At 72.2% G+C, this 56,244-nt stretch carries 54 protein-coding genes and 1 pseudogene (2 of these 55 running past the window's edge); 28 read left to right on the top strand and 27 right to left on the bottom strand.

The window, feature by feature from the left end:
• Nucleotides 1–210 carry the 5' portion of a helix-turn-helix domain-containing protein gene (locus AB0K10_RS25765; protein WP_363687511.1) on the bottom strand. Its footprint begins 195 nt before the window's first position, so the window shows 210 of its 405 coding nt (coding positions 1–210); it begins with the start codon at nt 208–210; the stop codon falls past the left edge of the window.
• A gap of 94 nt (nt 211–304) precedes the next feature.
• On the opposite strand from AB0K10_RS25765, the gene AB0K10_RS25770 reads away from it, so the two are divergent.
• Nucleotides 305–1,312 (top strand): hypothetical protein, encoded by a 1,008-nt coding sequence (locus tag AB0K10_RS25770; protein ID WP_363687513.1) that lies wholly within the window; start codon nt 305–307, stop codon nt 1,310–1,312.
• Nucleotides 1,309–1,722 (top strand): VOC family protein, encoded by a 414-nt coding sequence (locus tag AB0K10_RS25775; RefSeq protein WP_363687515.1) that lies wholly within the window; start codon nt 1,309–1,311, stop codon nt 1,720–1,722. The genes AB0K10_RS25770 and AB0K10_RS25775 overlap by 4 nt, the downstream gene beginning before the upstream one ends.
• A 58-nt stretch (nt 1,723–1,780) precedes the next feature.
• Here AB0K10_RS25775 and AB0K10_RS25780 read toward each other — a convergent pair whose 3' ends face one another.
• Complete coding sequence (locus AB0K10_RS25780) at nt 1,781–2,350, bottom strand: WHG domain-containing protein (RefSeq protein WP_363687517.1); 570 nt, start codon at nt 2,348–2,350, stop codon at nt 1,781–1,783.
• 60 nt (nt 2,351–2,410) lie between these two features.
• Between AB0K10_RS25780 and AB0K10_RS25785 the strand changes: the two genes are divergently transcribed.
• Nucleotides 2,411–2,899: an FBP domain-containing protein gene (locus tag AB0K10_RS25785; RefSeq protein WP_363687519.1), complete on the top strand. Its 489-nt coding sequence runs from the start codon at nt 2,411–2,413 to the stop codon at nt 2,897–2,899.
• Here the strand turns inward: AB0K10_RS25785 and AB0K10_RS25790 are convergent.
• Nucleotides 2,889–3,449, bottom strand: coding sequence for a GNAT family N-acetyltransferase (locus AB0K10_RS25790; protein ID WP_363687521.1), 561 nt, complete (start codon nt 3,447–3,449; stop codon nt 2,889–2,891). The two genes, AB0K10_RS25785 and AB0K10_RS25790, sit on opposite strands and share 11 nt — an antisense overlap.
• Nucleotides 3,450–3,605: 156 nt before the next feature.
• On the opposite strand from AB0K10_RS25790, the gene AB0K10_RS25795 reads away from it, so the two are divergent.
• The 3 genes from AB0K10_RS25795 to AB0K10_RS25805 all read left to right on the top strand — a co-directional run bounded on the left by AB0K10_RS25795 (nt 3,606) and on the right by AB0K10_RS25805 (nt 6,997).
• Nucleotides 3,606–4,088, top strand: a complete 483-nt coding sequence (locus AB0K10_RS25795; protein WP_363687523.1) for a MarR family transcriptional regulator — start codon at nt 3,606–3,608, stop codon at nt 4,086–4,088.
• Nucleotides 4,089–4,099: 11 nt separating this feature from the next.
• Nucleotides 4,100–5,086, top strand: coding sequence for a pirin family protein (locus tag AB0K10_RS25800; protein WP_363687525.1), 987 nt, complete (start codon nt 4,100–4,102; stop codon nt 5,084–5,086).
• Nucleotides 5,087–5,407: 321 nt separating this feature from the next.
• A complete protein-coding gene (locus AB0K10_RS25805) occupies nt 5,408–6,997 on the top strand; it encodes a phospholipase D-like domain-containing protein (RefSeq protein ID WP_363687527.1) in 1,590 nt (529 codons plus the stop codon).
• Here the strand turns inward: AB0K10_RS25805 and AB0K10_RS25810 are convergent.
• A complete protein-coding gene (locus AB0K10_RS25810; RefSeq protein WP_363687529.1) occupies nt 6,946–7,701 on the bottom strand; it encodes a hypothetical protein in 756 nt (251 codons plus the stop codon). The genes AB0K10_RS25805 and AB0K10_RS25810 overlap by 52 nt on opposite strands.
• A gap of 380 nt (nt 7,702–8,081) precedes the next feature.
• On the opposite strand from AB0K10_RS25810, the gene AB0K10_RS25815 reads away from it, so the two are divergent.
• Nucleotides 8,082–8,915: a SigB/SigF/SigG family RNA polymerase sigma factor gene (locus tag AB0K10_RS25815; RefSeq protein ID WP_007458025.1), complete on the top strand. Its 834-nt coding sequence runs from the start codon at nt 8,082–8,084 to the stop codon at nt 8,913–8,915.
• Between the two features lie 118 nt (nt 8,916–9,033).
• On the opposite strand, the gene AB0K10_RS25820 is transcribed toward AB0K10_RS25815, so the two are convergent.
• The 3 genes from AB0K10_RS25820 to AB0K10_RS25830 are packed head-to-tail and all read right to left on the bottom strand — an operon-like array spanning nt 9,034 to nt 11,818.
• Complete coding sequence (locus AB0K10_RS25820) at nt 9,034–9,624, bottom strand: GNAT family N-acetyltransferase (protein ID WP_363687531.1); 591 nt, start codon at nt 9,622–9,624, stop codon at nt 9,034–9,036.
• Nucleotides 9,621–11,144, bottom strand: coding sequence for an APC family permease (locus tag AB0K10_RS25825; RefSeq protein ID WP_363687533.1), 1,524 nt, complete (start codon nt 11,142–11,144; stop codon nt 9,621–9,623). Before AB0K10_RS25825 ends, AB0K10_RS25820 begins: the two co-directional genes overlap by 4 nt.
• 47 nt (nt 11,145–11,191) lie before the next feature.
• Nucleotides 11,192–11,818 carry a GPP34 family phosphoprotein gene (locus AB0K10_RS25830; RefSeq protein WP_358150176.1) on the bottom strand — a complete coding sequence of 209 codons (627 nt, stop codon included), beginning with the start codon at nt 11,816–11,818 and terminating at the stop codon, nt 11,192–11,194.
• Nucleotides 11,819–12,003: 185 nt separating this feature from the next.
• Here AB0K10_RS25830 and AB0K10_RS25835 point away from each other — a divergent pair, with 185 nt between their 5' ends.
• Genes AB0K10_RS25835 through AB0K10_RS25845 form a run of 3 tightly spaced genes read left to right on the top strand, consistent with a single transcriptional unit; the run spans nt 12,004 to nt 15,806 of the window.
• Nucleotides 12,004–12,828 (top strand): helix-turn-helix transcriptional regulator, encoded by an 825-nt coding sequence (locus AB0K10_RS25835; RefSeq protein WP_363687681.1) that lies wholly within the window; start codon nt 12,004–12,006, stop codon nt 12,826–12,828.
• Nucleotides 12,829–12,869: 41 nt separating this feature from the next.
• The gene (locus AB0K10_RS25840) at nt 12,870–13,070 is read left to right on the top strand and encodes a DUF397 domain-containing protein (RefSeq protein WP_007458015.1); all 201 of its coding nucleotides are present in this window, start codon (nt 12,870–12,872) and stop codon (nt 13,068–13,070) included.
• 30 nt (nt 13,071–13,100) lie between these two features.
• A complete protein-coding gene (locus AB0K10_RS25845) occupies nt 13,101–15,806 on the top strand; it encodes an ATP-dependent helicase C-terminal domain-containing protein (protein ID WP_363687683.1) in 2,706 nt (901 codons plus the stop codon).
• Nucleotides 15,807–15,813: 7 nt separating this feature from the next.
• On the opposite strand, the gene AB0K10_RS25850 is transcribed toward AB0K10_RS25845, so the two are convergent.
• Nucleotides 15,814–16,539: a protein phosphatase 2C domain-containing protein gene (locus AB0K10_RS25850; RefSeq protein ID WP_363687535.1), complete on the bottom strand. Its 726-nt coding sequence runs from the start codon at nt 16,537–16,539 to the stop codon at nt 15,814–15,816.
• Nucleotides 16,540–16,813: 274 nt separating this feature from the next.
• Between AB0K10_RS25850 and AB0K10_RS25855 the strand changes: the two genes are divergently transcribed.
• From AB0K10_RS25855 to AB0K10_RS25880, 6 genes are all read left to right on the top strand, one after another.
• Nucleotides 16,814–19,423 (top strand): glycoside hydrolase family 9 protein, encoded by a 2,610-nt coding sequence (locus AB0K10_RS25855; RefSeq protein WP_363687537.1) that lies wholly within the window; start codon nt 16,814–16,816, stop codon nt 19,421–19,423.
• 75 nt (nt 19,424–19,498) lie between these two features.
• The gene (locus AB0K10_RS25860) at nt 19,499–19,762 is read left to right on the top strand and encodes a hypothetical protein (RefSeq protein WP_363687539.1); all 264 of its coding nucleotides are present in this window, start codon (nt 19,499–19,501) and stop codon (nt 19,760–19,762) included.
• A gap of 201 nt (nt 19,763–19,963) precedes the next feature.
• Nucleotides 19,964–20,122, top strand: coding sequence for a hypothetical protein (locus AB0K10_RS25865; protein ID WP_363687541.1), 159 nt, complete (start codon nt 19,964–19,966; stop codon nt 20,120–20,122).
• 131 nt (nt 20,123–20,253) lie between these two features.
• Entirely contained in the window at nt 20,254–21,504 is a 1,251-nt protein-coding gene (locus AB0K10_RS25870) for a DUF222 domain-containing protein (protein ID WP_363687543.1), read from the top strand.
• 488 nt (nt 21,505–21,992) lie between these two features.
• Complete coding sequence (locus tag AB0K10_RS25875; protein WP_363687545.1) at nt 21,993–22,133, top strand: hypothetical protein; 141 nt, start codon at nt 21,993–21,995, stop codon at nt 22,131–22,133.
• On the top strand, nt 22,133–23,440 hold the full coding sequence (locus AB0K10_RS25880; protein ID WP_363687547.1) for an MFS transporter: 1,308 nt from the start codon (nt 22,133–22,135) through the stop codon (nt 23,438–23,440). Before AB0K10_RS25875 ends, AB0K10_RS25880 begins: the two co-directional genes overlap by 1 nt.
• Before the next feature lie 325 nt (nt 23,441–23,765).
• Here the strand turns inward: AB0K10_RS25880 and AB0K10_RS25885 are convergent, their stop codons facing one another.
• Genes AB0K10_RS25885 through AB0K10_RS25905 form a run of 5 tightly spaced genes read right to left on the bottom strand, consistent with a single transcriptional unit; the run spans nt 23,766 to nt 28,342 of the window.
• Nucleotides 23,766–24,023, bottom strand: coding sequence for a UBP-type zinc finger domain-containing protein (locus AB0K10_RS25885; protein ID WP_007458001.1), 258 nt, complete (start codon nt 24,021–24,023; stop codon nt 23,766–23,768).
• A complete protein-coding gene (locus tag AB0K10_RS25890) occupies nt 24,020–25,594 on the bottom strand; it encodes a Na+/H+ antiporter (RefSeq protein WP_363687549.1) in 1,575 nt (524 codons plus the stop codon). Before AB0K10_RS25890 ends, AB0K10_RS25885 begins: the two co-directional genes overlap by 4 nt.
• A 38-nt stretch (nt 25,595–25,632) precedes the next feature.
• Nucleotides 25,633–26,598: a TIGR03885 family FMN-dependent LLM class oxidoreductase gene (locus AB0K10_RS25895; protein WP_363687551.1), complete on the bottom strand. Its 966-nt coding sequence runs from the start codon at nt 26,596–26,598 to the stop codon at nt 25,633–25,635.
• A gap of 52 nt (nt 26,599–26,650) precedes the next feature.
• A complete protein-coding gene (locus AB0K10_RS25900; RefSeq protein WP_363687553.1) occupies nt 26,651–28,066 on the bottom strand; it encodes an NADP-dependent succinic semialdehyde dehydrogenase in 1,416 nt (471 codons plus the stop codon).
• Between the two features lie 12 nt (nt 28,067–28,078).
• Complete coding sequence (locus AB0K10_RS25905) at nt 28,079–28,342, bottom strand: DUF6343 family protein (RefSeq protein ID WP_363687555.1); 264 nt, start codon at nt 28,340–28,342, stop codon at nt 28,079–28,081.
• Between the two features lie 187 nt (nt 28,343–28,529).
• Between AB0K10_RS25905 and AB0K10_RS25910 the strand changes: the two genes are divergently transcribed.
• A complete protein-coding gene (locus AB0K10_RS25910) occupies nt 28,530–29,381 on the top strand; it encodes a GDSL-type esterase/lipase family protein (protein ID WP_363687557.1) in 852 nt (283 codons plus the stop codon).
• 22 nt (nt 29,382–29,403) lie between these two features.
• Here AB0K10_RS25910 and AB0K10_RS25915 read toward each other — a convergent pair whose 3' ends face one another.
• From AB0K10_RS25915 to AB0K10_RS25925, 3 genes are all read right to left on the bottom strand, one after another.
• Nucleotides 29,404–30,159, bottom strand: coding sequence for an EcsC family protein (locus AB0K10_RS25915; protein ID WP_363687559.1), 756 nt, complete (start codon nt 30,157–30,159; stop codon nt 29,404–29,406).
• A gap of 46 nt (nt 30,160–30,205) precedes the next feature.
• Nucleotides 30,206–30,352 carry a hypothetical protein gene (locus AB0K10_RS25920; protein ID WP_007457988.1) on the bottom strand — a complete coding sequence of 49 codons (147 nt, stop codon included), beginning with the start codon at nt 30,350–30,352 and terminating at the stop codon, nt 30,206–30,208.
• Nucleotides 30,353–30,458: 106 nt separating this feature from the next.
• Nucleotides 30,459–31,304 carry a peptidase M23 gene (locus tag AB0K10_RS25925; protein WP_363687561.1) on the bottom strand — a complete coding sequence of 282 codons (846 nt, stop codon included), beginning with the start codon at nt 31,302–31,304 and terminating at the stop codon, nt 30,459–30,461.
• A 401-nt stretch (nt 31,305–31,705) separates the two neighbouring features.
• On the opposite strand from AB0K10_RS25925, the gene AB0K10_RS25930 reads away from it, so the two are divergent.
• From AB0K10_RS25930 to AB0K10_RS25940, 3 genes are read left to right on the top strand one after another with little or no spacing between them, the layout of a single operon-like run.
• The gene (locus tag AB0K10_RS25930) at nt 31,706–32,626 is read left to right on the top strand and encodes a PAC2 family protein (protein WP_358104605.1); all 921 of its coding nucleotides are present in this window, start codon (nt 31,706–31,708) and stop codon (nt 32,624–32,626) included.
• 37 nt (nt 32,627–32,663) lie between these two features.
• Complete coding sequence (locus AB0K10_RS25935) at nt 32,664–33,461, top strand: exodeoxyribonuclease III (RefSeq protein ID WP_363687564.1); 798 nt, start codon at nt 32,664–32,666, stop codon at nt 33,459–33,461.
• 50 nt (nt 33,462–33,511) lie between these two features.
• Nucleotides 33,512–33,829: an antibiotic biosynthesis monooxygenase gene (locus tag AB0K10_RS25940; RefSeq protein ID WP_363687566.1), complete on the top strand. Its 318-nt coding sequence runs from the start codon at nt 33,512–33,514 to the stop codon at nt 33,827–33,829.
• Between the two features lie 192 nt (nt 33,830–34,021).
• Here AB0K10_RS25940 and AB0K10_RS25945 read toward each other — a convergent pair whose 3' ends face one another.
• Nucleotides 34,022–34,558 (bottom strand): DUF1877 family protein, encoded by a 537-nt coding sequence (locus tag AB0K10_RS25945; RefSeq protein ID WP_363687685.1) that lies wholly within the window; start codon nt 34,556–34,558, stop codon nt 34,022–34,024.
• A gap of 223 nt (nt 34,559–34,781) precedes the next feature.
• Between AB0K10_RS25945 and AB0K10_RS25950 the strand changes: the two genes are divergently transcribed.
• Nucleotides 34,782–35,657, top strand: coding sequence for an alpha/beta hydrolase (locus AB0K10_RS25950; RefSeq protein WP_363687568.1), 876 nt, complete (start codon nt 34,782–34,784; stop codon nt 35,655–35,657).
• A gap of 120 nt (nt 35,658–35,777) precedes the next feature.
• Here the strand turns inward: AB0K10_RS25950 and AB0K10_RS25955 are convergent, their stop codons facing one another.
• Nucleotides 35,778–36,554 (bottom strand): class F sortase, encoded by a 777-nt coding sequence (locus tag AB0K10_RS25955; RefSeq protein ID WP_363687570.1) that lies wholly within the window; start codon nt 36,552–36,554, stop codon nt 35,778–35,780.
• Nucleotides 36,535–37,071 carry a hypothetical protein gene (locus tag AB0K10_RS25960; RefSeq protein ID WP_363687687.1) on the bottom strand — a complete coding sequence of 179 codons (537 nt, stop codon included), beginning with the start codon at nt 37,069–37,071 and terminating at the stop codon, nt 36,535–36,537. Before AB0K10_RS25960 ends, AB0K10_RS25955 begins: the two co-directional genes overlap by 20 nt.
• 130 nt (nt 37,072–37,201) lie before the next feature.
• Here AB0K10_RS25960 and trmB point away from each other — a divergent pair, with 130 nt between their 5' ends.
• From trmB to AB0K10_RS25980, 4 genes are all read left to right on the top strand, one after another.
• Nucleotides 37,202–37,903: a tRNA (guanosine(46)-N7)-methyltransferase TrmB gene (gene trmB / locus AB0K10_RS25965; protein ID WP_363687571.1), complete on the top strand. Its 702-nt coding sequence runs from the start codon at nt 37,202–37,204 to the stop codon at nt 37,901–37,903.
• 76 nt (nt 37,904–37,979) lie between these two features.
• Nucleotides 37,980–40,493, top strand: coding sequence for a DUF3516 domain-containing protein (locus AB0K10_RS25970; RefSeq protein ID WP_363687573.1), 2,514 nt, complete (start codon nt 37,980–37,982; stop codon nt 40,491–40,493).
• Nucleotides 40,494–40,649: 156 nt separating this feature from the next.
• Entirely contained in the window at nt 40,650–41,294 is a 645-nt protein-coding gene (locus tag AB0K10_RS25975) for a hypothetical protein (protein ID WP_363687575.1), read from the top strand.
• A gap of 233 nt (nt 41,295–41,527) precedes the next feature.
• Nucleotides 41,528–42,427 (top strand): hypothetical protein, encoded by a 900-nt coding sequence (locus tag AB0K10_RS25980; protein WP_363687577.1) that lies wholly within the window; start codon nt 41,528–41,530, stop codon nt 42,425–42,427.
• 122 nt (nt 42,428–42,549) lie between these two features.
• On the opposite strand, the gene AB0K10_RS25985 is transcribed toward AB0K10_RS25980, so the two are convergent.
• The 5 genes and pseudogenes from AB0K10_RS25985 to AB0K10_RS26005 all read right to left on the bottom strand — a co-directional run bounded on the left by AB0K10_RS25985 (nt 42,550) and on the right by AB0K10_RS26005 (nt 48,669).
• Nucleotides 42,550–43,497 carry an iron-siderophore ABC transporter substrate-binding protein gene (locus AB0K10_RS25985; RefSeq protein ID WP_363687579.1) on the bottom strand — a complete coding sequence of 316 codons (948 nt, stop codon included), beginning with the start codon at nt 43,495–43,497 and terminating at the stop codon, nt 42,550–42,552.
• 263 nt (nt 43,498–43,760) lie between these two features.
• Nucleotides 43,761–44,525: pseudogene (locus AB0K10_RS25990) on the bottom strand (ABC transporter ATP-binding protein); the annotation flags it as partial.
• Nucleotides 44,526–44,545: 20 nt separating this feature from the next.
• A complete protein-coding gene (locus AB0K10_RS25995) occupies nt 44,546–45,616 on the bottom strand; it encodes an iron ABC transporter permease (protein ID WP_363687581.1) in 1,071 nt (356 codons plus the stop codon).
• Entirely contained in the window at nt 45,613–46,659 is a 1,047-nt protein-coding gene (locus AB0K10_RS26000; RefSeq protein ID WP_363687583.1) for an iron ABC transporter permease, read from the bottom strand. The genes AB0K10_RS25995 and AB0K10_RS26000 overlap by 4 nt, the downstream gene beginning before the upstream one ends.
• 60 nt (nt 46,660–46,719) lie before the next feature.
• Nucleotides 46,720–48,669, bottom strand: coding sequence for a multicopper oxidase (locus tag AB0K10_RS26005; protein WP_363687585.1), 1,950 nt, complete (start codon nt 48,667–48,669; stop codon nt 46,720–46,722).
• A 129-nt stretch (nt 48,670–48,798) separates the two neighbouring features.
• Here AB0K10_RS26005 and AB0K10_RS26010 point away from each other — a divergent pair, with 129 nt between their 5' ends.
• A complete protein-coding gene (locus AB0K10_RS26010; protein ID WP_363687587.1) occupies nt 48,799–49,158 on the top strand; it encodes a YciI family protein in 360 nt (119 codons plus the stop codon).
• Between the two features lie 25 nt (nt 49,159–49,183).
• Here the strand turns inward: AB0K10_RS26010 and AB0K10_RS26015 are convergent, their stop codons facing one another.
• On the bottom strand, nt 49,184–49,552 hold the full coding sequence (locus AB0K10_RS26015) for a cytidine deaminase (RefSeq protein ID WP_363687589.1): 369 nt from the start codon (nt 49,550–49,552) through the stop codon (nt 49,184–49,186).
• A 121-nt stretch (nt 49,553–49,673) separates the two neighbouring features.
• Here AB0K10_RS26015 and hrpA point away from each other — a divergent pair, with 121 nt between their 5' ends.
• Nucleotides 49,674–53,747, top strand: a complete 4,074-nt coding sequence (gene hrpA / locus AB0K10_RS26020; RefSeq protein WP_363687591.1) for an ATP-dependent RNA helicase HrpA — start codon at nt 49,674–49,676, stop codon at nt 53,745–53,747.
• Between the two features lie 42 nt (nt 53,748–53,789).
• Here the strand turns inward: hrpA and rfbB are convergent, their stop codons facing one another.
• Both rfbB and AB0K10_RS26030 read right to left on the bottom strand, forming a co-directional pair.
• A complete protein-coding gene (gene rfbB / locus AB0K10_RS26025) occupies nt 53,790–54,830 on the bottom strand; it encodes a dTDP-glucose 4,6-dehydratase (RefSeq protein ID WP_363687593.1) in 1,041 nt (346 codons plus the stop codon).
• Between the two features lie 165 nt (nt 54,831–54,995).
• On the bottom strand, nt 54,996–55,925 hold the full coding sequence (locus AB0K10_RS26030) for a LysR family transcriptional regulator (protein WP_363687595.1): 930 nt from the start codon (nt 55,923–55,925) through the stop codon (nt 54,996–54,998).
• A 35-nt stretch (nt 55,926–55,960) separates the two neighbouring features.
• Between AB0K10_RS26030 and AB0K10_RS26035 the strand changes: the two genes are divergently transcribed.
• Nucleotides 55,961–56,244, top strand: the 5' end (the start) of a protein-coding gene (locus AB0K10_RS26035) for a succinate dehydrogenase cytochrome b subunit (RefSeq protein WP_363687597.1). The gene runs 448 nt beyond the window's last position; only the first 284 of its 732 coding nucleotides appear in the window; it begins with the start codon at nt 55,961–55,963; its stop codon lies off the right edge, out of view.

Consider the following 56,244-nt stretch of genomic DNA (forward strand, 5'->3'; position numbering starts at 1 on the left):
CTTCTGCGTGAGCTCGTATCCCGCGACCTTGCCGTCCTCGGTCGATCGCGCCCGCAGGATGCCGGTCTCGGCGAGCTTCCGCAGCCGCGCGGCGAGGACGTCCCGGGGAGCGCCGACCGCGCGCAGGATCTCGGTGTACCGAGAGGCCCCGAAGGCGAGCGCTCGCACGATGTGCAGCGACCACCTGTCGTTGACGGCGTCGAGCGCCACAGCGAGAGTGTCCCGCGATGGTTTGGATTTCAAACCGTCGGTGCTACGGTTCGTCTGGTTGGACATTCAAACCACATTACCCGAGGAAGCACCCATGACGTCGCCGACCGATCCATTCACCGAGGCGGAAACGCCCGTCACCACGCAGCGCCGAGCCTGGATCTCGCTCGTGCTCACCGGCCTGATCATCGGTACGGCGTTCATCGCCGTCTACGTCGGGTTGCAACGCGATCCCGCGCCGAGCCGCCTGCCGATCGCGGTGGTCGGCGACCAGCTGGTCACCACCGCCCACGGGGGGTTCGGCGATGCCGTCGCCGTCACACCGGTGAGCAGCGTCGAGGCCGGAAAGGCCCTGGTCCACCACGGCGACGCCATCGCGGTGCTCAGCGGGACCTCCCCCGACACGCTGACGCTCGACTACGCCGGCGCGAGCGGGTTCAGCGAGAGCGGCGCTGCCCGGCAACTCGTCGCCGGCCTCGGCAGGCAGGCTGGCATGAGCGTCCAGGAGAACGACATCGTGCCGCTGGCGAGCTACGACAGCCGTGGGCTGTCCGCCTTCTACGTGGTGTTCGGGGTCACTCTCTCCTCGTTCGTCCTCGCGCAGGGGCTCACCGCGGCCGCCACGTTGGTACGCCTGCGTCACCGGCTCTACGCGATGGGCGCATTCGCGGTCGTGATCGGCGTGGTCGCGGCCACTGTCGCCGGCCCGGTCTACGGCTCACTGACGGCACCGTTCCCGCTGCTGGCCCTGTCGCTCATCCTGCTGTCGGCCGCCAGCGCCTTCACGACGAAGGCCCTCGGGGCCTGGCTCGGCCCGATCGGTATCGCGCTCGCCGTGCTCACCCTCACCACCATCGGCAACGCGACGAGCGGAGCGACGATAGGCGTCGACCTGCTGCCGGGATGGGCACAGGCGATCTCGGCGAAGCTTCCCCCGGGCGCGGCCGCACGCGCGGTCAACAACTTCGGTTACTTCAACGGCTCACACACGCTGGCGCCCCTCGGCGTCCTCGCCGCCTGGTTCCTGACGGGGCTGGGCCTCGTCCTACTCCGACAGCGAGCCGCGCAGCGACGCCCGCTCACCGCCGAGGCCGGACGATGACCGCCCGAGTCAGCCCGTATCTCAGCTTCGACGGCAACGCCCGCGAGGCGATGGGGTTCTACCAGTCGGTGTTCGGCGGCGGCCTCCAGATCACCACCTTCGGCGACCTGCCTACGTCGACCGCCGAGGCACCGGACGACCTGGTCGCGCACGCGGTGCTCAAGGGGACGACAGGCATCGTGCTGATGGGCTCGGACCGGACACCCGGCGACCGGACACCCGGCGGCACCACGTCGATCACCCTCGGAGGCGATGACGAGGCGGAGCTCGTCGAGTACTGGGAGCGGCTCTCCGCGAGCGGTGTCAGCACCGTCCCGTTGGCCAGATCGTCATGGGGCACCCGGTACGGCAGGTGTGTCGACAGGTTCGGGACCGACTGGCTGGTGAACATCAGCGCGCCCACGTCCTGAGCTGCGCGGGCGCCCGAGTACGGACCGGGCGGGCACGCAGGTCGTGCCCGCCCGGTCGTCACCGCGCCGGCCAGTTGCTCAGGACGGCGTCGAGGGCGTCGAGGGCGCGCGCCCAGGAATCGTCCGTCGGACGCGGCGTGTGGCGGAACCCGCCGGTCCGCTCCAGGCTCACGAAGCCGTGGAACGTGCTGTGCATCATCCGGACGGCGTCGGTCTGGTCCGGCTCGGAGAGGTGGTAGCCGCGCAGGATCGCCCGGGTCATCTCGGCGTGCCGGACGCCCGCGCTCGCGGCGGCCGTCTCGGGATCGAGGTCGATCTGCATCGCCGCGTACCGGCCCGGGTGTTGGCGCGCGTAGTCCCGATAGGCGTTGGCGAAGGCGACAAGCGCGTCCTTGCCGGCCCGGCCGGCGAGTGCCTCGGCGACCCGGTCGGCCAGCTCGGCGAGCGCCAGCACGGCGAGCCTGACCCGCAGGTCGTGAGCGTTGCGGAGGTGGAAGTACAGGCTCGCGTCCTTGACCCCGAAATGCCGCGCGAGCGCCGCGATGGTGACGTTCTCGACGCCCACCTCGTCGGCCAGCTCGGCGGCCGCCTGGGTCAGTCGCTCGGCGGTGAGCCCCGCACGTGTCACTCCGTACACCTCAAATCTAGTCTTGATAATCGTTTCCCTAGGCGAGCTAGGCTACTACCTATGCTAGCCCTCACCGAGTCCGCCATCCGCGCGTCCTTCGTCAACTGCACGCAGGGCGAGGCAAAGCGGATGGCCATACCAAATGATCTTGAATTGCGCCCCTGGGACGACCTCGACTTTCTCGGCTGGCGGGATCCCGCCGCGCCGCAGCGGGCCTATCTGGTCGCCAACTCCGAGGACGGGCTCGTCGGGGTCGCGCTGCGGGTCGCGACCCAGCAGACCGGGCGGGTCCGGCGGAGCATGTGCTCGTTCTGCCTGACCACGCACACCGGCGACGGCGTCTCGCTGATGACGGCCCGCAAGGCCGGCCGGGACGGCCGGCAGGGCAACTCCGTGGGCGCGTACGTCTGCTCGGACCTGGCCTGCTCGCTCTACCTGCGAGGCAGGAAGCACGCCGGGCCACGGATGCACGAGACGCTGTCCGTGGAGGAGAAGATCGAGCGCACCCGGGCCACCCTGACGGCCTTCCTCCGCAAGATCACCGACTGACGGTCGGGGTCGGCCCCGGGCGGTCGGTGGCCAGGCGGGCGTGCAGGTGCTCGTCGTAGCGGAGGCCGTCACCGTACTGGTACGACTCGCGCAACGTCCCCTCCGCGAGGTAGCCGGCCCGGTCGGCGACGCGGCAGGAGGCCGCGTTGGCCACGGCGTGGCACAGCTCCACCCGGTGCAGCCGCAGGTCACCGAAGGCCCAGTCGGTGAGCCGGACGACGGCACGCGTGGCCACCCCGCGCCCGCGTGCCGCCGGCATCGTCCAGTAGCCGATGGAGGCGTCGCCGTGGTGGATGTGATGCAGCGACACCGAGCCGAGCAGTTTCCCCTCGGCGGCGTCGACAACCGCCATGGACGCGTGGTCACCGCCCGACCAGTCGCCCCGGCGGCGCACCCAGAGCAGAGCGGCCTGGTCGTCGATCGGGCCGCCGCCCTGGGGGTTCCACTGGGCGATGGCGGGGTCGTTCAGGGCGTCGCGCACCGCCGGGGCGTCCGCCTCCCGCCACGGGCGCAGCAGCAGGTCGGCGGCGGCGAGTTCCACGTGTTCCACGAGGCGGCAGTCTGGCACATCCCGCTCCGGCCCGCCGCCCGATTGTTCCCCGGTTCTTTCAAAGCTGGACGAATCAAGCAGCCAATCGGACAGACGTGATGCAGGAGACGCTCAACCCCACTAGTTAAATTTTTAACTAGTGCTATCGTCGTGGGCGTGACAGAGAGCCTGGACAGCACCCGAGCGGCCGCCTGGCGCGCCTACATCGAGGCCAGCCAGCGCCTGTTCACCCAGTTGGAAGACGACCTGCGCGCCGACAGCGACCTCACCTTCGCCGACTACCACGTGCTGGTCCTGCTCTCCGAGGCGCCGGGGCAACGACTGCGGATGGGCGAGCTGGCCGGCCGGCTGGTCTTCTCCCCCAGCCGACTCACGTACCAGATCTCCTCCATGCAGCGCCGCGGACTGGTGAGCAAGGAGGCCTGCCCGGACGACCGACGCGGCAGCGAGGCCGTGCTCACCGCCGCCGGGCTGCTCACCCTGTCCGAAGCCGCACCCCACCATCTGGCGTCGGTGCGTACCCATCTGATGGACGACCTCGACGACGCCGAGGTCGCCTGCCTCACCCGGGTCTTCGACCGGCTCGGCACCCGCCTACGGGCGGTCCGGACCACGTCGAGCACCCACGCCACAAGTTAAGGAGCCTCCCGATGCCCGCGATCACCGTTGACAACGTCCTCGTCCTGCCCCGCCTGCCCAAGCTCGACGAGTCCACCACCTTCCGCAAGGTCCGCACGGTGACCACCGCGCCCAGCGGCTTCGAGGGCGAGGGCTTCCCCGTCCGCCGGGCCTTCGCCGGGGTGTCGACCGCCGACCTGGACCCGTTCATCCACCTCGACCAGATGGGCGAGGTGGACTACGCGCCGGGCGAGCCGAAGGGCACCCCGTGGCACCCGCACCGCGGCTTCGAGACCGTCACGTACATCATCGACGGCATCTTCGACCACCAGGACTCGCAGGGTGGCGGCGGGACCATCACCGACGGCGACACCCAGTGGATGACGGCGGGCAGCGGCCTGCTGCACATCGAGGCCCCGCCGGAGCACCTGGTGGTCAGCGGCGGGCTCTTCCACGGCACGCAGCTCTGGGTCAACCTGCCCCGCTCGGCCAAGATGAACCCGCCCCGCTACCAGGACATCCGCGGCGGCGAGTCGGCACTGCTCACCACGCCGGACGGCGGCGCGCTGGTCCGGGTCATCGCCGGCGAGATCGCCGGGCACCGCGGCCCGGGGTCGACCTTCACGCCGATCACCATCACCCACGTCACCGTGCAGCCGGGCGCCCAGGTCGACCTGCCGTGGCAGCCCGATTTCAACGCGCTGGTGTACGTGCTGGGCGGGCGCGGCACCGTCGGTGTCGAGCGCCGTCCGGTGCGCACCGGTCAGCTCGCGGTGCACGGCCCGGGCGACGCGCTGCGCTTCGCCGCGGACCGCGAGCAGGACAGCAACGCGCCGGCGTTGGACCTCTACATCATGGGTGGTCAGCCCATCCGGGAGCCGGTGGCGCAGTACGGCCCGTTCGTGATGAACACCCGCGACGAGCTGCTCCAGGCGTTCGAGGACTTCAAGGCCGGCCGGCTCGGCGTCATCCCCACCGAGCGGGTCCCGCACACCGACGGCCAGGGTCCGCGCCCCTGACCCCGGTCAACCGCTGACATCGGCGCCGGCGTCCCCGTTCGTCGGGACGCCGGCGCCGCCTCAGGAGACCGCGAAAATCCCAGCGACGCCCAGAATCACCATGAGCAACACCGCTACCAGCGCACCCCGTTCGCTCTCCACCGCCGGCTCGCGGTACTCGGTCACGGGGTTCGTTGTGTCGCGGGGCATGGTGTGGCCTCCTCGGCTGTTGTCGCGTCGTCGTGCTGGCGTCATCCAGGTCACCGGTCTGCCGGCCTGGCATGCGGACCCACGTCCGGGGTCCTACCGTGAGGACGTTGTCGACCTCCGGGGGGCTGGACGTTGCCGCTACAGGACTGGTTCCTCACCGCACAGGAACGGGCCAACCCGGTCTCTGGGTTACCCGTCTGGACCACGGGAAACCTCGCCGAGCCGTTGATTCACGGCGCGGCGTACTTCGACCGGCTGGTCGACGAGGTGGAGGCGCTGACCGCCGGTGACCACCTGTTCTTCACCGACTGGCGGGGCGACCCGGACCAGCGACTGCGTCCGGACGGGCCCACCGTGAGTCAGCTCTTCGCCCAGGCCGCCCAGCGCGGCGTGGTGGTCAAGGGGCTGATCTGGCGCTCACACCTCGACGTGCTCGCCTATAGCGAGGCCGAGAACCGCAACCTCAGCGAGACGGTCTCCGCGGCCGGCGGCGAGGTGCTGCTCGACCAGCGGGTCCGCCGCGGCGGCTCGCACCACCAGAAGCTTGTGGTGCTGCGGCACCCGGGGAACCCGGAACGGGACATCGCCTTCGCCGGCGGGATCGACCTGTGCCACAGCCGCCGCGACGACGCCGCGCACGGCGGCGACCCGCAGCCGGTGCAGATGTCTCCCCGGTACGGCTCGAACCCGCCCTGGCACGACGTGCAGCTCGCGCTGCGCGGCCCGGTCGTCGGCGCGCTGGACACTCTCTTCCGGGAGCGCTGGACCGACCCGATGCCGCTGGACTCGGAGAACCCGATGGCGTACGCGCGGGACCGACTGCGCGGCGCCGACCTGCGGCCGGATCCGCTGCCCGAGCAGCCCGCCGACCCGCCCGCGTGCGGGCCGCACCAGATCCAGGTGCTGCGCACCTACCCCGCCGTGCGGCCGCGCTACTCCTTCGCGCCCGACGGCGAGCGGACCGTGGCCCGGGGCTACACCAAGGCGGTCCACCGCGCGCGTCGGCTCATCTACCTGGAGGACCAGTACCTCTGGTCGACCGAGGTGGCCAACCTGTTCGCCCAGGCGCTGCGGGAGAATCCCGAGCTGCACCTGGTCGCCGTGGTGCCCCGACACCCGGACGTGGACGGCCGGCTCGCCCTGCCACCCAACATGGTCGGCCGGGAGCAGGCGCTGTCGCTGTGCGAGCGTGCCGCGCCGGACCGGGTGCACGTGTTCGACGTGGAGAACCACGCCGGGACCCCGGTGTACGTGCACGCGAAGGTCTGCGTGGTCGACGACGTCTGGGCCAGCGTCGGCAGCGACAACTTCAACCGCCGCTCCTGGACGCACGACAGCGAGCTGTCCTGCGCGGTGCTCGACGACACGCGCGACGAACGGACGCCCACCGACCCGGCGGGCCGGGGCGACGGGGCGCGGACCTTCGCCCGGGACCTGCGGCTGCGGCTCTGGCGCGAGCACCTGGACCGGGACCCGGACGGCGCGGACGACGCCGACCTTCTCGACCCGGCGGATGCCGTCGCGGCCGTCACGGCCGCGGCCGACGCGCTGCAACTGTGGTACGACGGCGGCCAGGTCGGTGACCGCCCGCCCGGCCGGCTGCGCCCGCACCGCCCCGAGCGGCTGCCCTGGTACACCCGCGCCTGGGCGCTGCCGGTGTACCGGCTGGTCTACGACCCGGACGGGAGGCCGCTGCGCGCGAGGTTGGCGGGCACCTGGTGAGCCGGCCGGGCCGGCTCGGGCAGGCCCACCCCACCGGGGTGCACGGTGAGCCCGCCCGGGTAGGCGAACGAGGAGCGCGGGGAGAAGTAGCCGAAGCCGATCGTCAGCGGGTTGGCGGGGCGCAGCGCGTACATCGGGTGCCGGGGTTGCAGGAACTCCACCGACTCGATCTCGAACGGCGCGACCGGCTCGGCCACGAACGGGTAGACCGAGCTGAGCAGTTGGCCTTCGCGGCGGGTGAAGTAGCGGTGGTGCCCGCTGCTGATCACGTGGCCGGTCTCCCCCACACGACACCGGGCGCGGATCAGCGGCGCCCCCTCCGCCTCGGTCTCGGAGAGTAGGGCCTCACCGCTCACCTCGATGCTGGTCCGGCCTGCGAGCGCCGGGGCGCCGCGCGCCGTGGCGTACTCGCGGACCAGCCGGCTGGAGGCCACGTAGTGGGTCCACCAACCGCCCGGGTTGAGCCCGCCGGGCGCGTCCACGCCGGCAAGTGAGATGCCGAGGTACGTCAGCGAGTAGGCGCCGAAGCCCGAGGTCTGCGTCTCGTCCTCGACGACGTACTGATTGAGGAACACCTGCCGGTCGGCGCGCGGACGCAGCCCGGTGGGGACCAGGGCGGCGACCGCATCCGGATCCGCTGGCAACCAGCTGAAGTAGAGCGTTCGACTGTTCACGACGAGCTGGGGAGCGGTTGGATCGAGCATGGTGCCTCCGAACCGGGTGTCTGCCCCACGACGCTACGGCCGGTCCCATCGACGGGACAACGACGGATAGTCGACACTGCTGCCCGATTGTCGGATTTCATGTTGACCGGTCGGCCGGGTGCGGCACACCGACCGGTCGGGCCGGATGAGATGACCAGATGCCGCAGGATCGCCCGGTAAACGGGTAAGAGACCTCACAACCTGCCGACGTGCCGCCCTTTTTGGGGCGTTTTGTGGTTCAACACGCCTTAAGTACATCAACCTTTCGGCTAGATTTCCGGGAGCCGACCAGGTTAAGGTGAGTCCCGAACGGCCCATTGAAAGCTAAACCAAAGCGTCACGTCTTTTTGTCCGCGGACGAGGTGCAGGGAGGACCACCCATGACCGCGCCAACGATCACCGAGCAGGCGAGCACCACGGCTGCCGAGCAGACGAGCACCACCAAGCTGGACCCGCGGGCGCTCACCGACAGCGCCGCCGACCTGCTCAACGCCATGGCCGCACTGCCCGCCAACCACCCGTCGCGCGCCGCGCTGCGCGACCGGGCGATCGAGGCCTGGCTGCCGCTGGCCAACCACCTCGCCCACCGCTACAGCGGGCGGGGCGAGCCGACCGACGACCTGGCGCAGACCGCCGCCGTCGGCCTCATCAAGGCCATCGACAAGTTCGACCCGTCCCGCGGCGTCGACTTCGCCGGCTACGCGATTCCCACCATCATCGGCGAGCTCAAGCGGCACTTCCGCGACCGCACCTGGGACATCCGGGTGCCGCGTCGCCTCCAGGAGCTGCGGCTGGCCATCTCGGACGCCAACAGCTCGCTGCTGCAGACCCTCGGCCGCTCGCCGACGGTCGCCGACATCGCCGCCCACCTCAAGCTCACCGAGGAAGAGGTCCTGGAGGGCCTGGAGGGCGCCCGCGCGTACAACGCGGTGTCGCTGTCCACCCCGACCGGTGACGGCGACCGGGCCACCGAGCTGGGCGACATGCTCGGCGGCGAGGACAACGAGTTCGAGCTCGCCGAGCTGCGGGTCGCTCTCGGCCCCGCGCTGGCCACGCTCGACGAGCGGGAGCAGAAGATCCTCACCCTGCGGTTCTACGGCAACCTGACCCAGTCGCAGATCGCCGACCAGATCGGCGTCTCGCAGATGCACGTCTCCCGGCTGCTGGCCCGGGCGCTGACCAAGCTGCGCGGCCAGCTCGACGGCACCTACTAGGCCCCACACGATGCAGGGCCGGGTCAGCGTGGCCCCGGCCCTACATCGTGTGTCAGGACGTTCGATCGGCGCACCGGCCGGGTCGCTCCCCTCGTGGGTAGCGGCCCGGCCGGTTCCGTCAGCGGCCGGCGGGCTCCCGCCACATCGGCCAGAACGGCGTGCCGTCAGGCACCCGGAACGGCTCGCCGGCCCGGTAACCGTGCCGTGCGTACAGGTCCCGGCTGCGCGGACTGCTCGCCTCCAGGTAGGCGGGCATCCCGTTGGCGTCCAACCAGGCGTGGTGGTGCCGCATCAGCGCGGAGCCCAACCCCTGCCCCTGCCGTCCCGGCTGCACGGCCAGGAAGGCCATGTGGTGATGGTCCGGATGCGGATGGTTGGCCGCGAACAACTCGTCGAGATGCTGGAACCGGTCGGTCCACTCGCCGCACGCGGCGGCGAGCCGAGCGTCGTAGTCGGGTGGCGGCGGGGCCGGCTCACCGACCGACGGGAGCCAGACCGCGACACCGGCCCGGTCCCCCGTGGCGTGCACGAACCCGTGCCGCATCGCATGGTCGACAAGGATCTCGAAGTCCCCGGCCAGCACGGCCTCACGCTTGCTCGGGTCGGGCACCAGCCAGTAGGTCACCTCCAGGGCCGTGAAGGCCTCCGCGATCCGGTTCGCGACAAACGTCGTGTCCTGGAGCCCGAGCTGCTCGATGGTCGCGCTCATCGGGACACCTCCGCATCGGCCGGCGTCGGCGCCTGCCGCTCCGCCGACCGCACGGCCGCCGCGGCGCTCGCCGCGCCGAGACCGATCCGGGCGTACGTGTCCGGACGGTTGGTGCGCAGCAGCAGCGCCCAGGCGACGCCGAGCGCGGCCGCCACCGGGTAGACGGCGGGCAGCGCCCAGCGCAGGTGGGAGTCGGGTGCGACGCCGAGCAGGTTGGCGAAGTTCGACACGGCCAACCAGATGATCACGACGAGCGCGATGGTGGCCAGGCCGGGCGCGATGGCCCGCTTCCAGAGGGTCTCGCCGCCGTGGCGGACGAAGTAGACGATCACCGCCACCGAGGTGGTGGCGATCAGCAACAGCACGCCGAACCCGCCGGTGGTGCCGCCCCAGAAGAACAGCTGGACCACCGGGTCCCAGCCGTTGACGGTGTAGAGCAGGATGACCAGCAGGCCGAGGACGCTCTGTGCCAGCGACGCGGCCCGGGGCGAGCCGGTCCGCGGCGAGGTCTGCCCGAACACCGCCGGCAGCACCCGCTCCCGGCCCAGCGCGAAGGTGTAGCGGGCCGTGGTGTTGTGGAACGAGATCATCGCGGCGAGCACCGAGGTCAGGAAGAGCACCTGCCCGATGGTCACCGCGGTGTCGCCGAGCTGGGCGGCGGCCAGGTTGAAGATCAGCCCGACGCTCTGCTCTCCGGCCTCGGCGACGATCTTGTCCGGCCCGACGGCGACGGTCATGGTCCACGACGAGAGCGCGTACAGCCCGGCGATGATCGCGACCGAGAGGTACGTCGCCAGCGGCACCGTCCGCTTCGGGTCCTTGCTCTCCTCGCTGAACACCACCGCGGACTCGAATCCGACGAATCCGAGGATGGCCAGCACCAGCACCGCGCCGACGCCCGGCACGAAGAGGTTGTCCGGGGACAGGGCGGAGAAACTCACCTGACCGTCGGCCGGGTTGCCGAGCTGACCCAGGTCGAAGACGAGGATCACCACGATCTCGGCGACCAGCAGCGCGGCGAGCACCAGGCCGTTGATGTCGACCCGCAGCAGGCCGAGCAGCCCGACCAGCGCCCATGCCACCAGGGCGACGATCGACCAGTGCGGGTGTCCGCCGAAGATCCGGTCGAGTACCGGCTCGGCGGCGACGCCGATGGTGCCGTACAGCCCGACCTGGAGCGCGTTGTACGCGATCAGCGCCACCCAGGCGGCGCCGACGCCGGCCGGCCGGCCGAGGCCACGCGAGATGTAGGCGTAGAAGGCGCCGGCGTTCTCGACCCGGCGGGACATCGCCACGTAGCCGACCGAGAACAGGGCGAGAACCGCGGCGACCACCAGGAAGGCCAGCGGGATGCCCGTCACGCCGATGACGCCGTAACCGGTGGTGACGACGCCGGCCACCACTGTCAGCGGCGCGGCGGCGGACAGGACGAAGAAGATGACCGAGGGGACGCCGAGGCGACCCCTCGCGAGGGCTTCGGAGACGTTGCTGGGTCGGTCGACTGTCGATGTCGATGGCATACGACTACTCCGGTTGTCGAGGGGAGGGGTTGGGGTTACCGGGGGGATCAGGGGATGCCGCGCAGCACGGCTGCGCCGACGGCGGCCTCGGTGTGCCCGACAAGCTCCTTCAGGGGCGCCGGCAGCGCGGGGATGAGAACGTTGAGCCGGTGGTGGGCGCGGGGGCCGGCGCTCCACAGCACCTCGCGGGTGAGCCCGGCGGCCACGACCAGGCCGAGCAGCAGCGCGTCCGGCACGCTCGGCGGGTCGGGGCGGTCCAGCAGTGCCCGCAGCCGGGTGGCCGGCCAGGCCACCGCGTTGAGGTCGATCGGGAGATAGCTGACCGAGGTACGGAGCAGCCGCCGGCTCTCCTGGCGGCGCAGCACACCGGCCCGGGCGAGCCGCTCGCCCACCGACGTCGTCGCGCTCTGCGCCAGAAAGCTGAGCCACACGTTGACCGCCCGGTGCTGGGACTCGCCGATCAACTGGTCCAGCACCGTGTGCGCCAGCGCGTCGGCGGGTGGGCGCCTGTCGATGACTGTGACCTGTCCACCTGAGACGGTGATGTGCCCGTAGAGGGTCAGCTCACCGAGGAGCCCGGCGGCCAGGCCGAGACCTGTCGCCGCCGGGTGGAGCTTGGCCTTGCCGCGGGTGTCGTTGTGGGCGATGAGGAAGAACTCGTCGGCGATGAGCAAACGGTCCTCCCGCTCGGGTTTGTCCACTGTGTTCGCGACCCGCAAAAGGATGCACCGACAGCTACTGCAACGCAACTCCCAGATTTGATAGTTGCACTCCGTGCTGGCGCGACCTGCGGATCTTGCCGTGACAGACTCGGACGGTGACCGCCGCTTCCACCATCCGGCCCGCCGCCAGCCCCACCGTGCGCCGTCGACGCATCGCTCGCGAGCTCCGTCAGCTCCGGGAACGGGCGGGCATGACCCTCGACGTGGCCGCCCGCCAGCTCGACATGTCCAAGAGCAACCTGTCCCGGATCGAGACCGCGCAGATCGGCATCAAACCCCGTGACGTCCGGGCGGCGCTCGCCCTCTACCAGGTCACCGGCGCAGACGCCGAGGCGCTGATCGAGATCGCCCGGGGCGCACAGCAGCGCGGCTGGTGGCAGAACTACAGCGACGTGCTGCCGGAGTGGTTCGAGTTCTACGTCGGACTGGAGGCCGAGGCGGCGGCGCTGCGCACGTACGAGGCCGAGTCGGTGCCCGGGCTGCTGCAGACCGAGGCGTACGCCCGGGCGATCTTCCGCCGCACCGCGGGCGAGGACGGCCTGGAGCGCAAGGTCGCGGCTCGGCTGCGCCGCCAGGAGGTGCTGCGCCGCGACGAGCCCGTGCAGTTGTCGGTGGTGCTCAACGAGGCAGTGCTGTTACGCCCGGTCGGCGGCCCCGCCGTGATGGCCGAGCAACTGGTCCACATGAGCCACATCGCCGAGTTACCCAACGTGACAATTCAGGTACTGCCGTTCGCGGCCGGCGAGCACCCGGCGATGACCACCCCGTACGTGATCCTCAATTTCGCCGACACCGCCGACGCGTCCGTGGTTTACCTGGATAACCTCACGATGGGCCTGGCTCTGGAGGATGCCGATCATGTGCTCGGGTATAGCCTTCTGCACGAGGAGCTGTGCCGGATGGCACTCGATCCGGGGGCGTCGCTGACCCACCTCAAGGAGGCTTCTCGTAACTTTGCGTGACCGCGTCTGCGGCACGCCGACGCAGACGAGAGGTACCACGGATGACGGCGCTCGACCTGACCCGGGCCGACTGGCGCACCAGCACGCGCAGCAGTGGCAACGGCAACTGCGTGGAGGTCGCGACAGTCGACGGTCGGATCGCCGTCCGGGACAGCAAGGACCGCTCCGGCCCGGCGCTCGCGTTCGGCCCGGCCGCCTGGCGTTCGTTCCTGCACGGTCTCGCCGAGGTCCGTCGCGGCTGAGTTCCCCGGGTGCCGGTGCGAGACTGGGCCGTGCTCTCCGACGTAACCCTGGACCTGCCGGTCCGTCCGGCGTTGCCGGCGCTGCTGACCGCGCTCGACGCGGCCGGCGCCGCGGTCCTGGTCGCCCCGCCGGGCACCGGCAAGACCACTCTCGCGCCGTTCGCGGTGGCCGACCGGGTCAACGGCCGGGTGGTGATCGCCCAACCCCGCCGGGTGGCGGCGCGCGCCGCGGCCCGGCGGATGGCCGAGCTGCTCGGCGAGCGCGTCGGCGAGCGGGTCGGCTACGCCGTGCGCGGCGAGCGGCGGGTCGGCCCGGCCACCCGGATCGAGGTGGTCACCACCGGCCTGCTGGTCCGCCGACTGCACCACGACCCGGAGCTGCCCGGCACCGGCGCGGTGCTGCTCGACGAGTGCCACGAACGGCAGCTCGACGCGGACCTCGCGCTGGCGTTCGCGGTGGAGGCCCGGGCCACCCTCCGACCGGACCTGTGGCTGCTCGCGATGTCCGCCACGCCGGACACCGACAGGTTCGCCGCGCTGCTCGGCGGTACCGCCGCCGCCCCGGTGGTCCGGGCCGAGTCGGCGCTGCACCCGGTACGGCGGATCTGGGCGCCGCCGGCCCGGCCGGTCCCGCCGCCGGGGGCCGGGCCGGTGGACCGCGCCCTGCTCGACCACGTGGCCGCGACCGTCCGGCGGGCGCTGCGCGAGCACGACGGCGACGTGCTCGTCTTCCTGCCCGGGGCCGGTGAGATCGCCGCGGTCGCCGGACGGCTCGGCGACCTGCGGGACACCGTCGACCTGCTGCCGTTGCACGGCCGCCAGCGCGGCGCCGAGCAGGACTTGGCCCTGCGTCCCGGCGTCGCGGACGGCCGGCGGCGCGTGGTGCTGTCCACCGCGCTGGCCGAGACGAGCCTCACCGTGCCGGGCGTGCGGGTCGTGGTGGACGCCGGACTGTCCCGGGTGCCCCGCATCGACCTGGCCCGGGGACTGGGCGCGTTGATCACCGTGCCGGTCTCCCGGGCCGCAGCCACCCAGCGGGCCGGCCGGGCCGGCCGGGAGGCCCCCGGGTACGTCTACCGCTGCTGGTCCGAGGCGACCCACGAGCGGCTGCCCGCCCGAGGAGAGCCGGAGATCGCCACCGCCGACCTGACCGGGTTCGCGCTGGAGCTGGCCGCCTGGGGACGCCCGGACGGCGTCGGGTTGGCGCTGCCCGATCCGCCGCCGGCCGCGGCGATGGCGGTGGCCCGGGACACCCTCGAAACACTGGGCGCGGTCGACGGGACGGGCCGGATCACCGGGCGGGGTCGGCTGATCGCCTCCGCCGGGGCGCACCCGCGGCTGGCTCGGGCGCTGCTCGACGGCGCCGGTCGGGTCGGCGCGGATCGCGCCGCCGAGGTGGTGGCCCTGCTCGCCGAGGAGAGCGCGGCCGGCCCGGGCGACGACCTGGTGGCCGGCTGGCGTCGGCTGCGCGCCGGGACCGACGCGGGCGCCACGGCCCGCTGGCGCACCGAGGTACGCCGGCTGCGCGCCGCGCTGCCCGCCGACCCGACCGGCCGCACGGCCGGCGGACGGGCCGGCTCCACGCCCGGAGCGGCCGCCGACTCCGCAGTCACGCGGACCGACGCTGACTTCGCCGGCAGGCGGGCGGCCGCCGACTCCGCCGTCAGGAAGGCCGACGCTGACTTCGCCGGCAGGCGGACCGACGCTGACTTCGCCGGCAGTGGGTCCGGTGGGCGAGCCGGCTCGGGCGGGCTCACCGACGATCTCGCCGCCGGGCTGCTGGTCGGTCTCGCGTACCCGGAACGGCTGGCCCGGGTGCGGCGGCCGGGCGGGTCCGCGTACCTCATGACGGGTGGGACCGCCGCGGAGCTGGCCGCCGGGTCGGGGCTGGCCGGCTCCGACTGGCTCGCGGTGGCCGTCGCGGACCGCCGCCCCGGCGCGCCGTCGGCGCGGATCCGCCGGGCCACACCGGTGGACGAGGCGACCGCCCGGGAGGCGGCGGGTCCGCTGCTGTCCACGCGCCGCGAGGTGGGCTGGTCCGACGGGGACGTGGTGGCCCGGGAGGTGACCCGGCTGGGCGCGATCGAGCTGGTGGCGCGGCGGTTGGACCGCCCGGACCGGGCGGAGGTGGCGGCGGCTCTGCTGACCGGCCTGCGCCAGGAGGGGCTGGGGCTGCTGCCGTGGACGCCTGCGGCACGGGGGCTGCGCGAGCGGATGGCGTTCTGCCGCCACCACCTCGACGCCGAGTGGCCCGACGTCGGCGACGAGGCGCTGCTCGCGGCCGCGCCGACCTGGTTGGGGCCGGAGCTGGCCGCCGCCCGGCGACGCGCCGACCTGAGCCGGATGGACGTGACCTCGGCGCTGCGCCGGCTGCTGCCGTGGGCCCAGGCCGCGCGCCTCGACGAGCTGGCGCCGGAACGCCTCGAGGTGCCAAGCGGTTCGCGGATCCGGGTGGACTACGCCGACCCGGCGGCGCCGGTGCTGGCGGTCAAGCTCCAGGAGACGTTCGGCTGGCCGGCGGCCCCGCGCATCGGCGGCGGCCGGGTGCCGGTGCTGCTGCACCTGCTCTCCCCCGCCGGCCGGCCGGTGGCGGTCACCGCGGATCTGGCGTCGTTCTGGCGTACCGGCTATCCGCAGGTCCGCGCGGAGCTGCGCGGTCGCTATCCCCGGCATCCGTGGCCGGAGGACCCGGGCACGGCGACGCCCACCCGGCGGGCAGCGCCGCGCCGACGGTGAGGGTCGGCTACTCCTCGACGACGTCGGCCACGACCACCGTGACGTTGTCCGGACCGCCGGCGTGCAGCGCCAGGTCAATCAGCTTGCCGGCACAGGCGGACCGGTCCGGGTAGGTGGTCAGCACCTCGGCCAGGGTGTCCGGGCGGACGACGTTGGAGAGGCCGTCGCTGCACAGCAGCCACCGGTCGCCGGCCCGGGGCACCATCGTCGCGTACGACGGGGAGACGTCCTCGCCCTGCAACGCCTGGGTGACGACGGCCCGGCGCGGATGGCTGCTGGCCTGGTCGGCGGTGATCACGCCCTGGTCGACGAGCATCTGGACGAAGGTGTCGTCGCGGGTGACCTGCTTGAGCACGCCCTCGCGGAACAGGTAGGCCCGGGAGTCGCCGACGTGGGCGAGCGCCAGGCAACTGCCCGTACGCGCGAAGAGCAGGGCGGTGAGCGTGGTGCCCATGCCCTGGCGCTCGGAGTCGTCGGCGACCGCCTGCCGGATGCGGGCGGTGGCCAGCGCGATGCCGTCCTGGAGGGCCGCCACCAGGGCGTCCTCGGGTGTCTCCACGTCCAGCGGCGCGACCGCGTCGATGGTGAGCGAGCTGGCCAGGTCACCGGCGGCCATTCCGCCCATGCCGTCGGCGACGGCGACGAGCCAGGTGCCTGCGTGCAGGGCATCCTGGTTTCCGCTGCGGATCAGCCCACGGTCGCTCGTTCCCACCGAACGCAGCTTCAGGGTCATGGGAGGCAGCCTGCCAGGCGAAGGGCGCAGTTGTCTCTAGGAGATCAGGACCACGGCGCGTGGCGCGGCGAATCTCACGTCGCCCTGCCGGCGCGACGGGGTGCGCCCGCCGGACCGACCGCCCTCGTCGCACGCCAGAACCCATCCAGTCGGATCAATTGACAGGGCGATCCCCCGCTGGAAACATCGAGCCGATACCTGGGAGCGCTCCCAGGTATCGCAGCACCACGGCATCGCCATCACCGTTCCTCTTCCCGTCCCGGAAGGACTCCCCGTGACGCCATCCCGACGCCGCCTACTCCTGGCCGCGGCGACCACCCTGGCCCTCATCGGCGCGGGCGCCGGCGCGGCCCACGCCGACCCTCCACCGGACGCCCCCGAGCAGATCGACAACGGCGACTTCAGCGCCGGCGTGAGCCCCTGGTTCTCCTTCGGCACCGGCGCGCTCGCGGTCACCGACGGCCGCCTCTGCACCACGGTCCCCGGCGGGCTGGCCAACCCCTGGGACGCCGGCATCGGCCAGGACGGGGTGCCACTGATCGCCGGCGCCGAATACACCCTCGGCTTCGACGTCTCCGCCACCCCCGGCGCGGCGGTCAAGGCCGTGCTGCAGCTCGGCAGCGCCCCGTACACCACGTATGCGGCCGTGGACGCCACCGCCACCGGCACCGCCCAGCGGGTCGAGCAGACCTTCACCGTCCCGGACGACAACCCGAACGCCCAACTGATCTTCCAGGTCGGCGGCAGCGCCGCGACGCAGACCATCTGCCTGGACGACGTCTCGCTGCGCGGCGGCGAGCCACCCGCGCCGTACGAGCCGGACACCGGGCCACGGGTGCGCGTCAACCAGGTCGGCTACCTGCCCGGCGGCCCGAAGAACGCCACAGTGGTCACCGAGGCCACCGAGCCGCTGCCCTGGCAGCTGCGCTCGGCCGCCGGCGCCGTCCTGGCCAGCGGCACCACCACCACGCGCGGCGTGGACGCGGCCTCCGCCCAGAACGTGCAGACAGTCGACTTCTCCAGCTACCGCACGCCCGGCAGCGGACTGACCCTGACCGTCGACGGCGAGACCAGCCACCCGTTCGACATCTCCGGCACCCTCTACGACCGGCTGCGCGCCGACTCGATGCAGTTCTTCTACGCCCAGCGCAGCGGCATCGCCATCGACGGTGACCTGATCGGCGACGAGTACGCCCGCCCCGCCGGCCACCTGGACGTGGCGCCCAACAAGGGCGACACCAACGTGCCCTGCCAGCCGGGTGTCTGCGACTACTCCCTCGACGTGCGCGGCGGCTGGTACGACGCCGGCGACCACGGCAAGTACGTGGTGAACGGCGGCATCGCCACCTACCAGCTGCTCAACACCTTCGAGCGGACCAAGACGGCGGCCACCGCGGCCGGCGGCGCGGGGCTTGCCGACAGCACGCTGCGGGTACCCGAGCGCGGCAACGGCACCCCGGACATCCTCGACGAGGCCCGCTGGGAGCTGGAGTTCCTCCTGCGCATGCAGGTGCCGGCCGGCAAGCCCCTCGCCGGCATGGTGCACCACAAGATCCACGACCAGAACTGGACCGGCCTGCCGCTCGCCCCGCAGGACGACCCACAGCCGCGTGAGCTGCACCCGCCGTCGACCGCGGCCACCCTCAACCTGGCCGCCACCGCCGCCCAGTGCGCGCGGCTGTTCGCCCCCTACGACGCGGCGTTCGCCGGCCGCTGCGCCACTGCCGCGAAGACGGCCTACGCCGCCGCCAAGGCCCACCCCGCGGTGTACGCCAGCCCGACCGACGGCACCGGCGGCGGCGCGTACGACGACGGCACCGTCACCGACGAGTTCTACTGGGCGGCGGTCGAGCTGTACCTCAGCACCGGGGAGCAGACCTACCTGACCGACCTGAGCGCCTCGCCGCACCACACCGGCGACGTGTTCGACCCCCGTGGCTTCGGCTGGCAGAGCGTCGCGGCGCTCGGCCGTCTCGACCTGGCCACCGTGCCCAACGGGCTGCCGGCCGCCGAGCTGACCCGGGTCCGTGCCTCGGTCACCGGCGCCGCCGACGCCTACCTCGCCGAGCTGCGCCGGCAGGCGTACGGGCTGCCGATGCCCGGTGACGCCAACAGCTACTTCTGGGGCGGCAACAGCAGCATCATCAACAACGCCATCGTCCTGGCCACCGCCTTCGACCTGACCCACAACGCCAGCTACCGCGACGGCGCTGTCCAGGCGATGGACTACATCCTCGGCCGCAACGCCCTGAACATCTCCTACGTCACCGGCTGGGGCGAACACAACGCGCAGAACCAGCACAGCCGGATCTTCGGTCACCAGCTCAACCCGGACCTGCCCCGCCCGCCCGCCGGCTCCCTCGCCGGTGGCGCGAACGCGGCCCTGCAGGATCCGTTCGTGGCGCAGTTGCTCGCCGGCTGCGCGCCGCAGTTCTGCTACGTCGACGACATCAACTCGTACTCGACAAACGAGGTCGCGATCAACTGGAACTCGGCGTTGGCCTGGATCTCCTCGTTCCTGGCCGACCAGGGCGAGGCCGGCGCGGTGCCGGCCACCACCTGCTCGGTGAGCTACGCCAACTACGGCGCCTGGCAGGGTGGCACCGGCTTCACGGCGCAGTTGACCGTGCGCAACACCGGCACGACCGCCGTCAACGGCTGGTCCGTGCGGTTCGCGTTCACGGGTGACCAGCGCGTCCGGGAGGCCTGGCTGGCGAAGGTCACCCAGGCCGGCGCGACGGTGACGGCGAAGAACGAGTCGTACAACGCCAAGATCGCCCCCGGCGGCACGGTGACGTTCGGCTTCAACGCGACAACCGGCGGCGGCGCCAACCCGCAGCCGGGTCTGGTCACCGTCAACGGAAACGCCTGCTCGCTGTCCTGAGCACGCACGGCTGGTGGCCGCCCTCCTCCGGGCGGCCACCAGCTCGGCTGGACCCGCGTACCTACCATCAGGAACATGGACGGACGAGCGTGGATCCTGGCCGGAACGGTGACGGTCCTCCTGCTGGCCGCCCTGTCGGTCGTCGCACGGCGACGACGTCACCGCGCCCGGGCCGACGGGCCCGCGGAGACGATGCGCCGGGCCCGCCAGGCGATCCGGGCGAGCGGGCACGACCAGCGCCGCCAGCGCCGTGGCAGCCTGCGCGGCAAGGGCTACGGCGGAGACGACAACCAGGCCTCCAGCAGTGGCGTCGCCAGCGACTCCGGCGGGATGCCCTGACGCCCGCTCCACCGCCGAGGACACGGAAGGCGGCGGGGACCCCTGCCGGGCTTCGGGCCGTCTCAGCGCGCGTCAGGGTCGACCTTTCGCGCCTGGTGCGAGCGCGGGACACCTGAAGGCACTTCCGGCTCCGCACTGCCGTACCGCCTAATCGGAGATCGATGACGGGATCTACCTGTCTTCGGAGGTGGAGCTTTGCCCATGGACGACGGACCCGTGACGCCAGCGCTCGTGATCTGGACCGCGCAAAGGGTGATCAACCAGCATCACCTGCCGCCGAGCCGCTGCATGCAGTGCCAGGACGACGGGTGCGAGATGTTGACGTGGGCGCGGAACGCGCTCCAGGCGTACCCCAGTTGATCGAGCGGCTTCTGGCGTGGGCGCACAGCCCAGTGAAGCAGTGCCAGATGGCCGCACTCCGGCCAGCCGAATGAGGGAGCCTCCCCGCGCACGCCTCCGAAGTTGTCGTACACCTGTTCTATTGTCGGTCCATGTTCGAGGGGCTGGCGCAGGCGGAGGCGGCGGTCGCCGCGTGCGTCGACGCGCCGGCCTGGGCTCTCACCGAGCCCGACCTCGTCGCGGCCATCGAGGCCGCCCACCGGCTTGAGCAGCGTCTGGCGGCCGTGCAGCTGACCCTGGTGCATGAGCTGGACGGCCGGGGCACGGCCCAGGCGCAGGGCGCGTCCTCGACGGCCGTCTGGCTGCGTGACCGGCTACGGCTCACAGTCCCCGCCGCCCGCCGGCTGGTCGATCTGGCCGGCGCGCTGGACAGCGGAGCACCCGGGGTGCGGGCCGCTCTGGCCAACGGAGACATCAGTGTGGAGCAGGCTCGGGTCATCGGCGACACGGTTCGCACCGTGCAGGCCGCCGCCGGCGCCGAGCCCGCCGACAAGGCGGTCGGCGTGCTGGTCGAGTGGGCCGGGCAGTTCGAGCCGACTCTGCTGCGCAAGCTGGGCACCCGCATCCTCGACCACGTCGCCCCGGAGGTCGCCGAGGCCGCTGCCCGGGCGGCGCTGGAGGCCGAGGCCCGCCGATCCGCCCGGGATCGCCATGTCACCCTGTCCGAGCTGTCGGATGGCCGCCTGCGGTTGACCGGCAGCCTGGATGCCGAGGCCGCCGGCCTGCTGCGCGCCGCGATCGACCCGTTGACCGCACCATCGGGCCTGGACGACACGCGCAGCCCGGGGCAACGTCGCCACGACGCGCTCGCCGACCTCTGCCGTCTCACCCTGCGCACCGGCGAGCTGCCGGAGCACGGCGGGGAGCACGCCCAACTCGTCGTCACCACCAGCTTCGACGCGCTGACCCGGCACCTCGACGTGGGAGCCCTGGACACCGGCCTCCGGCTCACCCCGGAAACGGTCCGCCGTCTCGCCTGCGACGCGGCGATCCTGCCCGCCGTCCTCGGCAGCGCCGGTCAGACACTCGACGTGGGCCGGCAACGCCGCCTGGTCAGCGGGCCGCTCCGACGCGCCCTGGTCCTACGGGATCGCGGCTGCGCGTTTCCGGGCTGCGACCGCCCGCCCCGCTGGTGCGACGCCCACCACATCCGGCACTGGGCCGACGGCGGTGACACCAGCCTGGCCAATGCGGTGCTGCTCTGCGGCCACCACCACCGGCACGTCCACCGCGGCGAGTGGGCCGTCCGCCTCGGCCCCGACGGCCACCCCGACTTCGTCCCGCCGGCGTGGCTCGACCCCGCCCAGGTCCCCCGCCGCAACCTCTACCACCGGCGGACGTGACCACAACCCCATCCCAGGTGTACGACATCGCCGGACGTGCCGAACGCCGCTGCCCACGCGACGGTGTCGCTGGCCGTCCCGCCGCACCCTTGTGGACTTTTGCTCACTCGTACCGCAGTTGACACCGGCGACAGTCGCCCAGGGTAAGGCGGGAACGCCAGAAATGCCCCCGCACCGGCGTCGGTCGACGTCCCTCGGCGGGTCGGTGGTCGGCGTCCCTCGGCGGGCGGCGGTGTCGGTCGACGTCCCTCGGCGGGGCGGGGGTGTCGGTCGGCGGGTCGGCGGTCGGCGTCCCTCGGCGGGTCGGCGGTCGGCCTCCCTCGCCGGCGCCGGCGGTGCCGGTCGGCGTCCCTCGCCGGTCGGCGGCGGCGCCGCCGGCCACTGCGATGGCACTCCCTGACAGCCATGCCGTCGCTGCGGGCCAGTGTGACCGGGCTCGCGTCGTTCGGGACGGTCAACGCCGCCCGGTGTTCCCTAACGTCGACACCATGACGGTCAACGGAGACACGTTCGAACGGTCCGCCCAGAGCGACCGGGCCTCCGACGACGAATGGGCAATCCAGGGCGGTCAGACCGCCGAGACAGGCCCATTTGTCTACGTCTCCTCGGGCGCGATCGCCGTGCGCTGATGTGGGGCGTGTCGCCGCTGCCGGCGTCCGGACGGCTGCGCACCCTCTCCCTCGCCACGCTGGCGAACACCGTCGGCTCGGGACTGTGGCTGACCGGCGCGGCCCTCTACCTCACCCGGGACGTGGGGCTCTCCGCCGCGCAGGTGGGCGCCGGGCTCAGCGTCGCCGGGCTGGTCGGTCTGAGCGCCAGCGTGCCGCTCGGCAGCCTCGCCGACCGGCGCGACCCACGTACGCTGCGGGCCGTTCTGCAGGTGCTCCAGGCGGTGGTCGCGGCCATGTACCTGATCGTCGGCTCGTTCCCGGTGTTCCTGGCCGTCGCGGTGCTCGAACTCCTGCTGGCCTCCGGTAACCTCGCGGTCCGCGCCGCGCTGGTCGCCGCAGTCGCGGGCCCGCAGGGGCGGGTGCACGCCTTCGCCACGCTACGGGCGGTGGCCAACCTGGGCATCGCGGTCGGGTCGGGTCTGGCGGGGTTCGCGCTGGCAGCCGACTCGCACCTGGCGTACCAGATCCTGGTGGCCGGCAACGCGGTCACCTATCTCGTGTCGGCGGCGCTGCTGCTACGGCTGCCGGCGTTCCCCCCCACCGCGCAGCCCACGCCCGCGCCACCCTCAGCCGCGCGGGCCCAGACCACGCAAGCCACGACCGCGCAGCTCACGACCGCGCCGGCCCCGACGGCCGCTGCCCGTCGTGGGCGGCCTCTGCGTGACTGTCGTTTCCTCGCGGTGAGTGGCGCGTCGGCGGTACTCGCCCTCCACCAGACGGTACTGACGCTTGTGGTGCCCCTCTGGGCGGTGACGCAGGTCGGAGCGCCCCCGCCCGTCGTGGCGGCGGTGCTGCTGACCAACACGCTGCTCACCGTGCTGCTGGCGGTGCGGCTGAGCCGGGGCGCGGACACCGCGGCCCCGGCGGCTCGGACGATGCGCCGGGCCGGGGTGGTGCTGGCCGCCGCGATGCTGCTGTACGCGGCCACCGCCAGCCTGCCCACCACGGCGGCTGTCGCACTGCTGCTGGTCGCCACCGGCGTCTACACCGTCGGCGACCTGTGGCACGGCGCAGGCGGAGCGGGACTCGCCTACGACCTCGCTGCGCCAGACGCGGTCGGCGCCTACCAGGGTGCGGACGGCATGATCGCCGGTCTGGCCCGCGCCGCCGGCCCGGCACTGTTGACACTTGTCGTCCTCGACGGCGGGGTGCCCGGCTGGCTGGCCGTCGGCGGGATCTTCGCCGTGGTGGGCCTGGCCAGCCCCGCGCTCACCCGGTGGGCCCTGGCCGACCGCCCCGCGACGCCAAGCCTGAGCGGCCGGTGAGCGAAAGCCAGCCGCCCCGCGTCGCCGAGCCTGAGCGGCCGGTGAGCGAAAGCCAGCCGCCCCGCGTCGCCCAACCGAATCGGCCGGTGAGCGAAAGCCAGCCGCCCCGCGTCGCCCAACCGAATCGGCCGGTGAGCGAAGGCCAGCCGCCCCGCAATCCGGGCCTGACCGCCCGGTGAACCTCAGCCACCCGGCGAGACCGGGCCGGACTGCCATGAGCAGTGCTCAGCTGCCTTGCTACGCCGGTCCTCATGACGAGCCGGTGGACGGTGGCCGGCCGCTCCTGCGATGGGCAGGACCGGCCGGCCAACGCCGTCCGGGACCGTCAGCCGATCTCCTCGTCGACGAAGCACCAGCGCCAGTCCTCGCCCGGCTGGGCCGAGCGGATCACCGGGTGGCTGGTGGCCGCGAAGTGCTTGCTCGCGTGCTGGTTCGGCGACGAGTCGCAGCAGCCCACCTGCCCGCAGCTCAGACAGGTGCGCAGGTGCACCCAGTAGGTGTTGCCGATGGCCACGCAGTCGGCGCACTCGTCGGGGGTGCGCGGTTCGGCGGTGCCCGCCTCGGTCAGGTGCTGACAGCTCACTGCTCGACCTCCTGCCGCAGCAACGACTCTTCCAGGTCCAGGTCACGATAGGCCCGCACCAGCACCTCCTCAGGAATGCGACCGGAGTCCCGGGCGGCCCGGAACACGTCCCGCTCGGCGTCGATCATCTGTTGTCGGAGCCGACCGTACGCCTGCGACGGGGTTTCCCGCTCGTTCCCACCGAGCCGTTCCCACGCCATGTTGGTGCGGTCCTCCACCACCCGGCGCAGCCGGTCCACCACCGGCGGGGGTGCCCCCTCGGCCAGCTCCTCCAGCCGATCCCGTGCGGCCCTGCTGGCCTGCTGCTGCACCCCTGCGGCCGACAGCGCGTCCTGCACCGGGTCGTCCTGGGGCAGCTTCAGGCGGCGGGCCACCAACGGCAGCGTCGCGCCCTGACCGACCAGGGTGACAACGATCACCGCGAAGGCCAACCAGATGAACAGGGCCCGGGGGTACGGCTCGTCGTCGGCCAGGGTCAGCGGCAGGGCCAGGGCGGCGGCGAGCGTCACCACGCCCCGCATCCCGGCCCACCCGATGATGACCGGGAACTTCGGCGACGGGGCGGGGTCGCGGCGGCGGATCCGGGGAACCAGCCGAGCCAGGTAGGTGGCCGGGAAGAGCCAGACGAAACGGGTCAGGAAGACGGTGGCGAGCACCGCGACGGTGATGACGACGAGCGAGCCGGCCGGCTCGTCGAGGTCGCGCACCACCTCCCGCAGTTGCAACCCGACCAGCAGGAACACCAGCCCCTCCAGCAGGAACCGGACCAGCCGCCAGAACGCGCCAACCTGCAACCGCGAGGCCGCCGAGAGCAGTTGGGACAGCTTGTGGCCGAGCGCCAGCCCGGTGACCACCACCGCGACCACGCCGGAGGAGTGCACCGCCTCGGCGGCGAACACCACCGCGAACGGGATGATCAACGACAGGGCGTTGTCCAGCAGCGGGTCGGTGATCCGTCGGTGCAGGAAGCCGAAGACCACCGCGCCGAGCGCGCCGATCAGGATGCCGCCGCCGGTGGCCCGCAGCACCTGGAGGCTGACGTCCGTGGCGCCGACCGCCGAGCCGGCGGTGGCCATGGTGGCGACCCGCAGCAGCACCAGCGCGGTGGCGTCGTTGACCAGGCTCTCCCCCTCCAGGATGGTGACCACCCGGCGGGGCAGTCCGACCCGACGCGCGACAGCCGTGGCGGCCACCGCGTCCGGTGGCGCGACCACCGCGCCGAGGGCCAGGCAGATCGCGAACGGCACCTGCGGTAGCAGCAGGTGCAGCACGAACCCGACCACGAACGCGGTGAAGAGCACCAGGCCGACCGCGAGCAACAGGATGGGACGAATGTTGTTCTTGAACGCCGGCACCGACGTCTCCAGCGCGGCGACGTAGAGCAGCGGCGGCAGAATACCGACAAGCACCAACTCCGGGTCGAGCTCGACGTGCGGGACGCCGGGCACGAAGGAGAGCGCCAGGCCGAGCACGACCAGCACGATCGGCGCGAGCAGGCCGAGCCGGCGGGCGAGCGCGGCGCCGAGGGTGGCGATCGCCAGGAAGACGACGACCGGAAACAGGCTTTCCATGGGGTACGAGCCTAGGGGTGCGACAGACCGGGTCCTGATCAGCCGGTCGGTCGCAGCTTCGGCAGCACCTCGGCGCCGAACGCGTCGATGAACCCGCGCTGCTCCTGCCCCACGTGGTGCAGGGCGATCTGGTCGAAGCCGAGCGCCGCGTACTCCTCCAGCCAGCCGACGTGCCGGCCCAGGTCGGCCGAGACGTTCACCACCTGGGCGATCCGCTCGCGCGGCACGTCGGCCGAGACCACGTCGAAGTGCTCGACGGTCTCCAGGTCCCAGCAGACCGGAGGAGCGAAGACGTTGCTGCGCCACTGGTCGTACGCGAGCGCCTCGGCCTGCGCCTGCTCCGGCGCCCAGGAGACGTGCACCTGCAGGTGCAGTGGCCCGCGCCCACCGGCGTCCCGGTACGCGTCGATCATCTCGCGCAGGTGCGCCAGCGGGGCGTTCACGGTGATCAGCCCGTCGGCCCACTCGGCGCACCACCGGGCGGTGGCGACGCTGACGGCGGCGCCGACAAGCGCGGGCGGCTCCTCGGGGCGGGTCCACAGCCGGGCCCGGTCCACCCGGACCAGGCCGTCGTGGCTGACCTCCTCCCCGGCCAGCAGCGCCCGGATCACGTCCACGCACTCGCGCAGCCGGGCGGCGCGAACGTCCTTGCGCGGCCACACGTCGCCGGTGATGTGCTCGTTGCTGGCCTCGCCGGTGCCCAGCGCCGCCCAGAACCGGCCCGGGTACATCGCGCCGAGGGTGCCGATCGCCTGCGCGATGATCGCCGGGTGGTAACGCTGTCCGGGGGCGTTGACGACGCCGAACGACATGCCGGTGGCCTGCAACGCGGCACCCAGCCAGGACCAGGCGAAGCCGGACTCACCCTGCCGGGCGCTCCACGGGGAGAAGTGGTCGGAGCACATGGCGGCGTCGAAGCCGGCCCGCTCGGCGTGCACCACCGCCTCCAGCAGCGCGCGGGGAGGGATCTGCTCGTGGGAGGCGTGGAATCCGAACGACGTCATGGGCGCACTTCCTACCCATGACGTCGTCCGCTGATGCGTACCGCTTCGGAAGCTATTCGGCGTGCGCGCCGGCGCCGGCGGAGGCCGCGCCCTCACCCACCCAGACCGTCTTGATGTTGCAGAACTCCCGCATGCCCAGTTCGGACAGTTCCCGGCCGTAGCCGGAGTTCTTCACGCCGCCGAACGGCAGTTCCGGGTAGGAGGTGGTCATCCCGTTGACGAAGACGTTGCCGGCGTCCAGGTCGGTGGCGAAGCGCTCCTGCTCGGCCGTGTCCCGGGTCCAGGCGTTGGAGCCGAGCCCGAAGCTGGTGCCGTTGGCGACCTCGATCGCCTCCTCGTATGAGGACACCCGGTACAGGCCGGCGACCGGGCCGAAGACCTCCTCGGACCACATCCGCATCTCGGGCGTCAGGTCGGTGACCACCGTCGGTGGGTAGAACCACCCGTCGCCGCTCGGCAGCTCGCCGCCGCAGAGCACTGTCGCGCCCCTGTCCGCCGCGTCGCGCACCTGGGCGTGCACCTCGTCGCGACCCCGTTCGCTGGCCAACGGGCCCACGTCGGTGTCCGGGTCCATCGGGTCGCCGACGCGCAGCGCGGCCATGTTCGCGGCGAACTTCTCGGCGAACGCGTCGAAGACGTCGGTGTGCACGATGAACCGCTTCGCGGCGATGCAGGACTGGCCGTTGTTCTGGCAGCGGGCGGTGGTGGCCACCTCGGCGGCCCGGTCCACGTCGGCCGAGGGCATCACCACGAACGGGTCGCTGCCGCCCAGCTCCAGCACTGTCCTCTTCAACTCCCGGCCGGCGATCTGGGCGATGGAACGCCCGGCCGCCTCACTGCCGGTGAGGGTGGCGGCGCGTACCCGGGGGTCGGCGAGGATCCGCTCGACGGCGTCGGAGCCGACCAGCAGTGTGGTGAACGCCCCCTCGGGGAAGCCGGCGCGACGGAACACGTCCTCCAGCAGCAGCGCGGTCTGCGGCACGTTCGAGGCGTGCTTGAGCAGGCCGGTGTTGCCGGCCATCAGCGCCGGGGCGGCGAAGCGCATCACCTGCCAGAGCGGGAAGTTCCACGGCATCACCGCGAGCACCACGCCGATGGGCTGGTAGCGGATGAAGGCGCGGGTCGCCTTGACGGCGGCGGCGTCGGCCGGCTGGTCGGCGAGGAACCCCGGCGCCCGCTCGGCGTAGAAGCGGGCCGCCGCGGCGCACTTGGTCACCTCGGCCTGCGCCGCGACGTACGTCTTGCCCATCTCCGTGGTCATGATCCGGGCGATCTCGTCGCGCTCGGCGTCCAGCAGGTCGGCGGCGGCGTTCATCCACCGGGCGCGCTCGTCGACGGTCGTTCCCCGCAACTGTCGGTACGCGAGGTCGGCGCGCTCGATGGCGGCGTCGAGCTGCTCGGTGGACATCGCCTCATAGGTCTTGAGTACCTGTCCGGTAACGGGGTTGGTGGTGGCGATGTGGGGCATCTCGTCCTCCTGTCACTCGAACAGCGAGTGTCGTACGCCTGGCTCCTCGCGGCGGCGAGCGGCGCGGCGGCGCTGGATCACGACCAGATCGACCACGGCGACCACCGCGAGGATCGCGCAGAGCACGCCGAGCCAGGCGAGCCCGGCCCAGAACGCCAGCACCGCGAACACCACCATGATCACCAACCCGAAACTGGCGAGGGTGAGCCGAAGGTTCAGCGCGCTGTACGCGTGGCCGACCGTGCCACGGGCGCGCCGGGGCTGCGATCTCGTCATACCTCCTGATCTACCCGCGATCGGCGTCGTTAACCGGTAGCCATCGCTCGCGCGGGCGGCGGTTATAGCACTCCGGTGGCACCTTTGACGGCACTCGGCCGCATACCCGACAGCAACTTCCCGCCGCACCACATCCAGCGCATAGAGTTACCGCGCTGTCGCTCTGTGCTGCGAGACGGGGGATGCCATGCCTCGACGGTGGGTCGCCGCCCTGGCCTGTCTCGCCGCGCTTGTCGCGTTGGCCTGCGAGGGCGGCACGTCGGCCTCCCCCCGCCCCACGAAGAGCTCGCCGTCGTCCGGTGGGCCCGGCGGCATCGCCGCCCTCGGCGACTCGATCAGCACCGGCTTCGCCTCCTGCCTCGTGCTCACCTCCTGCGAGCGCAACTCCTGGTCGACAGGGGACGGCCTGCGGGTGCAGAGCCACTACCGCCGGCTGCTGGAGCAGAATTCCGCGATCCGCGGTCGGACGTACAACCACGCCAAGCCCGGCGCCCGCGCCGACGCGCTCGAAGGCCAGGCCCAGGCAGCGGTACGCGACCGCGCCGACTACGTCACCGTGCTGATCGGCGCCAACGACATCTGCCGGGGCGGCGTGGACGCGATGACCCCGGTAACCCAGTTCCGGGCCGACGTCGACAGGGGTCTACGGGTGCTGCGCAGCGGCCGACCGAAGGCTCGGGTGCTGGTGGTGAGCATCCCCGACCTCTACCGGCTGTGGGAGGTCGGGCACGGCGACTCGCGCGCGGCACGCGCCTGGCGGCGAGGCATCTGCCCGGCCCTGTTGGCCAACGCGACGTCGATGGCCCCCGCCGACAAGGCGCGCCGGGCCGCCGTCCGGGACCGCATCGACGCGTACAACGCGCAGTTGGTGGCGGCCTGCCGGGCGTACGGCTCACGGTGCCGGCACGACGGCGGCGCCGCGCACAAGGTCCGGTTCACCCTGGACCTGCTCAACCCGCTGGACTGGTTCCACCCCAACGCCACGGGTCAGGGCCGGCTGGCCGAGGTGACCTGGCGCTCCTCGGGCCTGGCCGACTGAACCGCCCCTCTCGGGGGCCGGTTCACGGGCGGCGGGGCTCCGGGACGCCGGCGCCGCGCTGGCGGTAGAGCGCCCGGGAGCGCTCGGCGAGATCCTTCGTGGCGGACGAGTTGGCCCAGGTGCCCAGCACGATCGCCGCACCCGGCACGATCTTGGCGACGAGTCGCTTGGCCGCCCGCACGCCGGCCATCTGGGCCAGCCGCACGCCGAGCTGCAACATGACCCGGCCGAGCGGACGCTGGCCACCCAGGCCGAAGAGCGCGTCGGCGCGTTCCCGCCCGGCGGCCACCCCGAGCGCCAGCCGGGCGCTCTCGGCGACCTTGTGCACCCGCTGGAGCACGAGCAGGTCGGTGGCCCGGTCGCTGTGCAGCGGGTCGACGTCGTACGCGGCGGCGATGTGCAACACCATGCGCGCCTGGGTCCAGGCCAGCACGCCGACGTCGAGGACGGCACCGGGCAGCCCGGCGGCGCCGGAGACCGCTCCGGACAGCCGAGCGAGGTTGACGAACTTGCGGGCCGCCTGGTCGGCCAGGACGTCGGACGAGACACCGGGGTGTTCGCTGCGGGCCCGGTCGGCCCACTGGGCGGCCTCCGGCCCGAGCCGGCGCACCGCCTCCAGGGCGAGGTGCTCCGGGGCGTACTGCGGATCGTCGCGCATCCGGTCCCAGAGTCGGGCCGGCGGCCCCTCGGGGGCGGCCGCCGGCGCGACCGGCAGGTCGGCCGACGGCTCGGGCGTGGGGGCGGCGGGTTGACCGCCGACGGGCGGGGTGTCGGTCACCGGGTCTCCCCAGGGGTGGGTACGGGTAGGACGGCCGGTGGCGCGGTCAGCGACGGCGGTTGGACAGCCGCGCCGCCAACCCCTTGAGCTTCTGCTGGTTGTCGGGTTTGGCCAGCTCGCGCCGACCCCGGTCCACCAACTGCTGACCCTTCGGCGATCTCAGGAACGTGCTGATCCGCTGCATCAAAGACATAACGTCCTCCTGTCGGTGGTCCCTCAGTCATGTGTACCCCGAACCCGCAACGGATGTACCCGGGACGCGACAGGCTCAACCCTTACCGTCCACAGTGGTCGGTAGGCTACCGCCCGGCCGGCACGATGGCGTCGACGACCCGGGTGGCCCGCCACTCGTGCTGCTGGTAGTGCTCGGGGTACGCGGAGACCTGCACCGCCTGCGCGGCGTCGGTGAGCCGCATCTGCTGCCAGCCGGGCACCTGCTCCAGGGCGGTGAGGAACTGCCGGGTGGCGAACTCGGGGTCCATCAGCCGGCCGACCGGACCCCAGCCGCTGCTGGAGCGCTGCTGGAACAGCCCGACCGAGTCGTGGTCCCAGCCGACGCCCTGGTGCGGGTAGTCCTGCGACTCCGGCAGGACACCGCTGGCGACGTTGTAGAGGTTGCTCTCCTGCATCGCGGTCGCCACCGCGATGACCAGACCACGGCGTGGGACGCCCATCTTGCGTCCGGCGCGGACGATCGCCTCGGCGTTCTCCATCTGGTCGTCGTCGAGTCCGGCGACCGGCGCCGGGTCGGTCGGCCGCGCCGGGACGACCTTGCGGGCACGCGCTGTGGTGTCCGGGTCGGCGGAGGTCGCGGAGGCGGACGGGCTGGCGGAGGGCGTGGCGGCGCGGTCGAGCGAGCGGGACGCGCGCTGCTGCTCGGCCCGCTGCGCCAGCTCGGCGCTGCTGTCGACAGGCGTCGCCGCGCCAGCGGTCTCACCGTGCACCTGTGCGACGGCGGCCAGACCGAGGCAGCACACCACGCCGGTGGCGAGGGCCACCTGGGCCCGGCGTCGACCGGTCAGGTCGCGGGCGTACGCCCGAAGCCGACTCGCGGCGGTTGTCCGTTCGGCTGAGGTGCCTTCCTCCGTTCCGGTAGTGGGGCTGCTCGGGGCGTACGGGTCGTCGAGGGTGCCGTCGTCACGCATCAGCCGAGGCTAGACAGACGGAAACCCCGATCACGCACAGTGATCACGTGGTCCTCACCACAGAATCGGGGTCCTCGGGTGGACGAGCGGGACGGCTCGACCCGCCCGGGGAACGGACCTCGCGTACCGGAGAAAACCGGCGCGGCACGTGGGCCGGCACGGACGGCGACAGGGACGGACATCGGGCCGCGCGGACCGACATGATCGACAAACTCGGCCTTTGGGCCGAACCGCCCATCGACCGAACGGCGTAATCGGCTGGTTCGTCCGATCACGCCCACCCGTTGGCCGACGGATCGCCCGACGCAGGAATGCACCAGGATGGCGGGTACGTTTCCCGAATCGGGTGGCGTCCATCGCGTCGCCATCCGAACAGGCACATTCCAGGGAGGTCCGCACCGGTGCTCGACCCACACGAGCTCTATCAGCTCACCGACGATCTGCCCGACCTCGGGCAACCGGTCCTGGTCCAGGCCCTGACCGGGTTCGTGGACGCCGGCAACGCCAGCCGGCTGGCCCGCGAGCAGTTGCTCACCTCGCTCGAGGGCCGGCCGATCGCCACCTTCGACGTGGACCAGCTCTTCGACTACCGCTCCCGGCGACCGGTCATGACCTTCGTCGAGGACCACTGGGAGAGCTTCGACGCCCCCAAGCTGGAGCTGCACCTCCTGCACGACGACGACGAGACGCCCTTCCTGCTGCTCACCGGCCCCGAGCCGGACCTGCAGTGGGAGCGGTTCACCGCCGCCGTGGCGGGGCTCGCCGCCCGCCTGGACGTCCGGCTCACCGTCGGGCTCAACTCGATCCCGATGGCGGTGCCCCACACCCGGCCGACAGGCGTCACCGCCCACGCCACCCGTCCGGAGCTGATCAGCGGGTACGAGCCCTGGCTGCAACGGGTCCAGGTGCCCGGCAGCGTCGGTCACCTGCTGGAGTTCCGCCTCGGCGAGCAGGGCCGCGACGCGCTCGGGTTCGCCGCGCACGTCCCGCACTACGTGGCGCAGACCGAATACCCGGCCGCGGCCGAGGTGCTGTTGAGCGCGGTGTCCCGCAGCACGGGGCTGCTGCTGCCCGGCGACGGCCTGCGCTCGGCCGCCGAGGTGGTCCGGGTCGAGATCGACAGGCAGGTCGCCCAGACCGAGGACGCCGCCGCCCTGGTCCAGGCCCTGGAGGAGCAGTACGACGCGTTCGCCAGGGGTCGCGGGGAGCGGAACCTGCTCGCCCCCGACGCCGGTCCGCTGCCCACCGCAGACGAGCTCGGCGCGGAGCTGGAACGGTTCCTGGCCGAACAGACCCGTCCCGGCGACACCCCGGGCAGCTGACCCGGCGACACGGGCGCGGATGCGGCAGGGTGGAGGCATGCGCCTGGCTACCTGGAACGTGAACTCGGTGAAGGCCCGGCTGCCCCGGCTGTTGGAGTGGCTGGCCGGCACCGGGCCCGACGTCGTCTGCCTGCAGGAGACGAAGTGCCCGGACGGCGCCTTCCCGGTGGCCGAGGTGGGCGAGCTGGGCTACTCCGTGGCCAGCCACAGCGACGGCCGCTGGAACGGGGTGGCGATCCTGTCCCGGGTCGGCCTGGACGACGTCCGCGTGGGGTTCGCGGGTGAGCCGGGCTTCCCCGCGCCGGAGGCCCGCGCGATCTCCGCCACCTGCGCCGGGCTGCGGGTCTGGTCGGTGTACGTGCCCAACGGCCGGACGCCTGACGACCCGCACTACGCGTACAAGCTGGCCTGGTTCGCGGCGCTGCGCGACGCGCTGGAAGCGGAGCTGGCCGGCGGCCTGCCGCTGGCCGTCTGCGGCGACTTCAACGTCGCCCCGACCGACGCGGACGTCTGGGACCCGGCGGTCTTCACCCACTCCACGCACGTCACCCCGGCCGAGCGGGCAGCCCTGGCCGCACTGCGCGACCTCGGGCTCGCCGACGTGGTGCCCACCCCGATGAAGGGGCCACACCCGTTCACCTACTGGGACTACCGGGCCGGGATGTTCCACCAGAACAAGGGCATGCGGATCGACCTGGTGTACGCCTCCGCGCCGTTCACCCGGGCGGTCCGCTCGGCGTACGTGGACCGGGAGGCCCGCAAGGGCAAGGGCCCCTCCGATCACGCCCCGATCGTCATCGACGCGGACCTCGTCCCGACGGTCGAGGCGTTCTGAGCCGGCCGCCGCTGCGTTCTGAGCCGACCGTCGCTGGCTAGGGTGGACAGATGGCAGTCGTGAAGATCAACGCAATCGACGTTCCGCCGGACGCCGGCGCCGAGCTGGAGAAGCGGTTCGCAGCGCGGGCCGGCGCGGTGCAGAACTCCCCCGGCTTCCTCGGCTTCGAACTGCTCCGGCCGGTGGCCGGAGAGACCCGCTACTTCGTCTACACCAGGTGGGAGAGCGAGGAGGCGTACCAGGCCTGGGCCTCCGGCCCGTCGCGCGAGGCCCACGCCGCCGCCCCCGGCGACAAGCCCCGCCCACCGGTCTCCACCGGCGCGAGCCTGCTGGAGTTCGAGGTGGCGCTGCAGGTGCCCCAGCCCTAGCGGCCCCTTGCCGGGGGCGGTCCAGGCCCGTTGGGCGCATCGAGGCGGGTGTGGAGCGGTGGCCAACGCCTTGATCGTGCTCGATCCTGGATCTAGTCCCCTCCCCGCGCTGCGGAGGCCACTACATCCTGATTCGAGCACGATCTTGACCAGCCCGACTCGGCGGGATGGGTCGCGCCCTGTTTATTGGGCTCAGGCAGCCCAAAAGACGGTGCATTGGCCGCCCCGAGCGGCGACGTCGAAGAAGGCGACCAGAGCCTCATAGTCGTCGACAAGGACGAGCTGGATGTCCCGAAACCTCTCATCCGACATACGCACCTGCTCAGCCTCCTCGGGAGATAGTGGCTGCAGATAGCGAGGCGAATCGGGATCGAGATTGACCAAGGCTCCCGCCTTTGCCTCGAGCACCTGCCGCAGGTGGGGTTTGAGAATGTCGAACGGGCTCTGACGCAGGTGCAGGGCCGCCTGAGCAACCTCTTCGGCCGTCAAGCATCGAGAGTCGCCCTCCGCGCCCCAGGCGGTGCTCTCATCGGGATAGGGCGATCCGGCTGCGATGGGGTTGATCGGAAAGTGCGCGGCATCCATCAGGGCAGACAGTCGCTCCCACATCGAGTCCAGGTCCAGCCTGCTCGCATTGGGGCAGGTGGTGAGCTGATGGTATGCCTCGAGGGGAGTCTCGCGGAGCCGCGCCAACGTCTCGGGGTCGAGCCGCACGAAGTCACCAAGCATGCCCACCGAACATCACCTTTCGCGGACCTTCGCCAACGTGTCGTGCGGTTATTTCAGCCAGGATCCTCCGCCAGAGGAGAACCCCCGACGGGAGCAGGTTGGCGCTGATAACGTCCGTCGTAGCGCGCCGGCAGGATCACAGCCGTCGGCCATCCAACACCATTGCCCTGCCCGGCATGGTGTCGGCACCGGCAAGCCAGAGAATCGGGAGGAATTCCGGCCCATGTTCGACGGGTTCGAGGAATTCGACATCACCACGTCCGGCGCGACGATCCATGGACGCCGGGGCGGGAGCGGGCCACCCGTTCTGCTCCTGCACGGCATTCCCGAGACGCACCTCATGTGGCACCGGGTGGCGCCCCGACTCGCCGAGCACTTCACCGTCGTGGCCACCGACCTGCGGGGTTGGGGTGACAGCGGCACACCACCGAGCACCGCCGACCACGAGCCGTACGGCATGCGCGCCATCGCCCGCGACCAGGTCGAGGTGATGCGCAGCCTGGGTCACGACCGGTTCCACCTGGTCGGCCACGACCGTGGCGCCCGCTGCGCGTACCGTCTCGCGCTCGACGCGCCGGACGTCGTGACCCGGCTGGCCGTCATGGACGTCGTGCCCATCGGGGACGTCTACGACCGCGCCAATCAGGCGTTCAGCCTCTCCTACTGGGTCTGGTCCTTCCTGGCGGCGCCCGCGCCGGTGCCCGAGCGGTTCATCGCCGCCGCGCCCGAGGTGCTCGTCGACTTCATGCTCGACACCTGGCCGACGGTGAAGGACGCGTTCCCGGCCGAGGTCCGGGCCGCGTACGTCACGCAGTTCCGCGACCCCGCCACCGCCCACGCGATCTGCGAGGAGTTCCGCGCGGCGGCGACGCTGGACTACCAGCAGGACGAGGCGGATCGTGGCAGCCGGAAGATCGCCTGTCCGCTGCTGTTCCTCTGGAGCCAGGAGGGTCAGGTAGCGAAGCTCTACGACGACCCGGTCGCGATCTGGCGGCAGTGGGCCGACGACGTGCGGGGCGCGCCCGTCCCGGTCGGGCACTTCATCCCGGAAGAGGCCCCCGACGAGACCACCCGCCACCTGCTGGACTTTCTGCGCTGACTGCGGCCCGCACTGGTTGATCCACTCGGGTTCGGCGGAACCGGGGTGTCCGGAGCAATCTGATGCCGCGACTTCACTGATCCCGAGTCGATCAAGCGCCAGCGGGCGAGCGGACTCGGCTCAGGGCTTGCGCGACGACCGGAGGGTGGCGAAGGCGATCACGTTGTCGGCGTAGCCGGTGCGACCGCCGATGAACTGGCCACCGCAGGTGATCAGGCGCAGCCCGGCGGGGCCGTCGTGGCCGTAGATCCGCTCGGCGGGCAGCCGGTCCTTCGGAAAGTGCTCGACGGTGTCGACAGTGAAGACCACCGTCGACCGGTCCGCCCGAGCCACCTCGATCAGGTCCCCGGGCTTGAGTTTGCCCAGGTCGTAGAAGACCGACGGGCCACTCTTGGTGTCCACGTGCCCGACGATGACCGCCGGGCCGGGCTCGCCGGGTGTGGGCCCGCGGTCGTACCAGCCGGTCTCGTTGTGCCGTTCCAGCGGCGGTACGGCGATCGAGCCGTCCCGCGCCTGCCCGACGGGCGCCACCGGCGCCTCCACCTTGATCGCCGGGACGGTGAGCCGCACCGGGCGACTGGCCGACAGCCCGACCGTCTCGCTGCGAGCCGGGCGGTCACCGCCGGCCGGGGCCCAGTCGAACGGGCCGACCGAGCGGCCCAGCCCCGCCCCGGTAGCGAAGACCCCCAGCAGCACCAGCACCACGGCCAGCGGCACGGACCAGGGGCTACGGCCGGATGGACGGCTGCGCCGAGGAGCGACGGCGGTCGCCGGACGGTTGGCCACCGCTGGTTGGTCGGCGGAGGCGCGCGAATCACGGACCGGCGGGCGGGAGCCGGCGGGCGGTGGAGTCGGGCGGAAGATCTCCATGGCGGGCTCAGCGGCGCGTGACGCCATGGACGGTACGTGGCCGACGCAGTGCCACCACGGCGAGGATCAGCCCGGTGATGGTCAGTGCCGCACCGCCGGGCAGCAGCAACTTGCCGGTCGTCCACCCGGCACCGCCACCGAAGCCGGTGGCCGGACCTCGGCTGGGCTGGGCCGGCACCTTCTTGACCACCTGGAGCATTGTCGACGCGGTCTCGCCGTCGCGGCACTCCAACTTGACCCGGTAGTTGCCGGGGCGGGTGCGCTCGCGCACCATCGGCGCGGCGGTGAGCACGCCCCGCTGCGGTTGCACGCCGACGGCGCCGAACGCGTCGGAGACGACTGTGGCGCCCACCGAGTTGTCCTGACAGCTGGCCCGGATGCCGACCAGGTAGCCAGGCTGCACAGTGCTGGGGCTGACCTCGACGAAGACGTCCACCGCCGGAGCGGGCTGGGGCGCGGATTGTGCGGGAGTGGCGGCCAGCAGGGGGCCGGCGAGCACTGTCACCACCGACAGGGTCACGCCGCCGCGGGTCAGTGCCACGATGCCCCCTCTCGACGCCGTAGGACCGCGCCGGGCAGCGGACCGCCCGGCCTGCCGTACCAGATCGATCCTCTCATTCCCGGTCGCACATCACATCCGATCCGCCGACGACGTCGCGTACGCTCGGGTCGCTGTGACCATCACCGACCCTGACCCCGCCGCCGTCCCGCCCGCAGGCCGGCCGATCCGCACCTTCCACCCCCGCCGGGGCCGGATGAGCGGCCGCCAGACCGACGCGCTGGAGCGGCTCTGGTCCTCCTACGGCCGGGACGTGTCGACCGAACCGGTCGACCTGGCCGCCCTGTTCGGTCGCCGGGCCCCTGTGGTGCTGGAGATCGGCTCGGGCATGGGCGACAGCACCGCCGCGATGGCCGCCGCGGACCCGGATCGAGATTATCTGGCGGTCGAGGTGCACACGCCGGGAATCGCGAACCTGCTCGACCTGGTGGACCGCGCTGGCCTCGGCAACGTGCGGGTGGCCCAGGGCGACGCGTTGGAGCTGGTCAGCGGCCTGCCGGAGGGCGTCCTGGACGCCGTACACATCTTCTTTCCCGACCCCTGGCCGAAGTCTCGCCACCACAAGCGGCGGATCATCCAGCCGGCGCACGTGGCGCTGCTGCGCTCCCGGCTGGCCCCCGGCGGGACGCTGCACTGCGCGACCGACTGGGCCGAGTACGCCGAGGCGATGCGGGAGACCCTGGACGCGGACCCGGGGCTGGTCGACGCGTACGGCGGCTTCGCGCCGCGTCCGGCGCACCGCCCGGTGACGAAGTTCGAGCGGCGGGCGATCACCGCCGGCCGACCGGTCGCCGACCTGATCTACCGCCGACGGTGACGAGCCGGCCCGGACGGGCGCCCGGCGGGGGCCGGGTTGGCGCGCGGGGGCATGATCCAGGCACCATGGACGGGATATGACGCTCACCGCCGCGCTGCCGACAAGCGCCGACCCCGACACCCTCTTCGACGCGTTCGCCAGCTGGGCGAAGGAGCGCGGCCTCGACCTCTACCCCCATCAGGAGGAGGCGGTCATCGAGATCGTCTCCGGCGCCAACCTGATCATGAACACGCCCACCGGCTCGGGCAAGAGCCTGGTGGCCATCGCCGCGCACTTCGCGGCCCTCGCGGACAGCCGGACGACCTTCTACACCGCGCCCATCAAGGCCCTGGTGTCGGAGAAGTTCTTCGCGCTCTGCGAGGTCTTCGGCGCCGAGAACGTCGGCATGCTCACCGGCGACGCCAGCGTCAACGCCGACGCCCCGATCATCTGCTGCACGGCGGAGATCCTGGCCAACCTCGCCCTGCGCGAGGGGGTGAAGGCCGACGTCGGCCAAGTGATCATGGACGAGTTCCACTTCTACGCCGAGCCGGACCGGGGCTGGGCGTGGCAGGTGCCGATCATCGAGCTGCCGCAGGCCCAGTTCGTCCTGATGTCCGCCACTCTGGGGGACACCACCCGGTTCGTCGACGACCTGACCCGACGCACCGGGCGGCCCACCGCCGTCGTGCGCACGGCGGAGCGTCCGGTTCCGCTCATCTTCTCGTACGCGATGACGCCGATGCACGAGACGCTCGAGGAACTGCTGGAGACCAAGCAGGCCCCGGTGTACGTCGTGCACTTCACCCAGGCCGCCGCGCTGGAACGCGCCCAGGCGCTGATGAGCGTGAACGTCTGCACCCGCGCCGAGAAGGACATGATCGCCCAGGCGATCGGCGGCTTCCGGTTCACCTCGGGCTTCGGCAAGACGCTGTCCCGGCTGGTCCGCCACGGCATCGGCGTGCACCACGCCGGCATGCTGCCCAAGTACCGCCGCCTCGTGGAGACCCTCGCGCAGGCCGGCCTGCTCAAGGTCATCTGCGGCACCGACACCCTCGGCGTCGGCATCAACGTGCCGATCCGCACCGTGCTGTTCACCGGCCTGTCCAAGTACGACGGGGTCCGTACCCGGCTGCTGAAGAACCGGGAGTTCCACCAGATCGCCGGACGAGCCGGTCGAGCCGGGTACGACACCATCGGCCGGGTCGTGGTGCAGGCCCCCGAGCACGTCATCGACAACGAGAAGGCCCTCGCCAAGGCCGGCGACGACCCGAAGAAGCGGCGCAAGGTGGTCCGCAAGAAGCCGCCGGAGGGCTCGATCGGCTGGGGGCAACCCACCTTCGACCGGCTCGTCGACGCCGAGCCCGAGCCGCTGACCTCCAGCTTCCAGGTCAGCCACTCGATGCTGCTCAACGTCATCGGCCGGCCCGGGGACGCGTTCACCGCCATGCGGCACCTGCTCACCGACAACCACGAGGAGCCCGCCGCCCAGCGCCGGCACATCCGCCGGGCCATCGCCATCTACCGGGCGCTGCGCGCCGGTGGTGTGGTGGAGGAGCTGCCCGAGCCGGACGAGACCGGTCGGCGGATCCGGCTCACCGTCGACCTCCAGCTCGACTTCGCCCTCAACCAGCCGCTCTCCCCCCTGGCCCTGGCCACCATCGAGCTGCTCGACGCCGAGTCCCCGTCGTACGCGCTCGACGTGCTGAGCGTGGTCGAGTCGATCCTCGACGACCCCCGGCAGATCCTCTCCGCGCAGCAGTTCAAGGCGCGCGGCGAGGCGGTCGCCGCCATGAAGGCCGAGGGCATCGAGTACGAGGCACGCCTCGAACTGCTCGACGAGGTGACCCACCCGAAGCCCCTGGCCGAGCTGCTGGAGGCCGCGTACGAGATGTACCGGCAGGGCCACCCCTGGGTCGCCGACCACCAGCTCTCCCCCAAGGCCGTCGTCCGCGACATGTACGAGCGGGCCATGACCTTCACCGAGTACGTGCAGTTCTACGGGCTGACCCGCTCGGAGGGCCTGGTCCTGCGCTACCTGGCCGACGCGTACAAGACGCTGCGCCAGACCGTGCCCGAGGACGCCAAGACCGAGGAGCTGATCGACCTCATCGAGTGGCTCGGCGAGCTGGTCCGCCAGGTCGACTCCAGCCTCATCGACGAGTGGGAGCGGCTGCGCAACCCGTCCGACGTGGCCGAGGTGGCCCAGGCGCACGCCTCCCTCACCGACCGGCCGCCGGCGGTGACCCGCAACGCGCGGGCGTTCCGGGTGCTGGTGCGCAACGCGCTGTTCCGCCGCGTCGAGCTGGCCGCGCTGCGCCGCTGGGACCTGCTCGCCGAGCTGGACGCCGAGGACGGCTGGGACTACGACGCGTGGGCCGACGCCCTGGCGCCGTACTTCGAGGAGTACGACTCGATCGGCGTCGGGCCGGACGCCCGAGGGCCGGCACTGCTCATGATCGAGCAGGGCCGGGAGCGGTGGACCGTCCGGCAGAGCTTCGACGACCCCAACGGCGACCACGACTGGGGCATCAGCGCCGAGATCGACCTCGTGGCCTCGGACGAGGTCGGGGCGGCGGTCGTCCGGATCACCGACGTCGGCCAGCTCTAGCAGCCGTCTCGACAGGGGGCCTTCCGCACGCCGGGAGGCCCCCTTTGTCGCGTCTTCCGCACAGTCGTTTTCACTGGGCGATGTCAGAGGTGTCGATTAGAATGTATGTACTAATCGAGTTCCTGACCTGCAGGATTACGACTAGGGAGGACGCCCGTGACCGCTCCCGCCTCCACGCCGCTCACCCCGTACGCCACGCTGCTCGGCTTCACCCGCTACGTCGACCGCAACGGCCCCACCAAGGCGACCTTCGTGGGTGGTCTGCGCAAGCAGCGCGCCAGCCGCTCCGGCTTCAACCCCCACGGCCAGTTCGTCAAGGCGCTCAAGGCAGACATCGCCTTCCACACCGGCGGCACCCACCTGACCGGGGTGGTCGACATCGTCAAGCCACGCTGGCGTCCGCTCTACCAGGCACTGGTGCCCGGCGCCACGGCCTGGCTGCACTCCCTCGGCGATCCGGCCGCCGTCGACCTCGCCCAGACCCGCGACGCCCTGGCCATGCTGGGTGACCTGCCCGTCAAGATCAACCCCCATTTCGGCGTACGTCACGCCGACGGCCACGCCGACGCGGTCCGACTGCACTTCGACGAGGCCCCGCCCAGCGAGGAGTCGGTGCTCGCCACCCTGCACCTGATGGCCCGACACATGGACGCGGTCCTCCCGCACGCCGATCCCGTGCTGGTCGACGTCCGGCGCGGTCAGGCCCACCGCATGCCCACCGACGCCAAGCCCGAACAGATCGAACGATGGCTGGCCGGCGAGGCCGCCGCCTTCCGCGCCATCTGGTCCACCGCCGCCTAATCCACACCCTCCCCGGGCAAGATCGCGCTCGATCCAGGATGTAGTGGCTTCCCACGTCAAGGGAGGCCACTACATCCATGTACGAGCGCGATCATGCCCGTCCGCTGCCGTGACCGGTGCCCGGACAGCGTGCCGGCGATCATCGTGGAGACGACGGCACCGGTGCGTGCGGGCATGTCGACGGTTATCCACAGGGTCGGCGTGGCGCGGTGTGATCGGTCAGCCTGTAGTTCATGCCGAAAGCTCCTCGACGACCGCCGCAGCTGCGGGGTCGAATCTTCCGTGGCTCGGTCGCCGTCTCGCGCGGCGTGCTCACCCGAAACGACCTGCGCAGCTCCGCGTGGCGACCGCTGTTTCGGGACGTCTATGCCGATGCCCGGGTCAGAGTCACCCACCGCACCAGGTGCGCCGCTATCGGGCGCTGGCTGATTCCGCCCGGCGCGGCCATCGCCGGCCGCGCAGCGGCGGCTCTCTACGGATGTGCGAGCCCGGTCCCGAGCGAGCCGATCGACGTCCTGGTTCCTCGGGACAGACGGCTCGGCCCGACCACCGGCATCCGGATCCACCACGGAGAGATCGACCCCGGCGACACGCTGGATCGGGCCGGGATCAGAGTGACCACTCCGGTACGGACCTGCTGGGACCTGGCTCGTTGGCTTGGCGTGGTCGAGGCGGTGGTCATCATCGACGCCCTGCTGGCCCGCAGGCTCACCGACGTGCCCACACTGCGCGACTATGCGCTGAACCGGGCCGGTCGACGCGGCTGGCGGTCGCTGCTGCGCGCGGTCGACCTGGCCGACGCGGGTGCGGAGTCGCCTCAGGAGTCCCGCACCCGGGTGCGGCTGGTCCTCGCCGGGCTACCCCGGCCGCAGACGCAGTGGGTGGTCGCCGAGCAGGGCCGGTTCGTGGCCCGGCTGGACCTCGCATGGCCACAGTTCAAGGTCGCGGTGGAGTACGACGGACTCTGGCACGACGACCCGGAGCAGTTCCACCGCGACCGTCGACGGCTCAATCGCCTGCTCGGCGGCGACTGGATCGTCCTGCACGTGACCGGAAAGCGCCTCCGGGAGGACTTCGACGGCTTCCTCGCCGAGGTCCGGGCCGCCCTACGTGCACGTTCCCGCACGCGCTGAGCGCACCCGCCCTGACAGGACGCGATGATCGCACTCGAACATGGTTGTAGTGGCCTCCCCGCAACGGCAGGCCACTACATCCTGGATCGAGCGCGATCTTGGGGGCCGCGCGGGGTGGACCGTCAGGCGGCGGGGAGGTACTTGGTCAGGTCGTCGAGGATCTTGTTGGCGGCGCCGACGCCGATGCCTGTCATCCAGACCTCGTCGGAGACGGGGTACGCCTTGCCGGCCTTGACCGCTCCCAGGCCCTTCCAGAGGGTGCCGCCGGCCACCTTGGCCTGCTCGGCGGCGGCCTTGTCGCCGTACGCGGTCACGAAGATAACATCGCCGTCGACCTCGTTGATCCGCTCGGGGCTGACCAGGTCGAAGCGCTTGTCCTCCTTGTTGGCGAGCATCTGCCGCTCGGGGCGGCCGAGGCCGGTGTCGCCGATGACGATGCCGGAGAAGGAGTCCGGGCCGTACACCCGGATGTTGCCCGGCAGGAACCGCACGATCGACACCTTGCGGGCGGCGGGATCGCCGAGTGTCGCGCCGAAGTCCTTGGCCCGCTTCTCGTACGCGCCGAGGAGGTCCTTGGCCTGCTGCTCCCGGCCGAGCGCCTTGCCGTCGAGGAGGAAGTTGTCCTTCCAGGTGATGCCCACCTTGTCGGTGAACACGGTGGGCGCGATGGCGGCCAGCTCGTCGTAGAACTTCTCCTGGCGGAACTTGCTGCCGAGGATGAGGTCCGGCTTGAGGGCGTTGATCGCCTCCAGGTCGGGCTCGGCGAGCACGCCGACCTCCTTGATGCCGGCGAGCTTGTCCGCGCCGAAGTACGTCGGCCAGCTCTTCGCCTCGCCGGCGGTGGCGGCGCCGACGGGTGTGATGCCCAGCGAGAGCGCCGTGTCGATCTTGTCGGTGTCGAGCACGACGACACGCTTCGGCTCGGCCGGGACCTTGGTGGTGCCCATGGCGTGGGTGATCTCCCGGGTTTCCCCGGTGGCGGAGCCGGCGACCGGGTCGCTCTCACCGCAGGCGGTGAGGCCGGCCCCGAGGGCGACGGCCGCGGCGAGAGCGGCGACGAGACGACGCATCAGAGTCCTTTCGAGGGGTGCGTGCCGGCGAGCGGGTTGGCCGCGTCGCCGGTGGCGGGTCGGGCGTCCGGCACGGACGCCGTCGACGAGTCGGGGTCGCTCGCGCCAGCGGACGCGGCAACCGAGCCAGCGGACGCGGCAACCGAGCCAGCGGGCGCGGCGGCGGCGTTGCCCGCGCGGGTGGAGGCGGCGGCCGGGCCACCCGGCGAGGTGACCGGGCCGCCCGACGCGGCAGCGGATGGGACGGAGGTGCCGCCGGTGTGCGCGGGCACCACCAGCGGCGCTCCGGTCACCGGGCAGGGAACGACGACGCAGGCCAGCCCGAAGACGTCCCAGACCAGGTCGGCGGTGAGGATCTCCCGGGGTGGCCCGGCGGCCACCACCGCGCCGGCGCGCATCGCGATCAGGTGGTCGGCGTAGCGGGCGGCCTGGTTGAGGTCGTGCAGCACGGCGACCACGGTGCGGCCGCGCTCGACACGCAGCCGGTGCAGCAGGTCCAGCACCTCGACCTGGTGGGCCAGGTCGAGGAAGGTGGTCGGTTCGTCCAGCAGCAGGGCGTCGGTGTCCTGGGCCAGGGTCATGGCGATCCACACGCGTTGCCGCTGGCCGCCGGAGAGGCTGTCCACGGGCCGGTCGGCCAGGTCGGCCACGTCGGCGAGAGCCATCGCCTCGTCCACCGCCGCGCCGTCGTCGGACGACCACTGCCGCCACCACCGCTGGTACGGCTGCCGGCCACGCCCGACCAGGTCGGCAACGGTGACGCCCTCGGGCACCAGCGGGCTCTGCGGCAGGACGCCGAGCCGGCGGGCCACGTCGCGGGTGGGCAGGTCGCGGATGGCGGTGCCGTCCAGCAGGACCGTGCCGCGTCGCGGGGTGAGCAGCCGGGCCATCGTGCGCAGCAGTGTGGACTTGCCGCAGGCGTTGGGCCCGACGATGACTGTGAACGCGTCGGTCGGCAGGTCCAGGGTGAGCCCGTCGAGCACGGTCCTCTCGTCGTAGCCGACGACCAGGTCCCGGGTGGAGAGCATCACACGACTCCTTGCAGGCGTCACGACGACTGCCGCCGTCCACGTAGCAACAGGAAGATCAGGTACGGACCGCCGATCGCGGCGGTCAGCACACCGGCCGGCAGTTGGGTGGGTGCGAACAGTCGCCTGCCGACCAGGTCGGCCAGCACCAGCAGCAGCGCGCCGAGCAGCGCCGCGCAGACCAGCGGGGGCCGTTCGGCGCGGACCAGCCGGCGGGCCAGTTGCGGTGCGACAAGCGCCACGAAGTCGACGGCGCCGACCTGGGCGGTGACCATCGCGGCGACGAGTACGCCGGTGCCGGCCAGCCCGATTCGGCGGGCCACCGGACGCAGCCCGACACCGCGTGCGGTGTCGTCGTCCAGGGCAGTGCTGTTCAGAGCCCAGCCGGCCCAGGCCAGCACCGGCAGCAGCACGAGCAGGGTGCCGGCGATCCAGGCGGCCTCGGCCCAGCCCTTGCCCGCGAGGGTGCCGATCAGCCAGATCTGCGCCCGCAGGCCGTCGATCGGGTCGGCGGTGAGCATGACCACCTCGGTGAGCGCCCGGAAGGCGAACGCGACCGCCACGCCGGCGAGGACGAACCGCTGCGCGGCAAGGCCGTGCCGGGCGCCGAGGGCGAACAGCAGCACCGCCGCCAGCAGGCCGCCGACCAGCGCGCTGGGCGCCACCAGCACCGCCGCCGCACCGCTGGTCAGGGCCACGGTCGCGGCGAGGCCGGCGCCCTGGGTGACGCCGATGATGTCCGGGCTCGCGAGGGGGTTGCGCGCCACGCTCTGGATCAGCGTGCCGGCCACGCCGAAGGCCGCCCCGGCCACCGCGGCCAGCACGATCCGGGGCAACCGCAGATCAAAGACCACGAGGTCGTACGGGGTGCCGGCGCCGGAGAGGGCGCGCAGTACGTCGGCCGGTGCGACGTACGGGGTGCCGAGGGAGAGGCTGAGCAGCATCGCGAGCAGGAGCAGCACGGTCAGCGCGGCGGCGACCAGCACCGCCCGGCGGCGGATCTGGAGGCTGACCGGGCCGACCCGCAGCAGCGACCGCCCCGGCAGGCGGGCACGGCCGACACCGGGGACCGGGCGCTGGGTGGTCGTCACGCGGTCACCACCCGGGCGCGGCGGACCAGCACGGCCAGCAGCGGCGCGCCGATCAGGGCGGTGATGATCCCGGCCGGTACCTCGCCGGGCGGGGCGACGAGCCGGCCGACGACGTCGGCGCCGAGCAGCAGCGCGGGCCCGAGCAGGGCGGAGACAGCGAGGGTCCAGCGGTGGTCCGCGCCGACCAGGGCGCGGGCCAGGTGCGGCACGGCCAGCCCGACGAAGGCGACCGGCCCGGCGGCGGCCACGGCGGCGCCGGTCAGCAGCACCGCGGCGAGGCCACCGCCGAGGCGGACCAGGCCGATGCGGTGGCCCAGGCCGCGGGCCACGTCGTCGCCGAGAGCCAGCGCGTCCAGGCCCCGGGCCACCATGGCCGCCAGGAGCAGCCCGACGAGGACGAACGGCAGCACCTGGGCGGTGACGCCGAGGTCCCGGCCGGCCAGCCCGCCGACCACCCAGAAGCGGTACTCCTCGAAGGTGCGGGCGTCGATGCTGAGCAGCGCGTACACCCCGGAGGCGAGGCTGGCGTCGAGCGCCGCGCCGACCAGCGCGAGGGTGACCGGGCTCGCGCCCTCGCGGGCGCGGCTGGCGACGGCGAAGACCAGCAGGCCGGCGATCAGCGCGCCGGCGATGCCGAACCAGACGTAACCGGCCAGCGTGCCGACGCCGAAGACGGAGATGGCGAGCACCACGCCGAACGACGCGCCGGCGCTGATGCCGAGGATGCGGGGCTCGGCGAGGGGGTTGCGGGTGAGCGCCTGGAACAGCACCCCGGCCACGGCGAGCGCGAGCCCGACGGCGAGGCCGAGGGCGGTACGCGGCATGCGCAGTTCCCGGACGATCGTGCTCGCGTCGCTGCCGTCCGGCGCGACGAGGGCGTGCCAGACCGCGCCGACGCCCAGTTGCCGACTGCCCAACGCGAAGCTCGCCAGCACGGCCAGCAGCAGCACCAGCGCGGCCCCGACGGTGACGGCCACGCGTCGGCCGGTACGGGTACCGGACCGCTTGCGGGGCGACGTCGGCCGGGCGACGAGGGTGGTCACGAGTCTCCTGCACGTTCGAGCTTAGGTTCGCCTAACCTTAGCCGACCTGCGGAAAGTGACCTAACCGGCGTCTGTCGATCCCGACCCGGACGCCTCCGGCACGCCTGCCGCGCCACCGTCCCCGCTCGCCGCGCCACCGTCCCCGGCAGCCGCACCGCCGCCGGGCAGCACGATGAGTGGCCGCATCATCTCGTTGTCCTCGTGCTCCAGAAGGTGGCAGTGCCAGGCGTAGCGGCCCGGCAGGTCGAAGCGTGCCTTGATCCGCGTCACCTCCCAGGGGTACGCGAGCACCGTGTCCAGCCACCCCCGCTCCCCCGGACCCGGCCGCGCCCGGCCCGAATGCCCGCGGCCGAGCACCTCGAACTGGGCCTGGTGCAGGTGGATCGGATGGACGAGCCGGGTGAAGTTGCGTACCTCCCACACCTCGGTGGACCCCAGGGTGGGCTGCTCGGTCGCCGGATCACTCCAGCGCATCGGCCGACCCCGGCCACGCTCGTCGAGGGTGCCGAGCAGCATCGTCATCGACCCCGACGGACCGGACATCCGCTCGTTGAGCGACAACCGCCGGACCCGGTCGGCGGCCGGCAGCCGAGGACGTGCCGGCAGCCGCAGCTGCTCCGGCGGCACGCTCGGGTCCGGGCCGGTCGCCTCGGTGACCACGAAGCGCAGCACCTGCCCGGTGGTTCGCGGGTCGGCCGGCGGGAAGTCCACCCCGGGCCGGCCACCCCGGTACGCCCAGTCGGGCCCCTCGTTGACGAGGTACAGCTCGGTGCCGACGGGCACATCGGTGAAGTCGACGATGACGTCGACCCGTTGGGCGGGACCGAGGCCCACGCGTTCGTGTGCCACCGGCTCGGGCAGGAAGCCGCCGTCGCTGCCGATCTGCCAGACCGGCAGCACCGGGCGGGCCGGCCGCGTCGTGGCATGGGCGGCCACGCTCAGCAGCAGAAAGCGGTTGTTGGAGGCGTTGAGCAGGCGGAACCGGTAGCGGCGGCGCTTTACGGTCAGGCTGGGCCAGGTGCGGCCGTTGACGACGATGGTCGAGCCGACGCCGGGCGACGAGTGCCCGCTCGGGTAGAGCAGCTCGCCGTCGGCGGTGAAGCTCCGGTCCTGGATCATCAACGGAATGTCGTGGTACCGGGCGTCCGGCGCGTCGTCGTGCGCCGGCCCGGGGCCGGGCAGCACCCCGTCCGGCAGGTCGCCGGCACCGCCGAGCAGGTAGAACCCGGCCGGTCCGGCGTAGACGTTCTGGCTGGTGACCCCCAACGTGTGGTCGTGGTACCAGAGGGTCCCGGGCGCCTGGTCGTTGGCGTACTCGAAGGTGGCCGAGCCCGGCGCCCAGCGCGGGCCGCAACGCTCGGCGAAGCGGGACCGGAACTCGTCGTACGCGCTGCCGCAGACGGCGAAGTCGGACGGCAGGTCCCGGGCGACCGGCAGGTACCACGCCTCGGAATGTCCGTCGCTCTCCTGCGTGCTGTGCCCACCGTGCAGGTGCACCACCTGGGGCACCGGCCCGCGGTATCCGAGCCGGTCGCGGTGGCCGTGCTGGTCTCGACCCGCGTTTCCACCGCCCGGGTTGGCCCAGTGCAGGGTGGGGTCCACCGGCAGCAGATGCGGCAGGAAGTCGCCCCTGCGGTCGACGAGCTGGTTGATCCAGGTCACGCGCACCGGGTGGTCCACCCGCGCCACGATGGTGGGCGCCGGGTAGCCGAAGCTGCCGGGGTGGGTGGTGGAGCCGTAACCCCACACCGTCGTACGCGACCAGGACGACGGCAGGATCTGCTGGCGGAACTGGCGCACCGCGATCACGTACGTGTCCCGCTCCGGACCGGTCGACACCGCTGGCATGGCCGGTGGGATCCGCAGCGGCGCGACGTACTTCGGGATGTCGGCGGCATCCAGCGCCGCCGCCCCGCCGAGCGCGCGGCCCGCGGCCGCGGAGCCCGCCGGGACCAGCACCGCCGCGCCACCGGCGGCACCTGCGGCGAGCAGCCCTCGTCTGGTGACCATGCCACACCTCCCCTTCGCGTCCGATCCTCGATAAGAGAATGAGTTTCGCGGACGGGTGCAAGTGCGACAGAACGCCGATGACACCCGTAAGAGGAACATTCCGCTTCAGTCCGGCCATAGGGTGGAACCATGCGATTCGACAGGCACACGGTCGTCCTCCTGGTCCGGCCGTCGGATCCGCCGGACCTGCCACCGGAGGCGTTCGACCGGGTGCAGAGCGCCCACCTGGCCCATCAGGCGGGATTCGTGGAGCAGGGGCTGGTGCTGGCGGCCGGGCCGCTGCTGGACGCCGACGACGACCAGCTGCGGGGGTTCGTCGTGTTCTCCATCTCCCCCGAGGAGGTACGCGGGCTCTACGCCGACGACCCGGCCGTCCGCGCCGGCCTGCTCGTCGCACGGGTGACGAGTTGGATGGTGCCGGAGGGCACCGTTCGGTTCGAGAGCGTGCCGATGCCCCGGTCGATGCTGGAGGCGGCCGCGGGCGACTGAGGCCAGCCGCGCCGGCCCTCGGCGGTCAGCCGCGCGGGCCCTCGATCGCGACCACCCGCAGGTCGTCCGCCGCACCGACGATCACCCGCAGCGACGGGAAGTAGGCAGCGAGCACCTGGCCGCAGCTGTCGCACGGCGCGACCACCTCGCGGCCCCGGTCGGCGACCGTGACGATCGTCTCCAGCTCGGTCACGCCCTGCGTGGCGGCAGCGCCGATCACGACCAGCTCCGCGCAGGTGTCCCCGCTGTCGTGCCGGACGTTCACGCCGGAGAACACCCGACCGTCGGCCGTCCGGGCGGCCGACGCGACGGTGTGGCGCTGGCTGCGGCACCGCAGTTTGGCGACCGCCGTGGCGGCCTGCACCAACGCCCGGTCGGTGTCCCGCAGCTCCATCCCGGCCCCCCAGCGCTCGACGTCGGCCGCAACTCTAGACCGCCGTCCGAGCACCGACGGACCCCTCGCGCGGGTAACCCAGGGGCGGTCCGCCGCCGCGCTGCCTATCCTTGGGCACGACATGCAGAATCCAGCCGCCTCCGCCGCGACCGATCCCGTCCGCGAGCTGCACCGCCGCCTCACTCCCCTGATGTTCCGCGACCAACGCCGGCTTCAGCGGCGCCTCGACGGTGCCCGCAAGCTGCGCGACCCACAGCGCCGGGAGGCGGCGCTGACCGAGATCACCGCCGAGCTGGCCCGGGCCGAGCAACGGCTTGCCGCCCGGCGGGCGGCGGTGCCGGTGATCACGTACCCGGCCGGGTTGCCGGTCAGCGACCGCAAGGACGACATCGCCGCCGCCATCCGTGATCACCAGGTGGTGATCGTGGCCGGCGAGACCGGCTCCGGCAAGACCACCCAGATCCCCAAGATCTGCCTTGAGTTGGGGCGCGGCGTGCACGGTCTGATCGGGCACACCCAGCCCCGGCGGTTGGCCGCCCGGACGGTGGCCGACCGCATCGCCGATGAGCTGGGCAGCGAGCTGGGTGACGTGGTCGGCTACAAGGTGCGCTTCACCGACCAGGTCAGCGAGCGCAGCCTGGTGAAGCTGATGACCGACGGCATCCTGCTGGCCGAGTTGCAGACGGATCGGATGCTGCGCCAGTACGACACGTTGATCATCGACGAGGCGCACGAGCGCAGCCTCAACATCGACTTCATCCTCGGGTACCTGCGCGAGCTGCTGCCCCGCCGACCCGACCTCAAGGTGATCATCACTTCGGCGACCATCGAGACCGACAGGTTCGCCCGGCACTTCGCCGGGCCACCAACGGCCGACGAGCCGCAGGGCGTGCCCGCGCCGGTGGTCGAGGTCTCCGGGCGTACCTACCCCGTGGAGGTGCGCTACCGGCCGCTGGTCGAGCTCGCCGAGGGCGAGGAGGACGGCGACGCCGACGAGGAGAACGTCCGCGACCAGATCCAGGCGATCGGCGACGCCGTCGAGGAGCTGGCCGCCGAGGGCCCCGGCGACATCCTCGTCTTCCTCAGCGGCGAGCGGGAGATCCGCGACACCGCCGATGCGCTGGGCAAGCTGGTGCAATCCAAGCGCTCGCTGCTCGGCACCGAGATCCTGCCGCTGTACGCGCGGCTGTCCAGCGCCGAGCAGCACCGGGTGTTCGCCGCGCACTCCTCGCGTCGGGTGGTGCTCGCCACCAACGTCGCGGAGACCTCGCTGACCGTGCCCGGCATCAAGTACGTGGTGGACCCGGGCACCGCCCGGATCTCCCGCTACTCCAGCCGGCTGAAGGTGCAGCGGCTGCCGATCGAGCCGGTCTCCCAGGCGTCGGCCAACCAGCGCAAGGGCCGCTGCGGGCGTACCTCGGACGGCATCTGCATCCGCCTCTACGACGAGCAGGACTTCCTGTCCCGGCCCGAGTTCACCGACCCGGAGATCCTGCGCACCAACCTGGCGTCGGTCATCCTCCAGATGACCGCGATCGGGCTCGGCGACCTGGCCGCGTTCCCGTTCATCGACCCGCCGGACAAGCGCAACATCACCGACGGCGTCAACCTGCTGCACGAGCTGGGCGCGTTGGACCCGACCGAGGCCGACCCGGCCAAGCGGCTCACCGCGCTGGGCCGTCGACTGGCCCAGTTGCCTGTCGACCCGCGCCTGGCCCGGATGGTGGTCGAGGGTGAACGCAACGGCTGCGCCACCGAGGTGCTGGTGATCGCCGCCGCGCTCTCCATCCAGGACCCGCGCGAGCGACCGGCGGAGAAGCAGGCCCAGGCCGACCAGGCGCACGCCCGGTTCGCCGACAAGGAGTCGGACTTCGTCGCGTACCTCAACCTGTGGCGCTATCTGCGCGAACAGCAGCGGGAGCTGTCGTCCAGCGCGTTCCGCCGGATGTGCAAGGCGGAGTACCTGAACTACCTGCGGATCCGCGAGTGGCAGGACATCGTCAGCCAGTTGCGCCAGGTGCTGCGTACCCCGCAGCAGGAGGGCGACCGGCGGGGTGGGCGGCCGGCGCGCGACACCGCCGACGACGCGGACGCCGGCCGGGGTGCGAGCCGGCGTGGCGGCGCGGACCTGCCGGAGGAGATCGACACCCCGAAGGTGCACCAGTCGCTGCTGCCGGGCCTGCTCTCGCACATCGGCCTGAAGGACACCCAGAAACACGAATACCTGGGCGCGCGGGGCGCGAAGTTCGCGGTCTTCCCCGGGTCGGCGTTGTTCAAGAAGCCACCGCGCTGGGTGATGGCCGCCGAGCTGGTGGAGACCTCCCGGCTGTGGGGCCGCATCGCCGGCCGGGTCGAGCCGGAGTGGGTCGAGCCCCTCGCGCAGCACCTGGTCAAGCGCAGCTACAGCGAGCCGCACTGGGAGAAGAAGCAGGCCGCGGTGATGGCCTACGAGAAGGTCACCCTGTACGGCATCCCGCTTGTCACCTCCCGCAAGGTCAACTTCGGGCGGATCGACCCGGCGCTGAGCCGGGAGCTGTTCATCAGGCACGCCCTCGTCGAGGGTGACTGGCAGACCCACCACCAGTTCTGGGCGGACAACAAGCGGCTGCTCGCCGAGATCGAGGAGCTGGAGAGCCGGGCTCGGCGCCGGGACATCCTGGTCGACGACGAGACCATCTTCGGCTTCTACGACCAGCGGATTCCCGCCGACGTGTCCTCCGGGCGGCACTTCGACAGCTGGTGGAAGAAGACCCGCCGGGACCAGCCCGACCTGCTCACCTTCACCCGCGACGTGCTCGTCAACGACGGTCGGCCCGGGGTGGACGAGGACGACTACCCGGACGAGTGGCAGGCCGACGGGGTGAGTCTGCCACTGACCTACCGCTTCGAGCCGGGCACACCGGACGACGGCGTCACGGTGGACATCCCGCTGCCGCTGCTCAACCAGGTGCCGGCGGAGAGCTTCGAGTGGCAGGTCCCGGGGCTGCGCGAGGAGACGGTGATCGCGCTGATCCGCTCGCTGCCCAAGGCGATCCGCCGCAACTTCGTGCCCGTGCCGGACTACGCCCGCGCCGCGCTCGCCGCGATCACCCCGGGCGAGGAGTCGCTGCTGGATGCGCTCACCCGCCAACTGCGGCGGATGACAGGCGTCACCGTGCCCCGCGACGCCTGGGAGCCGGCCAAGCTGCCCACCCACCTGCGGGTGACCTTCCGGGTGCTCGGCGACGACGAGAAGCCTGTCGCCGAGGGCAAGGACCTACCGACCCTGCAACGTCAACTCCGCCAGGAGGTACGCCAGGTGGTGGCGGCCGCCGCGCCGGAGATCGCCCGTACCGGGCTGCGGGAGTGGAGCGTCGGCACGCTGCCGCGGACCATCGAGCAGGTGCGCGCCGGCTACGCGGTGACCGCGTACCCGGCGCTCGTCGACGAGGGCGCCACGGTCGGGGTGAAGGTGTTCGACTCCCCCGCCGAGGCGGAGGCGGCGCACTGGGCCGGCACCCGCCGGCTGCTGCGGCTCACCGTCCCGTCCCCGGCGCGGTTCCTGCAGGGCCGGCTCAGCAACGAGGCGAAGCTGGCGCTGAGCCGCAACCCGCACGGCGGTGTGCAGGAGCTGATCGAGGACGCGGCCGGCGCGGCCATCGACCGGCTGATCGGCGACGCCGGCGGGCCGGCCTGGGACGCCGAGGGCTTCGCGGCGTTGCGGGAGAAGGTTCGCGCCGACCTGGTCGACACGGTGGTCGAGGTCATGGACCGGGTCCGCAAGGTCCTCGCCGCCGCGTACGCCGTGGAGCAGCGCCTCGGCGCCACCCGCAACCTCGCCGTGGTGGCCGCGCTGGCCGACATCCGCAAGCAGCTCGCCGGACTGGTGCACGCCGGTTTCGTCACCGAGACCGGGTACGCCCGCCTGCCCGACCTGCTGCGCTATCTCACCGCCATCGAGCGCCGGCTGGACCGCCTGGGCGGCAACCCGCAGCGCGACCGCCAGCAGCAGGACCGGATCGCCGCGGTGCAGAAGGAGTACGACGACCTGCTCGCCGCCCTCCCGCCGGCCCGCCGGCAGGAGCCGGCCGTCCGGCAGATCCGCTGGATGATCGAGGAGTTGCGGGTGAACGTCTTCGCCCAGGCGCTGGGCACCCCGTACCCCGTCTCCGAACAGCGGATCTACCGGGCGATGGACGACGCGGAGGGCCGCTGAGCTGGTGCGGGAGGGGCGGGTGGGCCGGGGCCGAGCCGGCCGTCAGCGCGCCTGCACGGAAAGCCCCCGGCTCGCCGGGACGCCGCGCACCGAGCTGGTCAGCGCGGCGGCGCGGGACTCCGCGGCGGTGGGCGTCCACCAGGCTCGGTTCTCCCGGTACCAGTGGAAGACCTCGCTCAGTCCCTCCGCGAACCGGATCTGCGGCTCGAAGCCCAGCTCCTCGGAGATCTTGCGGTAATCCAGCGAGTACCGCTGGTCCTGCACCTTGCGGTCGGGCACGTGCCGGACCCGTTCCCAGCCGGCGCCGGCCAGCCGCAGGATCCGCTCGGTGAGCGCCCGGTTGGTCAGCTCGACGTCTCCGCCGATGTTGTAGACCTCGCCGGCGCGGCCCTTCGCCAGGACCAGCGCGATGGCCCGACAGTGGTCGTCGACGTGCAGCCACTCGCGCACCGCGCTGCCGTCACCGTGCAGGGTGATGTCCTGGCCGGTGAGGAGGCTGGTGACGAAGCGGGGAATCACCTTCTCCACGTGCTGGTACGGCCCGTAGTTGTTGGCGCAGCGCGTGATGGAGACGTCCACGTCGTACGTGCGCCAGTAGGAGCGGACGATGTGGTCACTGGCCGCCTTGGACGCCGCGTACGGGGAGTTGGGCTCCAGCACGCATGTCTCGTTCCAGGAGCCCTCGCTGATCGAGCCGTACACCTCGTCGGTGGAGACGTGCACGACCCGGCCGACGCCACTGCGCGCGCAGGCGGCGAGCAGCAGATGGGAGCCCATCACGTTGGTCTCGAAGAACGGGGCGGGATCGTCGATGGACCTGTCGACGTGCGACTCGGCGGCGAAGTGCACCACCGCGTCGTGGCCGGGAACCACGTCGGCGAGCAACTGCCTGTCGCAGATGTCCCCGCGCACGAAGGTCAGGCGGGGATGCGCGGCCGGCAGGTTGGCCCGATCACTGGCGTACGTCAGCTTGTCGAGCACCGTGACGTCGCAGTGCTCGAACCCGGCGTAACCGCTACCGAGCAGACTGCGCGCGAAGTGCGAACCGATGAAGCCGGCGCCTCCGGTGACCAGGATCCTCATGTGTGACCCTCCTGCCCGGCGTCAAGCGCACACCGGCGAGCTCGCTGCGTTGAATGGGGCTTTTGCCCCGCGCAAGAACCCACCTTAGGTGACCATCTCTGCCACCGACGGTAATATTCCGACCTTGAGCGCGTTTTGCCCCATCGGGTCGCTTACCGGGCCCGATCAGCGGGGATCGACCCCCGGTGGGAGGTCGTCGTTGTCGATCGCGGACTGGACGTAGTCGAGCAGGATCCGCCGCAGCTCGCGGCCGGCGTGCGTCGGCACCACGTCCCGCCGACGGGCCACGGCGATGGTCCGGCGCACCCCGGGCGGCGCCAGCGGCGTGATGTGCACCCCGGGCCTGCGGGCCAGCACGATGCCGGGCACCAGCGCGACGCCGAGCCCCGCCTCGACGAAGCTGAGCACCGCGTCCATCTCGCCGCCGTCCACCGCGAAGGTGGGTTCGAAGCCCGCCTCGCGGCACGCCTGGATGGTGGCGTCGCGCAGGTCGTAGCCCTCCCGGAACATCACCATCGGCTGGTCGCGCAGGTCGGTGATGTGCAACTCTCCGGTGGCCGAGGCGGTCGGCACCTCCCCCACCGAGGCGACGACCAGGCTCTCGCGCAGGATCGGATCGACACGCAGCCCCGGGTCCGCGCCCCCGGCTGGCATGATGATCAGGGCTAGGTCGAGATCTCCGCGGAGCAGGTTCCGGACGAGGTCCTGGGAGCCGCCCTCCTCGACGCGGAGGTCGACGGTGGGGTGCGCGTCGCGGAACCGGCGCAGCACCGGCGGGGCGAGCGAGGTGGCCAGGCTCGGGGTCGCACCGAGCCGGACGCGGCCCCGCCGGAGCCCGACCAACTCCTGCACCTCCCGCGTCGCGGTCTCGACGTCGGCGAGGATCCGGGTCGCCAGCGGAAGGAGCACCTCGCCGGCCGCCGTGAGGGCGATGTTGCCCCTTACCCGCTCGAACAGCGGAGCCCCGAGGTCGGCCTCCAGCGCGTGAATTTGCTTACTCAACGACGGCTGCGTGATGCCCACGATGTCGGCGGCTTGGGTGAAATGTCGTACTTCGGCCACCGCAACGAAGTACCGGAGCTGATGGAGCTGCATCTACATAGCCTACGGCTATCAACACTGCGACTTTGATGCATTGGACGACTGATCGAAGTGCTCCTAGCGTCGGTCTCGTGGTAATCACGAAAACTCGGTCGCCCATCCGCTCGAACGTCGGTCTCAAGGCCGTCATGGCGGTGACGGGCATCCTGCTGGTGCTGTTCCTCATCGTGCACATGCTGGGGAACCTGAAGATCTTCACGGGGGAGACCTCGTTCGACCACTACGCGCACTGGCTGCGCGACATCGGCACGCCGCTGCTGCCCCACACCTGGTACCTGTGGATCCAGCGCACCGTGCTCACCGTCGCCGTGGT

Source organism: Micromonospora sp. NPDC049274 (assembly GCF_040678875.1).
GTDB lineage: Bacteria > Actinomycetota > Actinomycetes > Mycobacteriales > Micromonosporaceae > Micromonospora.

Coding starts and splice junctions, on each gene's coding strand:
- AB0K10_RS25870 (WP_363687543.1), top strand. CDS start 20,254: ATGTTCGAGGGGCTGGCGCAGGCGGAGGCGGCGGTCGCCGCGTGCGTC.
- AB0K10_RS25910 (WP_363687557.1), top strand. CDS start 28,530: ATGCCTCGACGGTGGGTCGCCGCCCTGGCCTGTCTCGCCGCGCTTGTC.
- AB0K10_RS26005 (WP_363687585.1), bottom strand. CDS start 48,669: ATGGTCACCAGACGAGGGCTGCTCGCCGCAGGTGCCGCCGGTGGCGCG.
- AB0K10_RS25985 (WP_363687579.1), bottom strand. CDS start 43,497: ATGCGTCGTCTCGTCGCCGCTCTCGCCGCGGCCGTCGCCCTCGGGGCC.
- hrpA (WP_363687591.1), top strand. CDS start 49,674: ATGCAGAATCCAGCCGCCTCCGCCGCGACCGATCCCGTCCGCGAGCTG.
- AB0K10_RS25875 (WP_363687545.1), top strand. CDS start 21,993: ATGACGGTCAACGGAGACACGTTCGAACGGTCCGCCCAGAGCGACCGG.
- AB0K10_RS25860 (WP_363687539.1), top strand. CDS start 19,499: ATGGACGGACGAGCGTGGATCCTGGCCGGAACGGTGACGGTCCTCCTG.
- AB0K10_RS25925 (WP_363687561.1), bottom strand. CDS start 31,304: ATGCGTGACGACGGCACCCTCGACGACCCGTACGCCCCGAGCAGCCCC.
- AB0K10_RS25840 (WP_007458015.1), top strand. CDS start 12,870: ATGACGGCGCTCGACCTGACCCGGGCCGACTGGCGCACCAGCACGCGC.
- AB0K10_RS25980 (WP_363687577.1), top strand. CDS start 41,528: ATGCCGAAAGCTCCTCGACGACCGCCGCAGCTGCGGGGTCGAATCTTC.
- AB0K10_RS25820 (WP_363687531.1), bottom strand. CDS start 9,624: ATGAGCGCGACCATCGAGCAGCTCGGGCTCCAGGACACGACGTTTGTC.
- AB0K10_RS25880 (WP_363687547.1), top strand. CDS start 22,133: ATGTGGGGCGTGTCGCCGCTGCCGGCGTCCGGACGGCTGCGCACCCTC.
- AB0K10_RS26030 (WP_363687595.1), bottom strand. CDS start 55,925: ATGCAGCTCCATCAGCTCCGGTACTTCGTTGCGGTGGCCGAAGTACGA.
- AB0K10_RS25815 (WP_007458025.1), top strand. CDS start 8,082: ATGACCGCGCCAACGATCACCGAGCAGGCGAGCACCACGGCTGCCGAG.
- AB0K10_RS25865 (WP_363687541.1), top strand. CDS start 19,964: ATGGACGACGGACCCGTGACGCCAGCGCTCGTGATCTGGACCGCGCAA.
- AB0K10_RS25940 (WP_363687566.1), top strand. CDS start 33,512: ATGGCAGTCGTGAAGATCAACGCAATCGACGTTCCGCCGGACGCCGGC.
- AB0K10_RS25800 (WP_363687525.1), top strand. CDS start 4,100: ATGCCCGCGATCACCGTTGACAACGTCCTCGTCCTGCCCCGCCTGCCC.
- AB0K10_RS25920 (WP_007457988.1), bottom strand. CDS start 30,352: ATGTCTTTGATGCAGCGGATCAGCACGTTCCTGAGATCGCCGAAGGGT.
- AB0K10_RS26010 (WP_363687587.1), top strand. CDS start 48,799: ATGCGATTCGACAGGCACACGGTCGTCCTCCTGGTCCGGCCGTCGGAT.
- AB0K10_RS25770 (WP_363687513.1), top strand. CDS start 305: ATGACGTCGCCGACCGATCCATTCACCGAGGCGGAAACGCCCGTCACC.
- AB0K10_RS25945 (WP_363687685.1), bottom strand. CDS start 34,558: ATGCTTGGTGACTTCGTGCGGCTCGACCCCGAGACGTTGGCGCGGCTC.
- AB0K10_RS25955 (WP_363687570.1), bottom strand. CDS start 36,554: ATGGCGTCACGCGCCGCTGAGCCCGCCATGGAGATCTTCCGCCCGACT.
- AB0K10_RS25895 (WP_363687551.1), bottom strand. CDS start 26,598: ATGACGTCGTTCGGATTCCACGCCTCCCACGAGCAGATCCCTCCCCGC.
- rfbB (WP_363687593.1), bottom strand. CDS start 54,830: ATGAGGATCCTGGTCACCGGAGGCGCCGGCTTCATCGGTTCGCACTTC.
- AB0K10_RS25900 (WP_363687553.1), bottom strand. CDS start 28,066: ATGCCCCACATCGCCACCACCAACCCCGTTACCGGACAGGTACTCAAG.
- AB0K10_RS25810 (WP_363687529.1), bottom strand. CDS start 7,701: ATGCTCGATCCAACCGCTCCCCAGCTCGTCGTGAACAGTCGAACGCTC.
- AB0K10_RS25890 (WP_363687549.1), bottom strand. CDS start 25,594: ATGGAAAGCCTGTTTCCGGTCGTCGTCTTCCTGGCGATCGCCACCCTC.
- AB0K10_RS26015 (WP_363687589.1), bottom strand. CDS start 49,552: ATGGAGCTGCGGGACACCGACCGGGCGTTGGTGCAGGCCGCCACGGCG.
- AB0K10_RS25950 (WP_363687568.1), top strand. CDS start 34,782: ATGTTCGACGGGTTCGAGGAATTCGACATCACCACGTCCGGCGCGACG.
- AB0K10_RS25785 (WP_363687519.1), top strand. CDS start 2,411: ATGCTAGCCCTCACCGAGTCCGCCATCCGCGCGTCCTTCGTCAACTGC.
- AB0K10_RS25775 (WP_363687515.1), top strand. CDS start 1,309: ATGACCGCCCGAGTCAGCCCGTATCTCAGCTTCGACGGCAACGCCCGC.
- AB0K10_RS25850 (WP_363687535.1), bottom strand. CDS start 16,539: ATGACCCTGAAGCTGCGTTCGGTGGGAACGAGCGACCGTGGGCTGATC.
- AB0K10_RS25905 (WP_363687555.1), bottom strand. CDS start 28,342: ATGACGAGATCGCAGCCCCGGCGCGCCCGTGGCACGGTCGGCCACGCG.
- AB0K10_RS25935 (WP_363687564.1), top strand. CDS start 32,664: ATGCGCCTGGCTACCTGGAACGTGAACTCGGTGAAGGCCCGGCTGCCC.
- AB0K10_RS25825 (WP_363687533.1), bottom strand. CDS start 11,144: ATGCCATCGACATCGACAGTCGACCGACCCAGCAACGTCTCCGAAGCC.
- AB0K10_RS25970 (WP_363687573.1), top strand. CDS start 37,980: ATGACGCTCACCGCCGCGCTGCCGACAAGCGCCGACCCCGACACCCTC.